Origin of the sequence: Tessaracoccus palaemonis (assembly GCF_019316905.1) — a bacterium.
Lineage (GTDB): Bacteria > Actinomycetota > Actinomycetes > Propionibacteriales > Propionibacteriaceae > Arachnia > Arachnia palaemonis.
In genome coordinates this window covers 2,972,105-3,025,196 of the sequence record NZ_CP079216.1, presented here as the reverse complement: position 1 = coordinate 3,025,196, position 53,092 = coordinate 2,972,105, and the positions used below count along the sequence as shown (strand labels likewise).

Below are 53,092 nucleotides of genomic sequence, written 5' to 3'. Positions count from 1 at the left end.
CTGTCGGCCAGCGCCGAGGGGCTCATGGGGGCGCCGAAGTAGTAGCCCTGCACGTAGGACACACCGACGTCGACGAGCGCGCGCAGCTGCGCCTCCTCCGCGACGCCCTCGACGACCATCCGGATCCCGAGGCCGTCGCACAGGGTGGACAGGGCGGCGAGCACCAGCCGCGACTTCTCGTCGCTCATGTCATGCACCAGCGAGCGGTCGACCTTCAGCACGCTCAGCGGGTAGTCGACGACCGACTGCAGCGTGCTCTGCGCCACGCCGAAGTCGTCGAGAGCGATCTGCAGGCGGTTGCTGTGGTTCAGCTCCTCGAGCTCCTCGAACGTCGATTCGAGCGCCCGGTGCAGCGACGTCTCGCTCAGCTCCAGCGTCACGGTGACGTCCGTCGCGTCCAGGAAGTGGCCGAGCGCGGTGCGGAAGGTCGCATCCGTGATCTGCTCGACGTCGACGTTGAAATGCAGGTCCAGCGGGAAGCGACCGGCCGCGCCGAACTCCTCCAGGTCGGCGAGCGCCCGGGAGAGCACCGCGGTGCTCAGGTCGGTCACGAGGCCGAGCCGACGGGCCTCGTGCACGACGATGTCGGCGGGGATCGCGCCCAGCTTCGGGTGCGTGACCCGCACGAGGGCCTCGATCGCCACCACCTGCTCGACGCGGGTGTCGATGATCGGCTGGTAGGCCAGGTCGATGCCGCCCGACGTGATCGCCTGGGTGATCGCGTTCAGCAGCTCGTCAATGTCGTGGACCTGGAATCCGGGGCAGGCGGCGTCGCGCGGTGCCGCCGGCGCCAGGTTGCCGCGCGACTCGTACATGCGCGCGTCGGCGAACTGCAGGAGCTCCGCGACGTCCGGCGACCTCGACTCGGTGAAGGCGAGCCCGAAGGACGCGTTGACAAGCACGATCGCATCCTCGGCCAGAACCGGGGTGCTGACGACGGTGGCGATGTTCTCTGCGGTGCGCTGGGCGGCCTGGGCATCGTGCAGCCCGACGAGGAGGACGACGAACTCGTCGCCGCCGACCCGGGAGGCGATGTCGTCGGGAGCCAGCACCAGCTGGAGGCGCTCGGCGACGGTCTGCAGGACGAGGTTGCCGACACCGTGGCCGTGCGAGTCGTTGATGGCCTTGAACCCGTCGAGATCGAGATACATGATCGCGATGCCGGAGCCGTCGAGGTGCTCCAGGGACGTCACCGACTCGGTGAACCCGCGGTAGTTGAGCAGACCGGTCAGGGGATCGCGGGTGGCCGCGTGATGCAGCTTCGCGCGCTCCGTGCCCGCATCGGACGTGGACTGCGCGATGTTGGCGAACGCTTCGACGAGCTCGCGGTCCTCGGCCCTCAGCGGGGGCTGGATATGGGTGCGGTGCGCCTGGAGGAACCCTCCAGGCAGGGGCACGGCGATGGGCGCCTCCGGGTCGGTCGTCAGCGTGATGACCCGGTGCGGCAGCGCCTCCTCCAGGAACTCCGCGGCCTGCTCTGCGACGGGGATCTCACTCGGCCAGGGCAGGGCCTTCGCCGCCCTCACGAGCCCACGGAGCCGCGACTCCACCCTGGTGTACTCGAAGTAGGTGCCGAACGTCAGAGCGATGAGGCCGACGAGCAGCGAGCCCAGCAGCTTCGCCTGCACGCCGCTGGTCATGGGCGCGGCGGTTCCGACCACCCATGCGATGCCGTGACCGCCCAGCGTCGCCGCGGTCACGAGCAGCCACATCGTCAGCGCCCGCGACCAGGTGATGGCCCGGGCAGCGCTGAGCAGGGGGGTCCCGGCCACGACCCCCAGACGCAGCGACGAGATCACGAGCCGCGTGAGGAAGAATGCCGCCGTCGGCACGGTAGAGAGGATGATCAGCGGCGCGGCCTGGGCCTCGAGGATGGTCCAGCAGGAGGCCATCACGACGCCGCCCAGCACCATGTTCGCCGTCACCTCGAGCGCCCGGGCGGGGCTGCGCAGTCGCACGAGGGTGCCGAGCGCCGACCCGAAGAACCACAAGGTGATGACCGCACCCAGGTTGGTGGGCGAGGCGTTGATCAGGAAGATCGCCGGGGTGGCGGTCAGGGCCAGCAGCTGGTCGCGGTTGGAGGCGTGCATGACGACCGCGTTGGCGATGGCCGTCGCGATGATCAGAATCACGGCCCAGACCGGCTGCGCGAAGGGAGAGAAGGCCAGCGTGCACCAGGTCAGGCAGGCCGCGACGACGGCGGCGCTGAACACCAGCGACAGCACCCGCGCCAGCGTCTGCCGGGACCCGGACGCGGGGCTCTCCAGCGGTGACGTTTCGGGGGTTCCCGGAGGCATGCCTGTGAGCCTAGCCGCCCTGCAGCGTGGCCGCCCATCGGGACCGGGTCGACCCCGTTGGGGCGGTTCACACGCCGGCGGTTAGGCTCGCCCGGTGACTCTGCTCGACGCCTGGTTCCCCGCCGACATGGGCTGGCAGACGCTCCTGTTCGTCCTGGCGGTCGCATTCGCGGCCGGCTGGGTCGACGCGGTCGTCGGCGGCGGGGGGCTGCTGCAGCTGCCCGCCCTGCTGCTCGTGCCCGGCCTGGCCCCGGTACAGGCGCTCGCGACGAACAAGCTGGCGTCCATCTTCGGCACCGCCACCTCGAGCCTCACGTACTACCGCAGGGTCGGCCCCGACCTGCGCACCGCGCTGCCGATGGCAGGGCTGGCGATGCTGGCGAGCGTGGGCGGCGCGGCCGTCGCATCGTCACTTCCGGCGGAGGTGTTCAAGCCGATCATCGTGGTGGTGCTCATCGCCGTCGCGACGTTCGTCGCCGTCCGGCCCCACCTCGGCGCGGCCACCGCGCTGCGCTTCCGTGGGGCGCGGCACCTCCTCGCGGCCTGCGGGTTGGGCGTGGCGATCGGCTTCTACGACGGCGTGCTGGGCCCCGGAACCGGCACCTTCCTGGTCATCTCGCTGGTCAGCATCATCGGCTACAACTTCGTTGCTGCCAGCGCGACGGCGAAGATCGTCAACTTCGCCACGAACCTCGGCGCCCTGCTCCTGTTCATCCCGACCGGGGCCGTCGTCTGGGGGCTCGGCCTGCTGCTGGCCGTCGCGAACATGTCCGGCAGCTACCTCGGGTCGCGCACGGCCATCGCCAAGGGGGCGGGCTTCGTCCGCACCGTGTTCCTGGTGGTCGTCGCCGCGCTGATCGTCAAGCTCGGCTGGGACGTGTGGGTCGAAACGGGATCCCGGATCGTCGGGTCGTAGCCCGTCGGGTGCCCATGGTCGCTCAGTGCACCCGGCTCTGATCCGCGTCCGCTGAACCCTCGACCGTGGGGACGGGGCGCAGCCCGCTCAGCCAGACGAAGGTCGCGCGGACGTGCTGCATCGCCAGGAACCGCGCGGTCTCGGGGTCACGGGCGGCGATGGCCTGGGCCAGCTCGCGGTGGGCCGCGTCGCTGACAGCCTTCATCTCGTGGCCGTGGCTCCCCTCGTCGAAGATCCGGTAGTCGCGTCCACGCCGCCGCACGATGTTCAAGAGTTGCGCGATCATCTCGTCCTTCGCCCCGCTGATGATCAGCTGGTGGAAGTCGGCATCGAGCTGCTGCGCGAGGTCCGACGGCTCGGTGCGCGCCAGCTCGTCGGCCAACTGGATCAGCCGGTCGCACTCCGCATCGGTCAGCCGCGCGGCCGCCAGCGCGGCGACGTGCCCCTCGAGGACCTCCCGCAGGGGCAGAAGCTCCAGGAACCTGTTGAGGGGGAGGAGGGGGAAGACCATCTCGAGTCCCGACATGATGCTCTGCGCGCTCATGTCCGAGACTGTGGCGCTGCTGCCGCCGGACGTGGTCAGGGCCCCGGCGACCGCGAGCATCTTCTGCGCCTCGCGCAGCGAACTGCGCGACACCCCGAACCGCTCGCAGAGCTCGGCCTCGCTCGGGAGTCTGTCCCCGGAGCCGATCTCCCCTGAGGCGATCATCCGGGCAAGCCCCAGGCGTGCGGTCTCGACGGCGCTCATAGTTTCCTCCATGCCCTATTGCCCCAGTGTCGACCATACGGGCAAACCGAACGATTGTCAGACAATTATGTAACGGTTTGGTCAAAACCCTTCCACGTTGAACGCTCTGGGGTCTAGGAATTGTCGGACAAGGAGGTTCAACTCATGGCATATCCCTCGGTGCTCGATCCGGAGCTGCGCTGGACGCTGGACCCGTGCGTCAAGCACCTGAACCACGGCTCCTTCGGCGCGGTGCCGGTTGCCGTGCAGGAGGAGCAGAACCGCCTGCGCTCCATCGCGGAATGGAACCCCGTGCGGTGGTTCGCGAGCATGCCCCCCCGGGTGGCGGCTGCGCGGGAGGAGCTGGCCGACCTGCTGCACGTCGAGCGAGGGCACCTGGCCCTCGTGCAGAACGCCTCCGCAGGCGCCTCGGTCGTCTACCAGTCGTTGATGACGTCCGGCCCGGTCGACGTGCTGCTGACCGATCATGGCTATGGCGCCATCACCATGGGAGCCCAGCGGCTGGCCACCAGGACGGGCGGCACCGCGACCGAGGTCGCCGTCCCGCTGGACGCGTCAGCCGACGACGTGCTCGCCCGCATGACCACGGCGATGGATGAGCACCGGCCGCGCCTGCTGGTGATCGACCAAATCACCTCGGCGACGGCGAGGGAGTTCCCCGTCGACGAGATCTGCCGGGCCGCCCGCGAGCGCGGCGTCCTGACGCTTGTCGACGGCGCGCACGCCCCCGGAGTGCTGGCCGACCCGGTGTGCCGCGAGGCCGACTACTGGGTCGGGAACCTGCACAAGTTCGTCTGCGCGCCGCGCGGCGCAGCTCTCCTTGTCGCCCGGGGCGACGGACAGGAGCTCTTCCCGCTGATCGATTCGTGGGGAGCCCAGCTGCCCTTCCCGCAGCGGTTCGACCACACCGGGACGCTGGACCTGACCCCCTGGCTCGTCGCGCCGTTCGCCTGGCGACACCTCGACTCCACCGTCGGCTGGGCCGAGATCCGTCGCCGCTCCCGCGAGACCCTCGACGAGGGGATCCGGATCGTCTCCGCCGCCCTCGAGGGGCTCGTCGAGCGACCGGTGCCCGACGTCGGCCAGCCCGTGGGCCCGCTGCGGCTCCTCGCCCTGCCGGGGACGCTCGGGTCGACCCACGACGAGGCCGACGCCCTGCGCGTCCCGTTCGGCGACGCGACCGGCATCGCGATGGCCTTCACCGAGTTCGGAGGGAAGGGCTACCTCCGCCTGTCGGCGCACCTCTACAACGGGCTCGACGACTACCAGTACCTGGCCGCGGTGGGAATCCCCCTGCTTCACCGCTGGTCGCAGGAATCAACCAGGGGAAGCCACACGGCCTGACAACCAACCACACAAGGAGGATCCATGCGCACGAAGATCACGACCGCCGTCGCGGCGGTATCGGCTCTCGCTCTGGCGCTGACCGGCTGCGCCGGCGGCGGCGGAACGGACGGCGCGGACGGGGGTGAGGTGACCCTGCAGATGGTGGAGTCGCTCACCAACCCGACCCGCACCGAACTGCTCAAGACCATGCTGGCCGACTTCGAGGAGGCCAACCCCGGGATCAAGGTCCAGCTCGTGTCACCGCCGACCGAGCAGGCCGACCAGAAGATCCAGCAGATGCTCCAGTCCGGCTCAGGCGTTGACGTGCTGGAGGTGCGCGACCTCACCGTCGGCCCGTTCAGCAACAACGGCTGGCTCTACGACATGGCGGGCGACCTGGAGAGCTGGGACGGCTACGAGAACCTGACCGATCAGGCGAAGTCGTTCACCATCGACTCGGAGGGCAAGGGCTATTTCGTGCCCTACGGCTTCTACGGGCTGAGCCTCTTCTACCGCACCGACCTGGTGAAGGAGGCCGGCTTCGACGGCGCTCCCAAGACCTGGGACGAGCTCGTCGAGCAGGCAACGGCCATCCAGGACCCGGCTCAGAACCGCTACGGCTACGCCTTCCGCGGCGGAGCAAACTCCATCGGCCAGGTGATGAGCATCCTCGAGGCATACAACGCCGACAACCTCGACGCGGAGAACGCGTACAAGGTCACCAGCGGCGACTCGATCTTCTCGACCCCCGAGTCCCAGACCGCGATCGACAAGTACATCGAGCTGTTCACGACCGGTTCGCCGGAGTCGTCGGTCGCCTGGGGCTACGCGGAGATGGTGCAGGCGTTCACCAACGGCTCCACCGCGTTCCTCCTGCAGGACCCCGAGGTCATCGGCGTCGTCAACGACTCGTCGCTGACCGAGGACCAGTGGAGCGTCGCCCCGAACCTCGTCGGCCCGACGGGCAAGGCCGCCTGGCCCATGGCAACCGCGGGCTGGGGCGTCGCGGAGGCCTCCGAGCACAAGGAGGAGGCGGTGAAGCTGGTCGAGTGGCTCTCCGGAGACGCGTCCACCACGTTCGCCAAGGAGAACTCGCTGGTCCCCATCCTCGCCGAGGCCGCGGACGACGAGTTCTTCAAGACCGGTCCCTGGGCCGCCTACGTCGAGATGACGTCCGCCCCCGACACCTACCTGTCGGTGGTCGAGCCCCGCGGCTCCTCCTGGTGGACCGAGTGGAGCCAGCGCTCCGAGTCCGACCTGCAGCAGGTCCTCCTCGGGAAGATGTCGACGGCCGACCTGCTGAGCGGCTGGGACCAGTACTGGACCGAAAAGTGGGAGGCCTGAGCCTTGTCATCGCTGAGCGGTGAGACCGCAGGCGGGGTGGGTGCCCGACGCACCCGCCCCGCCGGGCGGCGGCGCGAGTTCAACGGGCGCACGGCGCTGACGATGCTGGCCTTCCTGGCCCCGGCCTTCGTCTTCGTCCTGGTGTTCACCTACTACCCCCTGCTCGTGGGCGGCCAGATGGCCTTCCGGCAGTGGTCCCTGTGGGATCTGACCAGCACCCCCTTCATCGGGTGGGGCAACTTCCAGACCCTCATGGCAGATCCGGCCTTCACACGGGTGATGTGGAACTCGGTCATCTGGGTCGTCGGGTCGTTGGTGCCGCAGTTCATCATCGGGTTCCTCATCGCTCTGGCCCTGCGGAAGAAGTTCCGCTTCCGCGGGCTCTACCAGGCCGTCGTCTTCTACCCCTGGGCCGTGTCCGGGTTCCTGATCGGCATCCTTTTCCGTTGGATGTTCAACTCCGAGTTCGGCGTTGTCAACGACCTGTTGATGCGGTTCGGGATCGTCGAGGCGCCCGTCCCGTGGCTGGCGGACCCCGACCTCGCGCTGGTCGCTGTCATCGTCGCGAACGTCTGGTACGGCGTCACGTTCTTCTCGATCATGATCCTCGCCGCCCTCCAGTCCGTGCCCGACGAGCTGTACGAGGCGGCCGCGCTCGACGGTGCCGGCCGTGCCCGGATGCTGTTCCAGATCACCATCCCGACCATCCGGACGACCCTCGTGCTGACGGTCCTGCTGCGCGTGATCTGGATCTTCAACTTCCCGGACATCATCTACGCCATGACCGGCGGCGGACCCGCCGACCAGACGCAGATCGCCACGACCTGGATGATCAAGTTCACCCAGCAGGGCGAGTACGGCCTGGCGTCCGCGCTCGGGTTCATCACCATGGGAGTCCTCGTCGTGTTCACGGGCCTGTACCTCGCGCTGCTCACGAGGGAGAAGAAGTCATGATCAACAGGGACCCCAAATGGTTGACCGGCCTGCGGATCCTCGGGCTCGGCGTGTGGATGATCATCACGCTGTTCCCGCTCTACTGGATCCTCCTGACGTCGCTCAAGCCCGCGAACCAGATCGCCGAGTACCCGGTCCGGTACTGGCCGCGCGAGTTTTCGCTGGAGAACTACGCCAGCCTCTTCAACAAGTCGCAGTTCGGCAGCTACCTGCTCAACAGCATCGTCGTCTCGGCTGCGGCCGGCGTCGTCGGCACCGCGATCGCGCTGCTGAGTGCCTACGTGCTCTCGCGCTTCACGTTCCGCGGGAAGGGCGCGGTCATGCTGGCGTTCCTCGTCACGCAGATGATCCCGGCCTTCATCGCGCTGGGCCCCCTGTACCAGATGTTCACCAACCTCGGCCTCGTCGACAGCCGGTTCGGGCTGGTGCTGATCTACATCGCGATGACCATCCCCTTCTCGTCGATCATGCTTCGCGGCTTCTTCGACAACGTGCCCGACTCCCTGGAGGAGGCGGCCATGGTCGACGGCTGCAGCCGGTTCGGGGCGCTGTGGCGGGTCATCGTCCCGGTGATGACGCCCGGCATCATCGCGACGTTCATCTTCAACTTCGTCAACTGCTGGAACGAGCTCTTCCTCGCCGTGACGCTGATCAACACCGACAGCCACAAGACGATCCCGACGGCGCTGAACGGCTTCATCTCGAGCTTCAACATCGAGTGGGGGCCGATGTCCGCGGCCGCTGTCCTGACCATCCTCCCGACGATGGTGCTGTTCGCCTTCGCGAGCCGGTGGATCGTCGCGGGCCTCACCCAGGGCGCGACCAAGGGCTGAGGCCGGGGCCGGCGCGGGCCGTCAGCCCGCGTCGACCGCCAGTTCGTAGCGCCGGACCAGGCTGCCGGGGACCGATCGCCAGACGAGGAGCGTCGCGGCGAGCATCACCGCGACGACGCCGAGCAGCACCGTCGGGATGCCCCACAGCGACGCAACCGCGCCGCCCAGCAGGGCGCCCAGCGGCATGGACCCGAACGCGACCATCCGGCCCGCGCCGGTCACCTTGCCGAGCAGGTCCGGGGGCACCATCCGCGGTCGCAGGGACGAGCTGACCACGTTGCCGATGACGCCGAGCGGCCCGACGAACAGCAGGAAGAGCGCGAGCCCCCAGATCGTCGGCCAGAGCAGGGGGATGAGGTTGAGCAGCGCGTTGCCGCCCCAGCACACCACCATCACCCGCATCTCGGGCCAGCGGGCCAGCAGCTTCCCCACGGCCAGGCTGCCCGCGATGGCGCCGACCGGCATCGCAACGATGACCAGCGACCACTGCGTCTGAGTGAGTCCGCCGACGGACCCCTCGCCGACCATCCACAGCAGGATGACGGCCGAGAAGGCGCTCGAGGCGAGGTTCCACATGCCCGACGAGATCGCGAGCGGCCGCAGCACGGGGTGCCGGAACGTGACGGTGATGCCCTCGATCAGCTCCCGACGCAGGTCGGGTGCGACGTCGGACCGGGACTCGGCGACGAACCGGCCGCGCAGGCAGGTCAGCAGGACGAGGACGGCCACGCCCACCAGCACGCCCGGCACGCCGATGGCCCACGTTGCGCCGAGGCTGACCAGCAGGCCGGCGAGCGGGGGTCCCGCGAAGGTGTTCGTCGCGGCCTCGACGGCGAACAGCCGGGAGTTGGCCGCCTGGAGTGCGGTCGGTTCGCGCCCGACGAGGGCCGGGACCTGGGCCGCCGCCGACAGGTCCGTGAATACCTCGGTGAATCCGTAGGCCAGCGCCAGCCCGATCAGCCACCAGACCGTCAGCGACCCCGTCGCCGCGACGACCCCGACCAGGCCGAGCAGGCCGGCGCGCAGCCCGAGCGCGACCATCATCGTCACCCGTCGGTCCCAGCGGTCGACGAAGACCCCGGCCAGCGGGGCGCCGACGAGCCAGGGGAGCCAGACTGCGGCCGTCAGCAGCCCGACGATCAGCGGGTCGCGGGTCAGGGTGATGGCCAGCAGCGGCACCGCCGTCTGCGCGACCCCGTCCGCGAGGTTCGCCAGGCCGACGGCGCCCAGGTGGGCGCGGAAGGGGGCGTCGAGCCGGGCGGGCGTCGTGGCGGATGAGGCTGTCGTCGTCATGTCGATCCCCTAGACTTGGTCACAGAAGAAACTATGCAAAGCTTTCTATGCAAAGGGAATTCTGCACTATGTCCGAGGTCAATAGCCCCCGCCGATTCGTCGACTCCGACACGCTCAAGGCGTTCTCGCACCCGCTCCGGATGCGGATGTACGACTACCTGAAGGACCACGGGTCGGCGACCGCGTCGATGCTGGCGCGCGCGCTGGGGGAGAGTTCCGGGCAGACGAGCTACCACCTGAGACAGCTGGAGCGGCACGGGCTGGTGTCAGAGGACACGGAGCGCGGCAGCGCGCGCGAGCGCTGGTGGCGGCCGGAGGGCTTCTCGTACGGCCTCGAGAGCGTCGTCGACGACGAGTCGAAGCTGGCCGCCGCCGTGACGCTGCAGCACTGGTCTCGTCGGGCCGCAGAGCTCCAGGTGGCCTGGGCGGACGCCGTCGACGGCGAGGACGAGGCCTGGTCGGAGGCAGCGATCAACGCGGAGGCGTCGCTCTCGCTCACCGCCGACGAGCTGGCGGCGCTGACGGAGCGCCTGCAGGCTGCCCTCGACGCGGCCGTCGAGGAGGTGGCCGCCACCCGCGACAAGGAGGCTCCAGGGCAGCGCCGCGTGAAGGTGTTCATCCACGCGTTCCCGCTCGTGGCCGAGGATCAGCCGAGCGTCGTCAGCAGGTAGGAGACGATGTCGCCTGAGCTGGTCGAAGGGGCGAACGGGGCTGACGCCTCGCTCCGCTCGGCGCCCCTCGACGAGCTCGGGGAGCCGGGATGGCTCGGGGGAGCTGCGATGGCTCGGGGGAGCTGCGATGGCTCGGGGGAGCTGGGAGGGCTCGGGGGAGCTGCGATGGCTCGGGGGAGCTGGGAGAGCTCGGGGGAGTTGGGAGGGCTCGGGGAGCGGGAGGGCTCGGGGAGCGGGAGGGCGAGGGCCCGCTTCTGATGGCCGGGAGTCGGCCACTAGGCTTTGTTGCGTTTGACTACGACGCGCAGCGAAGCGGCGCGCATCCCGAAGGACCCCGATGCTGCCCTACCTGATCGCCGCGAGCCCGGCACTGCTGTTCGGCACGTTCTCGCTGATCCTCGGGCGCTGGCAGGGCGACGACAGGCAGAAGGTCTTCGGTATCTTCGCGGGCGCCTTCCTCACAGCCCTTGTCGCCACGCCCTTCCTGGCGGCGCAGTGGTCGCCGCGGATCGTGATCATCTCATTCATCTCCGGCGTCAGCGCGTTCATCGGCATCCGGGACCAGACCCGCTGCCTGCGGGTGCTCGGCGTCTCGCGGACGATGCCGATCTCCACCGGCCTGCAGCTCGTCGCGGCCTCGCTCGCCGGCGTCGTCCTGATGGGCGAGTGGCGCGGTGCCGGGGCGATGCCCGTCGGCCTCGTCGCCATCGCGATGCTCGTGGCGGGCGTCTGGCTGACGTCGCGACGCGAGAGGGGCGCCGAGGGCGACCAGCTCGACTGGCGGCTCGGCGCACGCCTGCTCGCCACCTCCACGGTGGGTCTGGTCGGCTTCCTGGTGATCGTGCAGTACTTCGGCATCAGCGGCCGCGACGCGATGCTGCCGCAGGCGGTCGGCTACGGACTTGCCGCTCTGGTCCTGACGAGCCCCCGGATCATGCGCGCCGGCGACGGCCGCGACACCCGCTGGAGCCGCGCCACCGTCCCGTTCATGGTCGCCGGCGTGCTGTGGGCCATCGCGATCCTCGTGCTGATGATCACCAGCTCCATGGTCGGCGTCGCCACCGGGTTCACGCTCGCGCAGCTCGGCGTCATCCTGTCCACGCTCGGCGGCATCTGGTGGCTGGGGGAGCACCGCACCCGCAGGGAGCTCATCTGGACGCTGGCGGGCCTCGCGCTCGTGGTGGCTGGGGCGTTCGTCGTCGGCTACGCCAAGTCGCTGGACGTCTGAGGGTCAGCCCGCCGGGGCGACCGCCCGCTCCCGTTCGAGCACGAGGCTGATCCTGAGGGCCAGGTGAGGGGCGAGATCGCGGCCCGCCGCTCGCGCCGCGCGGGTCACGGCCAGCACCGCCGCCCTCGCCTCGTCTCCGCGCCCGGCGAGCGCGAGCCCGTCGATCTCCCGCACCGCGACCTCGTCGTCCCTGGGTGCCGCGAGTCGGCCGCGGCCCGCGGCCCACAGCGCGAGGCCAGCGTCACCGCGGTGGATGGCACGGTCGGCCAGCGTGCATGACGCGTCGACGATCATCGCGACCATGTCGGCACGGAGCGTCTCGGCCCACGGCCACTGGAAGGCTGCGGTGCCCAGCGGCTGGCCGCGCACGAGCCGCAGCGCCGACCTGAGGGCCGCGTCAGGCGACCCCTGGACGCCCGCGCCGAGCAGTGCCTGGAATCGCTCCCAGTCGGAGCTGACCCGCGGGTCGAGCGAGATGTGACCCGAGTACGCGTCGGGCAGGTAGGGCGTGCCGTCCGGGTCGGTGCCCAGCCACGTCCTCAGCCGGCTCATGTTGGAGCGTCGCGTCCCCTCGGCGACAAGCAGGTCCGACGCCATGGTCGACGCGCGGGAGCCGGGATGGGCGAGCAGCCAGGCGGCGTACTCGATGCAGGAGGTGCGGGCGCGGCTCGGGAGAGGACCGGTCGCGTCGACGAGGTCGACGTCGCCGAGCAGCAGCACCTGCGGGTGCCCAGGGGAGGTGGGCTGACCGGTCATGGCGGGCTCCTCGCTCGGGTCGATGGGCTGGGTTCCGGGGTCGCCCCACCAGGGGGCGGGGAGTGTTCGGGGGGAGCCCGTGGCCTCGAACAGGTCGATCAGAGCCCGTCTGGCCGGCCCGCTGACGAGCTGGGGGGTGAACTCCAGGTCTCCCCAGCGGGCGAGGTCGGATCCCGCCTCGACGGTGGTCGACGGCCCGTGGGGCAGCGGTGGATCGCCGGTCAACAGCACGTGCACGCCCACCTCTCCCAGCGCCAGCGCGTCGGCGACGGCGTCGGGCTGGGTTCCTGTGAGAGGGCGCTCGAAGACGAACACCACCGGCGCCCATGCCTGACCGGTGTCCGGATCCGACGACACCTCGCCCAGCGTCCGCGAGCGCAGGGCCAGTCGGCGCTCGGAGCAGAGTCGGGACAACCGGGTGATCGCGTCGTAGGGTGAGGCCACCGCCTCGATGCGGGGATCGTCGAGGGCCTCTGCCCACGCGGTGTCACCCGCCACAATCAGCTGCACCTCGTCCGACCAGGGTGCGCACGACAGGCCCGTCACCAGCGCCGCCAGCAGGGCCTCGGCCTGCGGACCGGTCAGCCGGGTCGCGCGCTCGACCGCGAGGTCGAGGAGCACCTGCGCGTCGTCATCGTCCCAGCCGAGGACGACGGTGGTGGGCGTGATCCCCCGCATCGGCCCCGGCTCATGCTGTTCGGCCCGCTGCGACAGGGCCGTCCAGAACCGGGCCACCTGGTCCGGGATCGGCACGAGCCGACGCCCGACCGCACGGCCGAGCAGCTGCGCGCGCCGACGGGTGGCGAGGCCGCCGAGCACCGCGGCCGCCAGCGCCGCGCCGATCGCGGCCACCTGCCCGGCCGAGGGCATCGCTGCGGTGTCCGCCCCCGGTCCGGTCGGGAGGGACGTCTCCGCGGTGGCTGATGACACGGGAACCTCGTCTGCGGCATTGCGCGTCTCGACAGGTGCGACGCTCAGGGTCCCGGTATCAGCCGGGTCGGCGACCGCCCGGACTGAGTCATGAGGCTCCTGTGTCGGAGCCGGTGGCTCTGCGCCGACCGGCGCCTCCTCCGCAGCCGCATCGGTGGGTTCCTCGACCACCTCGGGGAGGCGCAGCACCCAGCCGACCTGGATCTCGTCCGGGTCCGCGACCAGCTCCCGGTTCGCCTCGTGGATCTCCGGCCACCGGAGCGGGTCGCCGAGGGCCTGCTCCGCGATCCCCCAGAGGGTGTCGCCGCGCTGCACCACCACTCTGGTCTCGGCGCTGCCGGCGGCCCTGGCCGCGCCGGGTCGCTCGGGCAGGCGGAGCCGGGTCCCCGGCTTGAGCCGTGCAGTCGCGTCGAGTCCCGGATTGGCCTCCACGATCTCCCGCCAGCGGTCCCCGGAGCCGAGCTGCTGCTCGGCGATGTCCCACAGCTCCTCCCCGGCCCCGACGACATGGGTGCTGCTCTCGTCCAGCGACTCGGCCGGGTCCGACTTCTCGGCGGCCGGATCCCTCGTCCCTGGAGCGGGGGGTGTCGCCGGCCCAGGATCCGCCGAGGCCGCAACCACGGGCGAGGCGGCGGCCGCGACGAGCAAGGCCGCCACGGTCGGCCGCAGCCAGCCAGTGCCCGGCAACGTGACAGCGAGCCTTCGCCGACTCAGCAGCGAGGCCGCCTCCAGCACGACCGCGACGGTGAGGTATGCCCACGCAGCCCAGCCCAGCAGTCCGAGCAGCGCCACGAGCAGCTCGGCGTCCGGGGGCCCCGAGACAGCCCGAGGCCAGTCGACCGCGAGCAGCGGGCGCGGGTCGGCGAAGCGTGCCAGGAACCAGGGCACGCCGACGAGCACCGCTGCCAGGGCGGCGAGGGACGCGAGGGCTCGCACGGCCGTGCGGACGGGGGCGGGCACGGTCAGCCGGGCAGGTTGTCGGTGACGTAGGCGGTGATGACCGTGACGATCAGCAGGGCGATGCCGGCGGCGCCGGCCAGCAGGATCGCGTTCTCGGTGCTCTGGCTGAGGCCGCGCTCGTCGGGCGGCGGCGACGGCCTCGTGACCTGGATCAGAGCGCCGATGAGTGCGTGGATGGTTGGCATGGTCGTGTCCCCTCGATGTGGTTGGTCAGGTGGTCAGGAGGTTCATGAGGGCGGGCGCCAGGAGTGCGACGCCGAGCAGCAGTGCGGGCAGCGACATCCAGAGCGACATGGACTCGCTCGTCTCCTGCGCCTCGACCTTCTGGCGGGCGAGGTGGGCGTCGCGGAGCTCGCGCACACGTGCGCGCAGTACGTCGGCGAGGCCGGTGCCCTGTTCCTCGAGCTGCATGATGTCTGCGAAGTCGGTGAGCTCGGGCATGTCCCACTCGACGGCCACGCGGCGAAGCTCGCCCCAGGGCTGGGTCTGCTCGAGTCGGGCCCGCTCGAGGCCGGCGCTGATGCGCCTAAACAGTGGGCTGTCCGATACGGCGGCCGCGTTGGCGGCCGACTGGGCCGCCGAGGCGTTGGCGAGCCGCTCGAGCACGACGAGGTCGAAGAACGTGTGGACGGCGTCCGTCGCGGCCCGTCGCTCGCGGTGCGCGCCGCCGCGCAGCCGTACGTCGGCGACGAAGAACCCGACGAGGCCGCACAGCAGCGACAGGACCAGAGGCAGGACGCCGGGCGATCGGCCGAAGGCGAGCTGGACCCCCGCCCACAGCCCGGGGAGCAGGATGCCGGCGGCGGTCCACACCAGCTTCTCGGCGAAGAAGTCCCCGACGCTGCGGCCCTGGAGGTTCAGCAGCCGCAGCTGGCCGGCGGACACCGGGATCCGCAGGCCGCGCCGCACCGACTCGGCGAGCCCCTCGAGGCCGCCCGCACCCTCGGCGACGACCGACACGGCAGGGGGAGGATCGAGCAGGGCGAGCGCGTCGCCCAGCGCGACGGTGCGGCGCAGCGAGCCTCGCAGCACTAGGTAGACGCCCAGCCCGACCGACATCCCGGCGGCGACGATCAGGAGGCTCATGGCTGGCTCCTCAGGAACCGCGGGGCCGGGGGCGGCACCGTCTTGCGGCGGAGCATGACCAGGCAGCAGAGGTAGGTGGCGGCGAGCGCCGCCGCGAGGAGGCTGCCCATGGGCGTCGTGTACGGGGCGAAGAACTGTGGGCTCATGAGCACCGCCATCGCGAGCACGACGAGGGTGATGACCGTGACCTGGCGGACGACGGCGCGGGGCTTGGCACGCTCGGCAGCGACCTCCCGCAGCGCCCGCAGGCGGTCCTGCAACGAGTCCGTCAGCGCCCCGAGGGTCACCCGCGCGCCGCCCCCGCCCCTGGCAGCGGCCACCGAGAGGGCCGCCAGGACCGCGTCGGCGTCGGCCAGGTTCAGCTCGTCGGCCATCGCGAACAGCGCATCGCGCATGGTCCACCGCTGGTCGAGGCGTGCGACGAGCCGGGCGACGGGTTCCTTCAGGACGTCCGGGGCCTGGGCGCGGGTCGCGACGATCGCGTCGCGCACGGACTTGCCCGACGTGAGTGAGGTGCTGACGAGCCGGACCCAACGGTCGAGCCCCGCCAGGACGTCGATCTCCGGCTGGGCGGGCTGCGTGAGGAGGCCGGGCACGACGATCAGGACGGCGGGCAGCAGCACCGCGGCCAGCGGCCAGCCGCTCACCGCGGCGGCCAGCGGCCCGAGCGCCAACGCCACCACAATCCAGGCCCGGCGGCCGCGGGACATGGTTCTCCACCGTTCCAGCCCGGTTACCCACAGGCCTGTGGATGGACGTGTGGACAACTCGCGCTCGCGGCGGCGCAGCCCCGCGATGATCAGCACGATCCCGAGGCAGAGCGCGGCGCCCGCCGCCGCCGCGACGCTCACCCCCATGATCCGGCCCTCATGAACGGCGCGAGCTCGGCGGACATCGCCGCCTCGGGTGCGAACACCTCGGAGGACGTCTCGGTGGCCTTCCGGTAGACGAGGTGCGTCGACGGTCTGCCTGACTCGATTGCCCCGGTGAGCTGGCGCACCTCGGAGACGAACCGTGACCTCACGCCTCCCCGCCAGGCCTCGTCGCGCAGGGTGACGTGGACGATGAAGTCGATGTGGTGGGCGATCTGGCGCATGGCGTCGTCGATGCTGAGCACCCGGCCCTGGGCCACGCGGGAGGCGAGCCGGTCGATGGTGGAGGAGGCCGAGTGCGAGTGGGTCGTGGACAGGGTCCCAGCTCCCACCTGTACATGGTGGTTATACCCATGGACAGCTGCCTGCACCAGCCGAGTCTGCGCGTCGGCTTCATCCACCCGCTAGCGTACGTCCATGGCCTTAGTCGTCGCACCGCAGCCAAGCGCCAACCAGGTTAAGAAGGCCGGCAGCCGCCTACGCAAGCACGCCCGCGGTGATCGGACGCTTACGGACGAAGAGCTCGGAGACGTCCTTGACTGCATCACGCGATGGCGAGCAAGCTTCAGCCAGCCTCTCGTCAGCGCCAACAACTCCCTCCGTTGGGCGGTGCGCAGCCTCGAGATCGACGCCCAGGTGACGCAACGGCTGAAGCGCATGAGCACGATTCTTGAGAAGGTCACCGAGCGTGAAACCACATGCTCCGTGGACAGGATGCGCGACATCGGAGGCTGCCGTGTCGTCGTGAGCTCCCTGGACGACGTCTACAACGTGGCGAAGTGGCTCCGGCGGCGCCGACCAATACTGGAGGAGATCGACTACATCACCACCCCCCGAGCTTCCGGTTACCGTGCTCTGCACGTCGTGGCCGAGTATGGACGAACCCCGAAGCCCATCGAGGTACAGATTCGAACTCAACCTATGCACCGCTGGGCGCTACTGGTTGAGGAACAGTCAAGCATCCAAGGGGTGAACTACAAGCAGGATGGCGAAGGCGCGTTCCAGCGTTCCATGCGGGGGATCTCGCACCTGGTGTCGAAGCACGAGAGCGGCGAAGAGCTTCCTCAGCTTGTCACCGAGGCCCTTCGCGATCTACAGTTGATCGACTACACCCTTAATAAGGAGGTGGACACACGTGAGCAATGATGAGGTCAAGCACTTCCTGCTGATCTACGACCACCACGCGGGGCATCTCGTTGAGACGTTGGAGTTCGGCACGGACGCCGCGGCCGCCGTCGAGTCATACCAGCAGGTGGAGCGCAAGTTCCGCGACTCGGCTTGGATGGACATCGTTCTCGTCGGTTCAGACTCGCTGGACACGATCCGAATCACGCACGCGAACTACTTCACGGCCCCCTCCGCGGCTCTCGAAGATACGCTGAACAGGATCCTGGCTGCGGCTGCAGCGACTGACTGATCTTGACGCAAAGAAACCGCCCCCACTCCGAAGAGCGGGGGCGGTTCTCTGCGTCAGCAGGTCAGAGGATCTCGAGCGAGGTCAGCGCTTCGCGGAGCTTGGCGTCCGTGACTGCGGACAGGTCGGAGCCGACAACTCTCGGGGTCGCAGCAAGATACGCGTCACGGGTGAGGGTGGCGGACTCGTAGGCGTCGGCGATCCCGGCGAGCGCGACGAGCTGGCCCATCTGGGCGGAGGTGACGGGGCCTTTGCCCGCCGCAGCGGCGAGAGCGTTGACCCGCGCCGCAAGATCCACATCACTGGCTGCTGCGCGGAGCGTGTTACTGGTCGCCATCACTGCCCCCATCCGCAGCGGGCTCGACGAAGCGCCTGCGCGCCCATGAGACGACAGCCGTGACGCCGGCGACGATGGAGGCCTGAGCGATGCTCCACGTCCAGGTCTGCCAGGACGCGGCGAGGTCGGCCCATCCGGTGGCGGACTGGACCGCGCCGATCAGTGGCGCGAGGCCGGTTACGAGGACGGCGGCGATGAGGCCGTCGACGAGGGTCTGGCGGCCGCGTGCGGCCGCGATCTGAGTGGGGGTCATGAGTCTTCCTCCTGTGGTGGGTAGTTGTGCATCCGTGCCCGAAGGGCCTGCCAGAGGCGCAGATGCTCGGCGTCGGCACGTTTCCGGTCCTCGGCGTCGGCATCTGAGAGCCGGTCCAGGCCGTCCATGACTGCGCGGGTCGTCGCGAGCTGCCCGTCGGCCAGGCGGGAGAGTTCCTTGTCGTGGCGGTGGGAGTTGTCGCGGACCTCGGCGAGGTCTTTGCGGACCTGACCGAGACCGTCGCGCATCTCGTCGCGGATGACGTCGAGGTCGGCGCGCAGGTTCGTGCCGTGTGAGTTCTGGACCTGCTCACGAATCTGGTTCTGCTCGAGCCGCATGGCGCGGACCTCGGTGAGGACCTTGGTGAGTGACCCGACAGCGGTGATGACGGCAGCGACCGCGATCAGCAGCGGGCCGATGATCTCCCAGGAGGGGAGCCATCCGGGCATGAGGCCTCCTGGGTCAGCGCACCGCGCGGAACGCCAGGCTGGTGCCGGCGGCCTTGCCCTCGAGCCAGGCCAGGGTGGCGGTGCCCAGGTAGCCGTCAGCGGCCGATCCCTTGTAGCCCTGCGCCCGCTGGGCCTTGGCGACCGCCGCGCGGGTGACACGGCCGTAGCGGCCGTGCTCGTGCTTGTCGTAGGCCATGTAGTTGAGGCGTCTGAGGATGCGCTGGAGGCGGATGACGTCGTTGCTGCGGGGGCGGGGGCGCTGCTGATCGCGGGCGTTGGCGAGGATCCGGGTGAGGCTGGTGGCGTAGATCGGCTTGCCGGAGTAGACCCTGACGCCGTTGAGGTCTTCGGTCCAGCCGAGGAGCTCCGCGTTCCAAGCGCGCGAGAGTGCGTCGATGCCGATCTTGCCGACCTTGCCCTTGCCGCCGATGTCGGAGGACCAGCAGTAGCCGTCGCCGGCGGAGATGGCGATGTGCCAGTTGACGGTGCCGGTGCGCCAGAAGACAGGCACGCCGGCCGGGATCGAGGCGGCATTGGTCGTTTCGTGGCGATGCTCGGCGCCGAGCCATGCGAGGCGGGCGGTCAGGTAGTGGGCTGAGACCCCGAGGCAGCTGCGGACGAACATGAGGCAGAGGTTGTGCCAGCTGCGGCTGGGCTTGGTGGACTGGGCCTTGGCCCAGGCGATGGCGGCGGTGCCGGTGCGGGTCGCGGCGCTGCTCATTCGGTCGCCTCCTCGTCCTGCGCGATCTCCTCGTTGTCGGGGTAAGGATTGGTGCCGGGGTCGGCGGTGGGCTCAGACACGGTGGTCTCCTCTGTGGTGGGGGAATGGGTAGAGCCGCCCGCGGGGTGCGGACGGCTCGGAGGGTGGACGGTTAGCCGAGGAGGTACGAGCCGCCGAGGCGGAGCGTGTCGCCCACGGCGATGTTGGTGGTACCTGCAACGGCCGAGATGGAGATCAGCCCGCCGGATGCGATGTAGCCGGTGATGGCTCGGCCGGCCTGTCCGCCGGGTAGTGCCTGCGCGGGGCCCGACGTGGTCGGCGCCCAGGCGGTGCCGACCTGCACGCGGTAGATCGTGTTGCCGATGTCGCCGCTGGCCGGGACCGTGGTCGCGACGGTGGCCCGCAGGTCCAGGTCGAGATAGACGGTCATGCCGAGGCGGCGCCAGTACTGCGACGTGACGGTGACGCCGGTCAGCGACGTCACGACGCCGGAGGTGACCCAGCCCGTGTCCGTCAAGGCCCTTGTCTGCGCAGTCTGGTTCACCACGATGGTCAGGTCCGCGCCCTGCTTCATCAGCAGCACCTCGTCACCGACCAGGCACGGACCGGCAGCGTTGACCGTCACCTCACGGACGACAACCGAGTCATCCTGCTCGAGGACCACCGACACCGTGTCGGTGCCGACGCTCACGACCGCGCCCCACCACATGGTGGGCACCTCACTACGCAGGGCCGCGTTCTTGGAGAGCCGCGCGAGCTCGCGGAACGCGTTGGTCAGGTCGGCCATGGCAGCTCGCCTCCCGTGCTGGTGTGCTGGACGGAGTCCTCGACCACGGCGCCCGTGCCGAGAGTCACGTTCCGGTCGACGACCGTGGCGTTGATGCCGAGCGGCCCGTGGGTGATGAGGTCGCCGACCTGGACGGCGTCGACGGGGTGCTTGACCGTGATGGTGCGGGTCAGCTGCATCAGCTCATCGAGACGGCGCTGCGCAGCCGCCGCGGCCTTGGCCCGCGTGGTGGCGTCGCTGCTCTCCGTCAACAGTCGTGGGATGCCGCCACGATTCGCAGCACTCAGCGGGTGACTGTCCGGCAGGTCCGCTGAGCCGATGAACCCCTTCGTGGTGCCCCCGCGGGAGACGTAGAGCCGGACCCCGGTGGGCATCGCGAACAACTCCGAGCGATCCGACCATTGGGGCTTGAGCCGCAGCTCGTCGTCCGCGCCACCGTAGGTCGCCACCGGGATCCGCTTGTCCGGCGCCACATACGGCGCCACGACCAACCGGCCCGCCATGTCCGCCGTCAAGGGTAGGTAGGTGATGGCTGTCAGGAGATCGTTGACGACAGTGAGCCAGGTCGCTGTCGGTTCCCAGGTCATCGCCTTGGTGAGGGCTTCAGTCGAGTCTGTCGACTGCGTGGCGCCGCCGCCGCGGGCCCGGACTATCTCCGCGACCTTGGCCGTGACCAGCGTCCCCTTCGGCAGCGTCAGCCACGCGCCGATGGGCCAGTTCAGGAGCTCCACCTTGTCCGACAGCGAGATCGGTGCGCGGGTCACAGGCCCGTCGACGTCCCAGCCGGGCATCGACGGCAGCCACACTCCCATCGGGGTCTCGCCGTCGTCGCCGATGTGGGTGACGCGGAGCCGGTCGTTGAGCCAGTCGATGTCGACGCCCGGGTCGCGGGTCCATGTGATCGACCCGGAGCCGGGCACGGCCTGATCGGACTTCCAGGACAGCTGCCCCGATGCGAGGCGCGGGAGCTCACACTTCGTGTTGTCGAGCCTGTCGAGGAGGTCGACGCGCCAGGAGTCATGCATCGACGGCCTCCAGGGTCATGGACACGGTTGCCTCCCGGGTGGTGGACGAGTTCAGCGACGGCCCGGAGGTGACCGCTGCCCAGAACGCGTGGCCCTCAGGGTCCCTGCAGAAGACGTCGTCTCCGAGGAGGTGGTCGGGGATGAAGGTGTCGCGGTGGCCTTCGGCGAGGACGGCCGAGATCTGCAGGGAGAAGGGGCGGCCGTCGCCGTAGTGGGAGGTTGGCTTGGGCCGCCGGTAGTACTGCTCGAGCACGACCTCCTGGCCGTGGTCGGCCTGCAGGCCGAGGTTCCACTCGATTGCGACGTCACCGCCTGGACCTGCGATCCAGAGGAGGTGGGAGGTGGTGGTGACGTCGATGCTGTCGCCGATGGTCTCCGCGCCCATCGCCGACACCGCGACCGCCCGGTAGGTGACGCGCGTGTTCAGCGGGACCATCGTGTCGGTGGCGCCGCCGTCGGGTTCGAGGCCGTCGACCACGGTGGCCCAGGTGAGGCCAGAGTCGGTGGAGCGTTCGATCCTGTTGCTGGCGGTGTCTGCCGTCGGCGGGTCGGCGCCCATGTCGCCTGGGGTGTTCACGACGCCGAGGACGGCGAGCCCGGATGCTTCGACCCAGGCGGCTGTGAGGATCGGCGCGACGGGGTCGATGTAGTCGACGGTCAGCGCGATGCTTGCGACGCCGGACGTGAGGCCGGTGCCTGAGGTCGCCTCCACCTCGGCGGTGTAGCTGCCGCCGTCGGCCAGGCGGGTCGTGAAGGTGATCGTGTCGGTGGCGCCGGAGGTGGTGACCTCCTCGAGGATCTCGCCCGCCTCGTCTCGGAGGCGGCGGGTGCGGCGGATCATCGCCGCGTCCTGGGCGTCGTCCCAGCCGATGGTGAGGACGAGGCGGTTGGACGCGAGAGTTGCCCCGTCGACGGGGTCGAGGATTGTGACCGCCGGCGGCGAGGCGACAAGCAGCGACGCGACCCCGGACCAGGGGGAGTAGTCGGCGTGCGATCCGCGGGTGCGGGCCTGCCACTCCAGCGCCCCCGCGGCGAGCGGTTCGAGGGTGTCGAAGTAGTCCGAGACGCCCGTCTGCTGGGTGGTCCACGCTGCGCCGTCGACCCGGTAGCGGACCTCGGCGGCCTCCTGGTCGCTGCCGTCGATGGGATTGTGGCGCCAACTGAACCGCGTGCGGTCCTGATCGGAAATCGTTGAGAGGGGCGTCAGGAGGGTGGGTGCGGACGGCGCGGACAGGAGCTGGAGGACGTTCCCGCCACCGCTGTAGACGGACAGGGTCGACGGGCTGGTGACGTAGACCCTGGTCTCGAACTTCCACAGCCGGCTGGCGTCGAGTCCGGTGATGGTGCGGCTGGTCGTCGACGCAGACAGACCGGTGTGCCCAGTGATGGCCGCGTAGCTGCTCCAGGTGGTGCCGCCATCGGTGGAGGATGCGGCGCGGACGTCGAGGCCGACGGCGAAGCGGGCGTTATTGGTCCAGCTGACGATGACGTTCGAGGTGCCGGAGCGCTTCGCAGCTGGCTTGCTGGTGGCCTTCGGCGTGCCGTACGCGGTCGATGTGTAGACCCACGCCGAGCTGCCTGCGCTGTTCCTGAAGCGGATCCTCCACCTGCCGGTGTTGTCTGCGATGTTCGTCGTCGACGTGTACGACCTGGTGGAGGCAGCCAGGCTCGTCGCCTGGTCGCGCCACTCCTGCGAGACACCGCCGTAGATCTGCACGTCGACCCAGCGGAGGGGCTTAGACGTGGCTGTCGCCCCCGCGAAGGCAACCTTGTGGCTGGCGTCATTGGTGCGGGTCACCGATGCCGAGGTCGGCGCCGAGGGGGCGTCGTAGAGTCGCGCAGAGTTGCTGCTGGTTGTCCACGACGAGTACACGCCCGCGGAGTTGCGCCGCCGGACCCTGATTTGCCAGTCGTACCCGGTGTCGAACGCCGACGACCACACACCGCCGGAGGACTGGGTCGAGGTCGACACGTCGCCCCAGGAGCCCCACGAGGAGGTGGCGTCGCCAGCGGTTGCGCGGCGTCGTGCCTGGATGTGGTGGACATCGCCGCCACCCCAGGTGAGCTTGACTGATGAGATCGACTCGCGGGCGATGCCGACGCTCGTGGGGGCGTCGGGGGCGGGGACGGCCGGGATGGTGACCGTCGCCGACACCGTGGCCGTCGCACCGACGTAGTCGATGCCCGACAGCGACCATGCCATCGTCAGCTTCTGATCCGACGAACCCCGATCGACCGTCTTCGACCCCGACCACAGGGTCTGCGTGCCGCCCGACGAGACATCGATGTCGACTGCGCCTTCGCCGCCATCGAACAGCGATCCGGACCGGGTCAGCGTGTTGTCGGAGTCCGAGAAGCCATAGACGGCCTCGACCTTCAGGCTTGAGATGTCGACCGTCGTCTTGCTGTCCGTGGAGGACAGCGAGTAGGTGACGATCAGCCTCATGCGGCGGTTGCCGGAACCGGCCCACGATCCTGTCGCTGTTGCCATGGAGGGCTCCTTCCTATGCCTGGTGGACGGCCAGCGCCCAGCCGTCGAGGTAGTCGGCGGCCTGGCCCCAGTCGCGGACGAACGACGGCAGGGTCACCTGGTTGTGCTGGGTGATGTTGTGGACCGTGGTGGGTGTGGCGCGCTGCGCAGTGAAGGTCACGGATCCAGGGATGACGTCACCGGCGGCGAACGCCCTCACCTGCTGGGCGCCGAGCCGTCGGCCGGTCTCAGCCCACAGCTGCAGGGCGCGCGGCCGCCGCCAGTCGTTCTGCAGCGGGATGTAGGCCTCCCCACCGGTCTCCCTCTCACCGAAGAGCCGGTTGGTGCCGGCGGGGACGAGTTCGGGGAGGTGACCGTTGGGGATGTCGCCGACGCGGGAGATGCTGCCGGTGGCGTGCTTCTCGACGCCGACGACCTGGACGAGTCCGAGCTTGTCGGCGATGTCGCGGAGAGCCGCCGCGGCCTTGTTCAGCTCGGCGACCGAGTCGGGTCCGCGGGCGATGATGTCGGCAGCCGTCTCGGACCCGGTCTCGACGCCCTGTTCGATGATCTCCTGGATGACGGACTCATCGAGGCCGAGCTTGCGGAGCTGTTCGATCAGCTGGGCGAACAGCTCCATCTCGGCAGCGCCGGTGTTCATGTTGTCGACGAGATCGGCGGCGTCGCCGCCGGTGAGGTACTGGTCGACGAGCGAGTCCGCGGCGGATCGGGCAGAGTCAGCGAGAGCCTGCTGCGCTGCGAGGAGGTCGGCGGCCGCGTCCTTCTCCTTCTGCTTCTGTTTGGTGAGCGCGGCGCTCGCAGCTTCGGCAGCTTCCTCCGCTTTCGTGCGTTCCTTGATGGCCTTGTTGACGTTCTTCTCGGCCTTGTCGGCGGCCTTCTGGGCGTCGGCAACCTTCTTCTCGTGGGCTGCGGCGAGGTAGTCCGCTTTCTCCTGGGCGCGGTCGATGCGCCGCTGCCTGGCATCCTCCAGCTTCTGCTGCTTCGCCTGCGCCTTCGCGAGGTCCTTCTCCCTCGCCTCCCTTTGGGACTTCGTTTTCGCCGCGGCGAGCTTCTCCTCGGCCACACGCGTCGCCTCGCGGGCCTTGCCGAGCTTCGACGACGGGTCGACGACCTTCTGTGCCTTCGCGAGCTCAGCGTTGGCCCTCCCGAGCTTGGAGTCCGGGTCGATCTTCTTCGCTTTCGCGAGGTCGGCGTTGGCCTTGTTCGACTCGGCCCTCGCATCGTTCGCTACGGTCCTCGCGGCGCTGAGGGCGTCCTTCGCCTCCTTCGAGGCCTTCTCCAGCCCGGAGATGGGTTTGGTGGCCTTCGTGAGCGCGTCGCCGAACTTCTTGATCTGGTCCAGCGGGAGGACGCCGGTGTTCAGCTTCGACACCATGGTGCTGGTGCCCTTGTCGATGGTCGTGCCACCGGCGGCGAAGGGCTGCACCAGGCCGAGGCCGAACCTCGCTGCGACGGTGCCGAGGATCCCGATGGCGCGGGCCCGCCGCCAGTCGTTGCGCAGCGGAATGTAGGCCTCACCGCCGGTCTCATCCTCAGCGAACAGCCTGTTGGTGCCTGCGGGGACGATCGTGGGTTGGTGGGCGTTCGGGACGTCGCCGGTGCGGGAGATGTTGCCGGCTGCGTTGAACATGAACAGGTTGCCTGCGGCGCTGTTCGTCTTGGGCTTGAGGTTCGAGACGGACCCGGACGGGGAATAGTTGCTGTTCTTCGTGACGAGCTGCTCGACGTGGACGCGGATCGTGGCGTCCCGGTCGCGCGCAGCCTGGTTCAGGGCCGCCTCGGCGGCTTGGACCTGCCCCTTCTCGAGCATCGCCTTGATCTTCGAGACGGTCTCGTCGGGGAGGCCCTTGAGGTCGCCTTCCCACTCGTCGAGCTTCGCCTGTGCCTGGGCCTTGTTCAGTTCGACAGCGGTCTCAATGTCGCCGAAGTCGGCGGTCTCCATCAGCTTGTCGACGTAGGCGGTGGCGGCCTTCTTCGAGCCGGTGAACTGGGTGGCGGTCTCGATGAGTTCCTTGCGGTGACCCTCCCAGGTCTTGGTGATTTCCTTCGTGGACTTGTTCTGGTCGATCTTGGCCTTCACGTCGGCCTTCGCCGCCTCGACCATGCGACCCATGACGCGGTTGTTCTCGATACCGGCCCGCGTGCCCGTGTCGAACGCGTCCTTCGTGGACTCGCCGGCCTCCTTGGCCTCGTCCTTCCACTCCTTCGCCCGCTTCCCAGCGTTCAGCGACGCCTCGCTGAAGTCGAGGGTGCCGTTGAGGAGCTGCATCTGCGCATCGGACTCGGCGAACAGGGCATCGACGTAGTTGCGGAGCTCCTGCTCGGCCTGCTGCGTCTCCTGCGCCAGGCGGGCCTTCTCGTCCGCGCTCTGGGACGTGGCGTCCGCGTCGTCCTTCGTTGCGTCGGTGCTCTGCCCGGTCGCGTCGAGGAGCTGCTTGGTCTTGTTGACCGCGGAATCGGTGTTGCTGGCCTCTTCGCCGAGAGCGCGGGCGAGTTCAGTTCGCGCGTCGGCCGCGTCTCGTGCCTGCTGGGACGCGTCCCCCGAGTACTCCCCAGACTGTGCCTGCGCGTCGGCGAGCTCGAGCGACTTGTCGATCTGGGCGTCCATGGCGCCGATCAGTCGCTGGCGGGCTGCTTCGTCGCCGAGCATCGCGGACGTGACGTCCTGCATGGTCAGGCCGTACTCGGAGGCGATATCGAGCAGCCCGAGGTCCTGTGCCCGTTTCGCGGCCGCGGACTGGATGGACTCGTAGATCAGCCCGTTCTGGTCGCGGAGTTCGCCGTTGGTCTCCCGCAGCGCGGCGCCCAGGTCGTCCTGGAAGGCCTGGGCGTCTGCTGCGGCCGACGCCATGCTGCCGATGACGGCGGCCGCTGCGGCAAGCGCGAGCCCGATCGCGCCACCGGCAAGCGACGCGGTGCGCATCGAGGTGCCGAGGGCGGTGACGGCGGCCTTGGTGGACTGGAACGCGGTCACGGCCTTCAGCGCCCCGCCGGCGCCGAGCGCAACGACGCCTGTCAGCAGAGTGACGGACCCGAGAACGCCCTGCACGGAGTCCGGCAGAGAACCGAAGGCGGATGCCAGGTCGGTTACGACCTGGATGCCGTCGTTGGCGATCGGCAGCAGAGAGTTGCCGAGATCGATCAGGCCGTCGTTGATCGAGTTCGCGGCGATCTTCGCCTTCTCCGCGGTCGTGCCATAGCGGGTCTCGGCCTCGATCTGGAGGGCAGTGTTGCGTTCGAACTCTTCGGCGCTCGTCTTCAGGGACTCGGTGAGGAGGTCGACTTCGCCGCCCATCGCCTGCGTCGCGCCGGAGAGACGCAGCAGGGTGTCGGTCTGCCGGATTCCCTCGAACCCGAGCTCCGACAGGGTCGCGTTGACGTCCTCGCCCTCGGCGCCCATGCGTCCCAGGCCCAGGACGAGGGTGTTGGTGGCGTCGGCCGCGGACTCACCCCAGGCCGCAGCAAACTGCGCGCCGGTCATGCCGGAGATCTCGCCCAGCGTTTCGAGCTTGTCCCCGCCGGCCCGGACCATCCCGTCGATCTGCTTCAGGGTCAGCGACATGGCGGTGCCGCCGGCCTCGGCTTCGATACCGACCGAGGCCATGGCGGCCGAGATCGCGAGGACCTCGGACTCGGACATGCGAGCCTGCTTGCCCGCGCCTGCGAGGCGCTGCGCCATGGCGACGATGTCGGCTTCGGTGGTCGCCGAGTTGTTGCCGAGCGCGACGATCGAGGACGCGATCCGCTCGACGTCGCCGGCGGCCGAGCCCATGATGTTCATGAACTGGCGAATCGCGACTGCGCCTTCTTCGGCGGTCAGGTTCGTGGCGACACCGAGATCGATCATCACCTTGGTGAACTCGGCGACGTCGTCGCGTTTCACGCCGAGCTGACCGGCCGCCTCGGCGACGGCCGCAACCTCGGTGTGCGACGCGGACGCGACCTTGGTGATGCCACGGAGGTCGCCCTCGAGGGAGGCCATCTGTTCGGCGGTGCCGTCGACGGTCTTGCGGACGCCTGCGTAGGCGGACTCCCAGTTCGTGGCGGCCGCGACCGATCCGGCGGCCACAGCCACAGCGATCGCGCCGACCGCGAGGAGGGCGTTGCCGACCTTGTCGGCGGCCTCCTTCTCCTTCTCCTTCGCCGCTGCGGCCTTCTCGGAGGCCGCTGCCGACTTCGCGCCGGCGTCCTCGGCAGCGGACCCGAGGCCAGTCTCGGCGGAGGCGGCGTCGGCGGCGGCGCCGGCCTGCTTGTCGAGCGCAGTGGTGGCCTGCTTCCCTGCCCCAGCGGTCGAGGTGCCCGCCTTCTGCGCGGCCTTCTCGACGTTCTGGAGGCCCTTGACTGCCTGCTGGGTGCCGCGGTCGACGCCTGCCGCGTCGACGGCGAGAGCGATCCGGACCTGATCGGTCATGTGCTCGCCGCCTTTCGTTCAGTTGCTGGGGGTTCTTCGGGCCACCTGCCAGATGCGGTGTGCGGTGGGCACCTTGCGGCCCGTGCGTTTCTCCGTGGCCTCGTCGTCAGCGGCCTGCGCGGCCTGCGCCTGGGCGAGGTGGAGACCCGCACCGCACTCGAGGTAGCCCGCCGCCCACGCGGGACGCTCCTCGGCCGGGACATTGACGTCGATGAGGCACTCGGACATCGCCTGTCCGCAGCCGCAGGGGCAGCGGTCCGCTTCCCACGCGGCTAGGGCGTCGAGGAGGTCGAGGTCCTCGGTCGCCCATTCGGGGTCGCGGGTTGTGACGGTGAGCCCGTCGGGTGTGGTGCGGCTGTAGGTGGCCGGTTCCCAGCCGCACAGCCGTCGGTAGGGGATGCCCAGGTCGCGAGAGAGCCGCAGCCGGGCGCGCAGCTGCGGGCTCTCGTCGACGGCCTGGGCTAGCTGGGGTTTGCGACGGCCGCGTCGGCGGCCTGGAGTTCCTCGTAGCGGGTCTGGACTTCGCGGGCCGACATCGTGTCGAGGAGTTCGGCCCAGTCCTGGGCGGTGACGTCGTCGACGGGCTTCCCGTCGAGGTCCTCGACGCGGACGAAGGCGCGGGTGAGCTGGGCGCGCCACAGCTTGGAGATCGGGTCGTCGGGGATGACACCGGAGGAGGCTTCGGCGAGCTGGTCGGAGGTGAGTGCTCGCAGCACGATGAAGTAGGTGACGTCGAGGAGTCGCTGTTCGGTTTCTTCGATGAGGAGCATGACGTCGTCGAGGCGGCTGTTCATCTTCTTCGCGCGGCCGCCGAGGGCGGCGTCGGCGCGCAGCTGTGCGGCTTCGTTCTCGAGGGTGAGGAGGCGGGCCTTGGCTTCGGGGTCGCCGTAGATCTTGACCTTGACGGTGGCGCGGATGTCGCCGTCGATGCGGGCGCGGAGGGCGTCACGGATGGTGGACATGGAGGGGTTCCTTTCGTTGAGGGTGGCAGAAGGCCCCGCACACGAAAGGAGGGATGCGGGGCCTTCTGCCGGTCTGGGATGGGTGTGGGTCAGGATCCGGCGACGATCTCGATGTCCTGGAGGACTTCGCCGGTGATGACGATCTTCTGGCGGATGTGGAAGGTGGAGGCGGCCTCGGAGGCGACGGCGGCGGCGCGGAGTCGCTTGCCGAGCTTGGCGGGGTAGACGTCGCCGAACTGGCCGGCGGCCAGGGCGGTGGCGGTGGGGAGGCCGCGGCGGTCGTAGAGGAAGCCGCCCAGGTCGGGGACGAGGGCCGCGTAGTGGGCGTACTCGTCGGCGTCGTCGGGTGCCTGCGGGTCGTAGTCGTACTCGACCTCGGCGGGGTCGTAGGTGACGGTGCCGAGGTTCTGGCCGCCGGTCTCGGATCCGTAGCGCCAGCGCTCGCTGGTGGCCTGGGTGCCGTTGGGGTCCCAGGCGTAGAGGATCTTCGACAGGTTGATGCCGGCGTTGAGTTCGGTCAGCGTCGGGTTGGCCGGGTCGGCGATGGCGGGGACCCAGTACAGGCAGGCCTTCCCCGCGACGTTGATGCCGGTGGGTTCCACTGCGGTCATGGACATGGGTCACTTCTCCTTGGTGTCGGTCTTGGTGGGGCGCGGCTGCGCCTTGGGCGGGGTGTCGGCGGCCTCCTCGGCCGGTGCGGCCGTGGCAGGCTTCGGGGCGCGCGGCTTGCCGTTACCGTCCACGGCCGGCTCGTTGACGAGCTCGTAGTGGTCGTCGGCGAGGGCCTTGTTGATGGTGATCTCGTGGCCCGTGCGCTTGTCGCGGACCCTGATCAGGTTGGCGGTCATGGTGTCTTCTTTCTGCGCCGGTGGGCGCGGTAGACGAGCGTGAGGGAGTACAGGGTGCGGCCCTCGACGCGGGTGGTGAGGACCGGTCCGGCGTCGGTCTCGTAGAGGGGGCTGTGGCTGGGGTCGTCGGGAAACGGGCACCAGCCGGTGAGTCGCCCGCGAACCCGGTCGAGAAGGCGGGTGACACCAGCTGCGGAGTTGGACACGCACATGGCGCGGAACTCGTCGGCCTGGTCGGTGGGCGAGGCCGCGTAGCCGTGGCTGGTGAGGAGCCCGGTGGCGGGGTAGAGGACGACGTAGGCGTCTCCGGGGTTGGCGGGGACGTCGACGAGGTAGACGGCGAGGCCGTCCAGGCGGCCGGTGAGGGCGTCGATCACGTGAACGCCTCCCGCATGATCGCTTCGATGTCGGCCTCGAAGCGGGGGCGGACGGTGTCGAAGGCTGGGCCGAGGAACGGTCGGGGTGGCATCTTCGCGGTGCCGTATTCGACGTAGGCGGCGTAGTGCGCCGAGGCGCCGACGGTTGCGACCAGGTCGGAGGTGCTGGTGCGCAGGTCGAAGGCTGAGTTCACGCCGATGGTCGACTTCAGGTAGCCGGTGTCGACGGCGACCTGCTGCTTGGCGAGGGACTCGATTTCGTGAGCCCGGACACGCACGGATCGCCCGGCCTTGTCTCGGATCTCGCGGGGGATGGTGCCCATCTGTTGGCGGAGGTGGGTGACGCCGGTGGCGTCGACTGACAGGTGCATCAGGTGTCCTCCTCTGCGGTGAAGCGGCGGCACGTCACGAACGTGGCGCCGTGCTCGACGGACTGGATCGTGTAGCTGCCGGCTGCCGTGGTTGATGCGGTGACGGTGACCCGGTCGCCGATGGCGATGGGTGGGGCGTCCCAGGGGATCGCTGCGGCGTAGCTCGCTGGGCGGACGAGCTGCCCTCCGAGGTCGACGAGCGGCGCCTTGGTGCGGCTGTCGGCCTGGAGGCGGCCGGGGCCCTGGTAGATGGGGGTCCACTGGGTGGTGGCCGAGTAGTCGCCTTCGGTGACGCCGTCGCGGCGTTCGATGAGGAGGGTGCTGGCCATGAGGGAGGTCTGCATCGCGCGGGCCTCTGCCAGTTCGGTGGCGGTGAGCATGGTCAGGTCCAGTTCCCGATGACGCGGGGGACGTGTGTGTCGGGCCAGGTCTGGGCGGTGGTGTCGTAGCCGGCGCCGGTGTGGAGGTCGATGACGCCGAGGCCGCCGGTGGTGGCGCGGATCGCCCGCGCCAGCGGTGACTGGCTTCTGAGTGCCTCGGCCGCGGCCCACCAGTCGGGGGTCCGTCGCTTGAACGTGGCCCCTTCGGCGGTGAACTCGGTCAGCGTCGGGGTGGTCGTTGCGCGGATCGCCAGCGCAGTGACTGCCTCGGCTGCGGCCCAGTACGGCTCGTAGGTCGGCTCCCAGTCGGGGTCCTCTGGGAGTCGTCCGTTGGTGTCGGCGACGGCGGCCTGGTCGACGGCCCTGTCGAGGTCGTCGTCGGTGAGGAGGGAGGCGGCGTGGTCGCCGACGAGCTGTTTGACGGTGTCAACGGTGGTGGGTTGGTCCATGCCGCCTCTCCTCACTTCTTGGTGCGGGTGCGCTTCGGCGCGGCCGGGGCTGCGGGTTCCTCGACACGGGTCCAGCCGAGGGACTCCATGAACCGCACATCCTTCTCGGCGACGGTCAGCTGTTCATGGCCGTCGGTGACCTCGACCATGGTCAGGCCGCGTCGGTGAGGACGGCCGCCGGGTAGCGGTTCGCCTTCGTCGGGTTCACGCGCGTGAGCGGGTTCGCGATCTGGAACCCGACGCGGAACACGACACGCATGACCTTGGAGTCCTGCTGCGCCGCGTTGAACACGACCTTGCCGGCCGCGTCGGAGATCACCATCTGGTCGAACAGGTCGAAGGTGATGTCCTGGCGGATACCGACGGCGAACTTCTTCCAGTCCAGGCCGATGAGGTGGGTGGCCGGGTCGGTGGTCTTCCAGGCGCCGTTGAGGACCTCGTCGAGCTTGATGCCGTACAGGGCGGACGGCTGGCCGGGGACGAGGTTCGGGGTGTAGATCGGGTGGCCGTCGTCGCCGCGGAGCCCGATGAGCTTCCAGTTGAAGCCGGGGCGGGTGAGGAACCCGTTGGGGGCGAACCCGTCCTCGGCGAGGGCCTGTCCGAGCGCGGCGACGCCGACGGTCAGGTCGGCGCCGGCCTCGACCTTGTTGCCTGCGGCGGTGGCGGCCTCGACGATCGCTGTGGGCCAGGAGGTGGGCTTGTCGTCGCCCCAGATGGCGGCGGCGTCGACCTTGCTGCCGATGGCCTCGACGAGGAGCGGCTTGATCTCGCTCCAGATCGGGATGGAGGTGTCGTCGATGAGGGCGTTGGGGACGGGGACGAGGACGGCGAGTTCCTCGGCCGTCATCACCACGTTCTCCCATTCGACGCTCGTGGTCTCCTTCAGCGACGTGTCGCCGGCGAGCCAGTAGGCCTCGGGGAGGGTCGCGAGGACCGGCTGCTTCATCGTCTTGGTGGACAGCGGCACCTTGCGGGCGTTGTTGAGGACGACGGAGCCGTGGGCGGCCTCCTGGATGATCTCCTTGGAGACGGTCTCGGGGATGGGGACATTTGCGCGCTGGATCTGCTTGTCGTATCCGGCCATGGGCGGTTTCCTTCCTTGGGTCCCGGTGTGGTGGCCGGGGGGTGTGGGGTTAGTTGATGCCTCGGAGCCAGTCGTCCATGGACTGGGTGGAGGCCTGGGTGCCACTGGCTGTGGCGTCCCGTGTCCCGGCGCCGGCCGGGCGGAACAGGTGCGGCTTCGACTTCGTGAGGGCGTCGATGGCCTTCTTCGCGCCGATGACTTCGCCGTTGTCGTCGAGGGTGACGGCGCCGCCGGCGAGCGCGAGGAGGGTGGTGGTTTCGGCGTCGATGGTGCCGGCTTCGATCGCGGCGTTCATGACGGCCTGGCGGGTGAGTGCGTCGGTGAGGCGCTGTTCGGCCTGCTGGGCTCGCTGTTCGGCCTTGGAGGCGTTGTCGGTGAGGCGCTGGGCTTCGGTCTTGTTCGCGTCTTCGAAGGCGGCGAGCTTGGCGGTGGCGTCACGGAGCTGCTTCTCCGCGGTCTTGCGGGCTTCGCGCTCCGAACGCAGTGCGTTGAGGCCGGGGTCGCCGAGCTTCTCGTCGGTGGCCTGGGGCTCCTGGGTGGGGGCCTGGTCGTTGGGGTCGGGGGTGGTGGCGTCGGCCATCGCGGCTTCTCCTTTGGGTTGGTGCCCGTCGCGGGCGTGGGTGGTAATCTGGATGTCGAACGGAGCGTGACCCCCCGCAAGCCCCGGAATAATGGGCCGAATGAACGCAGGGGCGTAGCGCTCCGTTCCTGCTACTTCAGACGAGATTGACGTTGGTGAGAGTGCCCCCGTCTCCGCTGAGGACCACGATCTCCCTGACGTGAGCCCCACGGGTCCGAGCGTTGTACGCGCTCAATGCCCGGAGCAGGCCTTGTGATGCATCCTCGGAACCAAGGTCCACGAGGAAGCGGTCCTTCGCACCCGCATCAGAGGCAATTGCGCGCCTCACAGACGCGTACTTCGCCACCGGCGACTTGAGTTCCCACGCCCGGTTGTCGCGGCTGATCCAGATGAAGTCGTTGTGCTTCGGAAGCCTGCCTGCGGTGTCCCGCTCAGGCGCCGGGATCCATTCCAGGACCTCGCCGCGGGCATGCATGCGCTCCACGAACTGGACCTCACGCGGGGTGAGAGCGACACCGTTGAACTGGAACGGGACCGCCTGCTGGCGGGCCGCGAAGTGCGCGGATTCAGCGGGCGTGAGACGCCGCCCTTCCGGAGGGGCGGGCCACTTCCAGCCGCCGGCAGGCTCCTTCGGCACGTTCGAGACGCGCATGGAGTCACGCCACGTCTGAACCCGCTGCCCGTTGACGGTCTCGTAGTGCTCGACCCGCTGAGCCCACGAACTCATGGGGTACTGGCCGGACTTCCAGGCCTCGAATCGGGCGGGGCCGAGGATTTCCCGCTGCACGCTCTCGGGGAGGGCTTCGAACGTTGCCTGCGCGTCGGCCTGGGTGGGGTCCAGGCCGGGGATGTCGCCGCCGGCCAGGCCGAGCTCCTCGGCGGACTTCGTCTTCGGGAGCGCGGTGCAGCGGCCCTGGTGGTGGTCGATCGGGCCGGCCTCCTCGACGGGGTGCACGGAGCCGTGTAGGGACCAGCAGGCGGGGCAGGTGCGCGATGACAGGTCGGCGTGCCAGATCCAGCCGTCGAGGATGTCGGCGTTGGCCTTGCGCTGCTCGAGGGCGGCGTGGCGGGTCGCGTCGAGCATCTCGGTGCGGGAGATGACGGTGGCGCGGGTCAGGCCGCCGTTGAACTCGCCCTCGACGCGGCGGATCATGCGTCGGGCGGCGTCGTTGGGGTTGTCGCCGGCCGCCAGCCCGATCATCAGTTCGCGTTTCATGGCCTTGGTGGCGTCGACCTGGAGGAAGTAGTTGCGGACGGTGATCTGCTGGGTGGCGCGGTCGGCGACCCAGTCGAGGGTCGCTTGGGGGACGGGGCGGATGAATCCGGGCCAGTAGGACGGGTCGACCTGGGAGCGCAGCACGTCGGCCATGTCGGCGACGGTCTGGTTCGCGAGCTGCCTGTTCGTCGCGCCGACCTGCGCGCCGGTCTCGTTGATGAGCTCGGCGAGGCGCCGGTCGACGACTTGGGACATGGACTGTTGCAGTTGGCGGAGGCGTTCGGTGTCCATGGCGTCGGCGAACCGGCCCAGCTTCTGGAGTCGGGCCAGCTTGGCGTCGAACTCGGCTGCGATGTCGTCCCATGCCTGCGCCCAGGCGCGGATCTGCTGGTAGGTGTAGGCGTCGACGGTGGCGGTCGTGTGGGCTTTGGCCTGGGCGGCGAGGTCGAGGGTGTGGCCGGTGATGGCCATGGGTCAGAATCCGATCTGGCCGTCGCGCAGCGCCTTGCCCATGTCGCCGAGGCGCTGACTGGTTGCGGCGGTGGCGCGTTCGACGACGCCTTCGATGTCGGCGGTGCCGGTGTCGGTGAGGACGTCTTCGAGGGCGAGTCCGAGGCTCTGGCGGATCTGGGCGACCTGCCACTTCTCGAGGGGGTCGAGGTCCATGGGTGGCGCCCAGGTGATGTCGGGTTCGGGGATCCCGAGGAGTTGTGCGAGGCCGCGGAGGACGGGTGCGGAGTCGCGCTGGAAGCGGCGCACGCGGGCTGTCAGGCGGGACGTGAGGACGCGCAGGGACTGGCCGGAGGGGACGTCGCCGGATGTCTGGGTGAGGTAGTAGGGCGGGATCCCGACGACGCGGGCGATCTTCACGGCCCAGGCGTCCTGGACCTTGACGAGCTGCTGCAGGTCGGCGGGGTCGAGCTGCCCGAAGGGGCCGGGGCCGTCGTGGGTGAAGATCTGCTGCCGGGACGGGTCGAAGCGGCGCTTCACGGTGGAGTTGGCGGCCTTCGCCATGGCGGTCATGTATTCGCCGGCGGCGACGAACGGGTTGTCCGATGCGGGTTTGAAGTTCAGCAGGTACCGGAAGGGTCGGGCGTAGGCCTCTTCGGTGACGACGAGGTTCGCCACGGACTTGTTGTTCGCGTCCTGGAGGGGGATGACGTTGGTGAGGATCGACTTGCCGTGCCCGTCGGCGGTGTCGGCTCCCTGCTTCCACCACAGGGCCGGTGTGGCGCCGAAGGTGTGCCGGATGACGTCGCCTTCGCCGTCGAGGTCCATCGGGATCCATGCGGTGGGGTTCTCGGGCAGGTCGGAGGCGTGGTGATCTTCGGGGAGGCGGCCGAGGGTGCGGTAGCGCTCGACCTGGTGGCGGTCGTAGATGTTGATGCGGCCGTAGTGATTGGTGTCGACCCAGATCTTCGCGGCCCAGTCGAGGACGGCGGGGTTGGCGGGGTCGACGTGGGGGACGATCTGGTCGGCGCGGTGGTAGTGGGGGGTGGGCTGTCCGTCGGGTCCGGGCCAGACGAGGACGTAGCCGTCGCCGCAGCGGAATGCTTCGTCGTGGACGTAGCCGAGGAGGCGTTCGAGGCCTTCGGCATCGTCGATCTTCGCGGCGGCCTTGTCGCCCCAGGAGGCGATGGCGAGGCGGTCGGTGAAGGCGCTGACGACGCCTTCGCAGAGGTTCTCACGCAGCGCCCGGACCTGGGAGCCGTACTTGGCTTCGAAGTCGGGGGTGGCGAAGCGGAGCTGGTGGTTGCCGTCGCAGTAGTTGCGCTGTTCGGTGTATCCGGGGAGGCGGTGTCGCCATTCGGTGACGATGGCGCCGATGAGGTGGTCGTGCAAGGCGGTCTCCTCCCGGGAGTGGCTATCCGATGTCCCAGAAGCCGGTGCCGTGGGTGGCGGGGCCGGTGGGTGTGATGGCGAGGTGTGCGAGGGCTTGGGTGGCGGCGTCGGTCTGGTCGTCGTGGCTGCCGTTGGGGAACGATGCGAGCTCGTCGACGAACGCCTGGACCCATGGGGTGGTGGCTGGTGGCAGGTACACGTTCCCGGCTTCGGGGAGGGGGGAGACGGCTTCGGCGCGCACGGTTTTCCCGCCGCGTGGTTCGACGGGGATCAGGCCGGGGAGTTCGTTGCGGAGGGTGTCGATGACGGCGGGCCCGTTGGCTTTGTCTTCGACGAGTTTCCCGATGGCCATGGGCCAGCGGTCGGAGAGGAGGCGGACCTGGGCGATGGTTTCGGGGAAGTTCCAGCGTCCGCGGACCTGGTCGAGGAGGTAGTAGTCGGCGTCGATCTTCGCCCACACCTGCCCGACGACGAAGTCGGTGCGGTCGGTGCCTTTGAAGGCCATGTCCCAGGACTGGATGACGTGGTCGAGGCGGGTGGGTGGGTGGTGCCAGTGGCGCCACCAGTCGCGTTGGAAGATCCCGCCGGCCTGGGGGGAGGGGTGGCCTTGGTAGAGGGCTGCCCAGGTGCGTGAGCCGGCGGTGCGTTTCCGCGCCTCCCACTGGGCGGGGGTGCGGCGGCGCGCCGAGTCCATGTACTCGTCCAGGTCGCGACCGAGGGGGTCGGTGTCGGGTTCTTCGCACTGAGCGGGGATGTTGAGGACCTGCCAGCCGGCGTCGGCATCGAGCGTGGTGAGGCGCCCGACCATGTCGTCCTCGTGCCAGCGAGTGGTGATGAGGACGACGGGGGCGCCTGGCGCGAGGCGTGCGGCGAGGGCGTCGGTCCACCAGTCCCAGCAGGTGTCGCGGATGGTGGGCGAGTCGGCTTCGGCGCGGTCCTTGAGGGGGTCGTCGATGATGAGGAGGTCTGCGGGTCGGCCTGCGACGCCGGCGCCGCGGCCGACGGACACGAGGCCGCCGTGGTGGCCAGCGAGGGACCATTCGGAGGCGGCGCCGTGGTCGTCGGCGATGGTGATGCCGAGGTCGGGGTGGGCGGCGATGGCGTTGCGGACGGCGCGGCCGTTGCGGTTGGCGAGGCCTTGGGCGTAGGACCCGGAGATGATCCGTAGGTCCGGGTTGCGGACGAGCGCCCAGGCGGGGAAGTCGCGGGCGACGCGCGTCGACTTACCTTCCTGGGGCGGCATCGTGATGATGAGCCGTCCGTCGGGTTCGTCGAGGAGCTGCTCGAGCGCGGCGTCGATGAGGTCGAGCGCGGGGGTCTGCACGGTGCGCGGGTCGATTATGCGGGCCAGGTCGCCGGGGGTGACCGGGCCGGTGTGCGTGGCGGGCTCGAAGAAGCGGGCGGCGGCTTCGAGGGCGGCTTCCCAGATGGCGGTACTCACGGCGGCCTCCTCCTGGTCAGCCTCCTTGGGCGAGGGCCCGCAGTTCGGCGGGAACGACTTCACCGACGAGGATCTGCTGAGCCTGGGTGAGGTGGAGCCGGTCGAGGACGCGGCGGATCACGGAGGCGATGAGCTGGCCCTGCTGCTCGGCGAGCTGGACGCGGCGCTCCTCAATGCCGGCTTTGATGGCGGCGGCGGAGACGCGGACGAGGCGGTCGCGTTCGTCGTTCCAGAGGGTGAGCCACATGTTGGGTGTGGCTTCGTCGACGCGGGTGGTGCCGTACTCGGCGCCGGTGCGGGCTTCTTGGCGGGTGGTGCCGTAGACGAGGGTGTCGGGGTTGTCGGCTTCGAGGGCTTGGACTTTGGCGCCGTAGTAGGCGACCATGCCGGCGGCGCGTTGGACTTCGTCGAGGAGTGCCTGCTGCGGGGTGGTGTCGATCGGGACGCCGAAGCGGGTGGCGAGGTTGGCGGCGCGGGTGCGTTCGAGTTCGCGCTTCTGCTTGGCTTTGGCGGCCTTGGTGGCGCCGCCGTGGATGCGGCAGACGGTGAGTCCGGGGAGGGCGTGGTTGCGGCAGGGGGCGCCGGTGCTCTTGGCGGTGGCGGTGCAGGTGGGCACGGTCACCTCCGGTGGGCATGCAAGAACCCCTGCGGGCTGGGCCTCGGCAGGGGTTCAGGGTGGCACCGGATTTTGGGTGCACGAGTTACGTCGTTTGTCAGGATAGCAGCTCTCAGACGGTTGCGGGGGCGCTCTCGCTGGTCCACACGACGTCGGTTTGGGGGCGGGCGAGGATCGCTTCGTAGCGCCTGGCGTCATCGGGGTGGAGGTACGCGAAGACGTCCCACGGGCGCCAGGACAGCGGCTTCGCGTGAGGGTCGAAGGGCGTGAGCTTGTTGCGTTGGCGGGCCTTCCAGAGGCGTTGGGGTGCGATCGCGAAGCGTGTGCAGATCTCCTCGGTGGATTCGGCAGGCGCGAGGTAGAGCGCGGCTGCGGCTTCCTCGCTGCGATGTGGGTCTCTGCCTCTCCAGGGCGCCACGGCGTGCGCCTCATGCATCAGGTCGTCGAGGTGGTCGAGAGTGCCGGAGATCGGCTCCCAGGCCGCCAGAGCAGTGGCCCAGGGCCGGAGGCGTGCGGCGACGGCGGCGGGGGTGGTGTCGTCGACGTGGCGCTGGAGGTAGTCCTCGGCGAGCTCGACGAGCGCGATCTGCAGCCCGGACATGGCGTCGGCGACGGAGACCAGGCGGTCGATGGAGTCGCCTGCGCCGCGTCCGCCGCGGGGGGAGCGGAGGTGCTGGCCGAGGTTGTCGGCGAGCCATCGGGCTGCGCCGGCGATCGACTCGCAGCTGGTGTCGTCGCCGAGGTAGCGCTCGAGGCGGGTGTGGCAGCGTCGGCAGAGGTGGCCGACCTCGGTGAGGCGGGGTTCGCAGCCGGGGCAGGTGTCGGTGTCGGGACAGGCAGACAGGTGCCTGTCGGGCCGGGTGCAGCCTCTGGCGCAGTGCAGGGGGCCCTGCGAGCTTGCCGAGGTCCATGAGGTGGCCGGGGCTGCGGTGGTGTCCATGAGGTGACTTCTCCTTGATCAGAACGGGGCGGGGGCGTCGGGGTCGACGGCGTTGGCGGGGCGGGCGGGGAACTGGGTGGCGATGGTGGGTAGCGGCTCGGCGTCGCATTGGTGGGTGGCGAGGACGTCGATGCGGCGGGTGCCGGCGGGGCGGCTGGTGATTTCGTGGCGGCCGCGGCGTCTGAGGTGGAGGCTGGCGCCGTAGCGCTCCAGGGCGACGGTGCGTCGGCCTTGGAGGAGCGCGGTGAGCTCGCCGACGGCCGAGAGCGGGAGAGGATCGACGTCGGTGTCGAAGGCGGCGAGGACGTCGTTGGGGCCGTGGAGGATGGGGGCTTTGCAGGTGCGGCACCAGGTCGCTCGGATGGCTCGGCTGTCGAGGTGTTGGGCGGGGTGAACTGTTCGGGGCTCCCGAACAGTTGGTCGTCCGAAGAGGGCGTCCTGGGTCATCGGGTGGCCGCCGTCCGAGGCCCGTGGGTGGCAGAGGTGGCGCATGTTCCGAAACCTCTGCCGCGGGGGCGCATGTATGTGTGTACGCGCGCCCGCGTGAGGGAAAAGTTCGGACTATGTGCCACCTCTGCCACCCATGCGCGCGTCGAAGGTTTGGGCATATCTGCCACCCGCGCCACCCGGAAGGCGTGTTGCCCCTTGTCGCGACGGAAATAGGAATGTGCGTCGGAGGTTTGGACATAAGTGCCACCTGCGCCACCCCGGGCGCCGACTCCTGCCACCTGGGTGGCAGGAGTGGCACTTATGCCGAGAACGCTGACGCAGCCGGTGGTGTCGAGCGGCGAGACCTCGCGGGTGGCAGTTCTCATCACAGGAGGCCGCCGTCCTCGGGCTCCTGGTCGTCGCCCGGGTCGTCCTCGACCGTGATCAAGGCAACGCCCTTGTAGAAGCGTGCACCCTTCGCGGCCTTGACTGCTTCGATGCCCCAGCGATCGCGGAGTTCCTGGCTGAAGCGGCGGGCGGAGACAGGGTCGTCGCCGAGTTCGATGCAGGCCTGTTCGTAGGCGCGGCGGAGTTCGCCGACCTTGACCTGGACGAGTCCTCCGCCGCCTCCTGCGGGGACGTGGCACTGTTCGGCGACGAACCGCCCGACGGTGTCCTCGTCCTTCCGGTAGGCCTCGGAGGCGGCCTTCACGGCAGCGGGGATCCGGAGGCCACCGGCGTACCAGCACGCGGATCCGCGGGCGAGCCAGGCGAGGATGGCGGGGGCTTCGGCTTCGAGCTTCGCGGCGAGGTGTGGGTCGCGGAGGTGCTCGGGGACGACGTGTTCGAAGGGGATGAGGACGATTCGTCGCCAGAGGGCGTTGCCGCCGACGGTGGCCATCGGCTTGTGGTTCGCGATCAGGAAGATGGTGTGGGTGGGGGTGAAGGTGAACGGGTTGCCGTACATGTGGCGGGCGTTGATGGAGTCGGAGCCGGTGAGCTGCTTGATCCGGGCTTCGGCGAACCGTTGGCCGTCTTCGAGCTCGGAGCACACGACCATGCGGGCGCCTGCGAGTTGTGCGAGTTCGGCGGGGTGTTCGGAGTGTCTTCTGACCATGAGCATTTCGGCGGCTGCGGCGATCGAGTAGCCGCCTTGGCCTCTGCCGAGGGTCTGCATGACGGCTTCGATGAGGGTGGATTTGCCGTTGGCGCCGGCGCCGTGGGCGAAGGGGAGGATCTGTTCGAGGACTTGGCCGATGATGGCCACGCCGAGGATGCGTTGGACGAAGTCGATGAGTTCCTGGTCGCCGCCGAAGGTGTCGTCGAGGAAGCGGGTCCAGTGGGGTGCGTCGAGTGTGAAGTCGGGTGTGCAGCTGGTGGTGCGGGTGTGGAGCTTCGCGGGGTCGGGTGGGAGGAGTTCGCCGCTGCGGAGGTTGATGATGCCGCCGGGGGTGTTGAGTTCCCAGGGTTGGGCGTCGAGCTGGTTGATGTGGACGACGATGCGCGGGTCGGTGCGGGCGAGGCGTGCGATGGCGGAGATGCCGTTGGCGGTGAGCATCTTGCGGCGCCAGGCGCGTTCGTACTTGTCGGTGGCGGGGAGTCGGCGGGCGATGTCTTTGACGAGTTCGCGGTGGATTTCGGCTTCGTCCCATTCCCAGCGTGCGCCGGTCCAGTGGAGCCACTGTGAGCGTTGTGGGCAGTAGCGGAGGATGTCGGCGACCTGGGCGACGAAGGCGGTGGCGAGGGCGTCTTCGTTGTCGTCGACGGTGGTGGCGGGTTGCAGCTGGACGATGGGTGCGAGGGCTGTGGCGCCGTCGGTGGCGGGCCCGGTGGTGGCGGCGGTGCGTTGGTATCCGGGGTCGGATGGGAGCAGGGTGAGTCGTCTCTCGGGTGCGGGGTCGCCGTAGCCCTTCTCGGCCAGGGCTTTGGTGGCGGCGGCGAGGTCGCCGTTGTGTTCGAGGAGGGCGTAGGCGCCGAACTTGTCGTAGGGCTTTTCGGCTTCGAACTCGGTGGATGTGGAGAAGACGAAGAGGCGGTCGTGTTCGTCTCGGCCGGTGGTCGCTGACATCCGTTCGCCGTGTTTCTTCCCGGGGCGGAGCCAGGTGCTGTAGAGGCCGTGGCCTCGCCATGCTCGTTGCCATCCGTGGGTGCCGATGATGTCGTCCCAGTTGGCGCGGGCGTTGAAGTCGTCGCCGGGGCGTAGGCGTCCGTCGGTGGGGGGTGTCGGGGTGGCTGGGGGTGTGTAGGTGTCGGTCTGGGGCATGGCGTCGAAGAGGCGGCACATGTCGTGGAGGAAGTCGCGTTCGTCGGCGGTGAGGTGGGCGAGGGTGTCGACGCCGCCGGGGCTGATCTGGGTCCAGGCGCGGCCGGTGGGGTGGGATCGGCCGGCGGAGGGTGCGACGACGGAGAAGCCGCCTTCGCCGCGGGTTTCGATCAGCACGCGGATCTTGTTGCTGGGGTTCTGGGCGAGTTCGTCGTTGGTGGCGGGGCGTCGGGCGAGTTTGGTGTTGGGGAGGGTGTCGCCGTCGGTGATCTGGTAGTAGAGGTGGAGGCCGCCGCCGGGGCTGACTTCCTTGTAGCTGTCGGCGACGCGCTGCCACAGGTCCTGGCGGCCGTGGTCGGTGCAGGCGGAGGCGACTTGGGCGACGAGGCCGTCGGTGACGGCGGGGCCTTCGAACTCGAGCATTTCGAGGTGGCCGGAGACGTTGCCGCAGATGACGCCGAGGCCGTCGGTGTCGGCCTGGAAGAGGGCGGCGACCTGGTCCCAGGTGGGGCGCTGGTGTTGGTAGGTGCGCCAGTTGACGGCGGGGGCTTTGGATCCGTCGGCGCGCAGTGGCAGGGGCATGGTGCCGGCGGTGTACCACGTGGCTGCGGCGTTGAGGATGTGTGGGGAGGCCATGAGTGCGGGGCGCCTTTCTGTCGGGCGGGGTGGCGGCTGGATTGGGCCGCGCCAGGGCGGGAGTCGTCGTCCTGGCGCGACGCGACTCAGCCGACGCCGTGGTTGATGCGCACCGGCACCTGGGTCTGCAGCTGGTTGACGAGCACGCCGAAGGCTTCCTCGATGGCGTTCTCGGGCTCGGCGAGCTTGATTCCGAGGGACAGGACGCCTTCGCGGATCTGGAAGCGGAATCGGGCCAGGAGCGCGATCGGTTCGGATCCCTGGAAGGGGCGCAGGACCAGCGTCAGTTCGGACGGGATCTTCAGGTCTCCGGACTGGCCGGCGCGGGCGTCGACGGTCTCCTCCCAGCGGAACTGGCGCTGCCCGTTGGCAAGGATGGCCTGCTGCTTGAACACGGTGCTGGTGGTGGCCTGCAGGGTCTGGGCGACGTCGAGGAGGGTGCCGCCGTCGGGTTCGGCGATGGTGGAGATGTGGTTCTCGAGGAACTGGGCGAACTCGGCCTGCTTGAACAGCTTCCCGTCGACCTGGGCCCATTCGTCCCACTCGCGGGAGGTCTTGAGCTGCAGGGTTGCGGTGTGCTTGCGCAGCCCCGTTCCGCCGTCGAGGATCGCCTTGATGGTGCGGCGGTCGATGTCGGCCCACATCTCCAGTTCGCCGGAGCCGTGCGCGTTGTCGTCCTCGACCTTGCTCGGGTCGATGCCGGTGTTGTGGGCGAGGTAGTCGACGAGGGAGTCGACGTCGAGGACGGTGACCTGGCGGTGGAGGAACTCGGGGGTGTCGGCGGTGTGGGCCCGGTGCCAGTCGTGTTCGCGCTGCTTCTTGTAGCCGGGGGTCTCGATGATCTCCACGCCGCCGTCGGCGTTCAGGATCGCGAAGACGCCTTCGTCGATCTCGCGGGGCATGACGGCCTGCTGCGCGGTGATGGCGAGCAGAGCGTGGCCGTGGTCGTCGGCGAGGAGCTCCTGGGGGAGGACCTCGAGGAGGGGGGTTGCGTTGGTGTCGGTCATGGTCATGCGTCCTTTCGGATGTTGGTGACGCCCGGGATCTCGGGCTGGTTCGGGTCGCGCCTGCTGGCGTTGCCCTGCTTGTCGATGAAGAAGGCGGTCTTGGGCCGGTCGAACTCGGGGGCCTTGACCTTGACGGAGTCGACGACGTCGACGCGGCCGGCTCCCTTGCTGGAGACGGTCAACGTCAGGGTCAGTGCGCCTTGGCGTCCGGTGGCCTGGACCTTGTGGAGGAGGTCGAACAGCTTTTCGGAGAGGTCCTGGGCGAGGTGTCCGTCGCCGATCTCGCGGAGGACCTCGGGGAACGGTCTGACCGGCGGGTCGATGATGGTTTCACCGGTGGCTGGGTTCACGTACTCGCGGGTCATGTCAGCCCTGCAGTCCGGGGATGGCGGAGGTGGGGATGCCGGCGGCGGCGAACGCGGCGAGCTGCTCGGGGGTGAACTGCGGTGCCGTTGCGGCGGGTGCCTGCTGCGTGGGCTGCGGGGCCGGGGGCACGTAGGTCGGCTGCGGGGCCGGCGGCTGGTAGGCGGGCTGCGGGGGCTGCGCGAACGACGGGGCGGGGGCCTGTGCGCCGGTCACGGTGGTGCCCATCAGCACGTTGCTGGCCGCGTTCCCGGGCGTGTAGTTGGCCTGGTAGATCTTCCCGGAGCGCAGGTCGCCCGGGGTCTCGTAGCCGATGCAGCTGATCGTGAGCGTCGATCCGGGGTTCAGGCCGGTTGCTCTGGCGGCCTGGACCGCGCTGCGCACGGCCTTCTTGATGCGGGCGCCGTCCATGTAGAGGCGGCGGGTGCCGTCGTCGTCCTCGATGCTGGGGTCGCGCTGGTCGGTGGCCAGGTCGACGTAGAACGTCATGATGGGGTCGCCGGACTTGAAGAACTTCGGGGCCCCGTTGCCGGGGTTGTTCTGGTCGTACTCGCGCTCCTGGTAGGGGTCGGAGATGAAGGTGATGCGGCCGGAGATGGTGACGCCTTCGGTGAGCTTGACGGCGGGGGCGCCGCTGCCTCCCATGAGGACGTCGTTGGCGGTGGACTGGTTGGTCATTTCTGCTCCTTGCAGTTACTTGCCGGCGGGGATGAGGCCGCCGAGTTGGTTGGTGCGGCTGGCGTCCTGGCGGGCGGCAGCCTTCGGGTCGCCGGGGCAGCCCTCGGCGAGGTTGGTGGAGTGGAACTTGTAGAACTCGCAGTTGGTGCAGTAGCTGTCGGCGGTGGGGAGGACGTCGAGGGCTGTGGGGCCGAAGGCGGTCACGGCGCTGTTGATGCCTTCGAGGCGCTGGAGGGCGTCGAGGGCGACCTGTTCGTTGTAGGGCTCGCTCCAGTGGTAGGTGTCGGAGAGGTCTCCGTTGCGGGCGAGGAACACGATGTTGACGGAGGCGCAGCCGATGCCGGCTCTCCACCAGCCGCGGCCGTAGAGGTGGGCCTGGGCGCGGTAGACCTCGGAGGGGCCTTGGCGCTTGTACTTGTCGAGTTGGTAGGGGCCGACGACCTTCCAGTCCCAGTTGGAGAGGGTGACGCGGTCGAACAGGTCTGAGGATCCGGTGATCTCGACGCCGCCGACCTCTCCGACGGAGACGCGCGACTCGATGTACCAGCGTTCCTGGCCGTCGAGGAGGTGGGCGGTGGCGAGGTTGTCGGCGTCGAAGACGTCTTCCATCCAGCCGTGGACGGCGGTGCCGACGGTCGCTTTCCAGTTCGGGGGCAGGTCGGTGCGTTCGGGTTGTCCGAGGAGTTTGTAGGCCAGCTTGCGGGCGCAGGGGTGTCCGATCTCGGAGGGTCCGATGCGCTTCTGGAGGGAGCGGGGGTGGTTGGAGATCGCGCCGTTGATCTTGTTCATGATCTCGGGGAACACGCCTTCGCCTGGGGCGATGGAGACGTGCTGCCCGGGGAGCGGGGTGAGGATCTGCTTGTCGATGGTCATCAGCGGACGGCCAGTCTCAGATCGCCTGCTTCGACGGAGCAGGCTTCGTAGATTGCGGGTGGGAGTACGGCCTTGGCCTTGGTGGCGGAGATGACGGTGTCGGAGCAGGCCGCGAGGAGGTCGGGGTTGGCGGCGAGGATGGTTCGGGCCTGGTCGGGGTTGAAGCGCTTGGCGGGGGTGAGGGTGACGGTCAGGTTGCCGGCGGTGTGCCTGCCGGCTCCGAGGTTGCGGAGCTGGGCGGCGAGCTGGTCCTGGCGGGTCTTGAGTTCGGCGATGCGGTCGCGGAGGTCGAGGTATTCGGCGGCCAGCAGTGCCGGGTCGGAAGTGGTGGTCATGGTTGGTGTCCTTTCCTGCAGGGGCAGGGCTGTGGGCGTGGGGCCTTCGTGGTGCCGGTTTGGATGTCGGCGGGGCAGGTGGGGCCGTGGCGGCGGTGTCCGCACCAGGAGCAGAGGCGGGTGACGTTCAGGGGGCTCACGGGTAGCAGTTCCCGCAGCAGCACCGCGGGGTGAGGTTGTCTGCCCAGAGCTCCCAGTTGGCGACGGCCGCCTGAAGGCGGCGCGTCTCGTCGAGGAGGTCGCGGATCACTACGAGGTCGAGGTCGGTTTCGCGGGCTGTCAGCGTGCCGAGCCGGTTCACTGCGAGGCGCTGTTCCGCGCGGGTCTGCAATGCGGTCAGGTCACTCATCGCAGTCCTCCTGGCCGAGCCGCAGGGCTGCGGCGATGTCGGGGCGGAGGATCATGTCGCTCTCGGGGGTGGGGCCGTCTCGCCACAGCAGGTTGTTGCGGCCGAAGACGGGCCCGCACGCGTCGTAGGCGTCCAGGCGGCGGGCCTCGAGGCCGATCAGGTTGGCGACGCGGGCCTGCTCGACCAGGGCGAGGGTCGCCTCGGCCTGCGCGATCCCGGCCTCGGCGAGCATGGTCGCGTCGGTCTCGCCCTCGCGCTCCTGCCAGTCGCGCACCGTGTCGATGGCCCGGCGGGATTCGGCTGTGTGGTCGGTCATCTGCGTGCCTTTCGCTTGATGGTGGTGATGACGGTGGTGTGGCAATGCCCGCAGCGGCCCGTCTCCGGGTCGACGGCGTGCTCCGGTTCGCGGGGCACGAGACGGCCCGACGGGGTGGTGCGGTAGAGGGTTCCGGCGAGGACGTGGAGGGCGGGGCAGCCGGTCACAGCAGGACCTCCTGCGCGGCCCAGTGCTTGTGCCAGTGGCAGTTGGGGCAGACGGATGCCGCGAGCTGCCACAGGTCGCAGCTGGTGCAGACCTGGGGCCGGTGGGTGCCATCGGAGGACGCTTCGATGGGCGGGACGACGTCCCAGTCGGTCATGGTCATCGGGACTCCTTGGTGTTGGTGGTGTCAGTGGTGTTGGGGAGCCAGCCGCGGCCGAGGCACACGACGCAGTCGCGGCGCTCGTCGACGGGCAGCTGCGCGCAGTTCACGCAGGCGTGGAGGTAGCGGCTGTTGAGGCGGCGGAGCTTCGGGCAGACCTCGGCGTGCCGGCGGGCAACCCAGAAGGGCGGACCAGGCCACAGGACTGCCAGGTCGCAGCCGGGGCAGTAGATCCAGTACCTGGACGCTCTGGGGGTGACGCGGACGCGGTAGCGGAGGCGGATCATGCGAGGACCGCCTCGGGCCAGCGGACCGCCTTCAGCGCCTCGCGGTGCTTGGCGGGCAGGTCGACCAGGCCGACGCCGAGCTGCTCGGCGCCCATGAGTGCGAGGCCGAGGGCGTCGGCTTCGTCGTTGGTGGACAGCGTCGCGAGGCGCGCGAAGCGGTGGGCTGCGGCGAGCAACATCTCGTCCTTGCCTGCGTTGCCTCGGCCGGAGACGAACTTCTTCAGGGTGCCGGGGGCAACCTCGGCGACGGGGATGGAGTTGTCGTAGGAGAGGTAATCGATGACGAGCCACCACAGGCCGGAGCGATCGTGGTGGTGGCCGGTGACGGCCGCGTAGGCGGGCTGTTCGACGACGACCAGGTCGGCGCTGTGGGCGCGGCCGCCGATCTCGCGAGCGAGCCAGCCAAGGCGGTCGGATCGCTGCAGGAGGCTGTCGCCCTTGCGCCCTGCGGAGCGGATGGTGGCGACGTTGACCTGGCCGTCGTCGATGATGGCGACGCCGGTGGCGGTGAGGCTGAGGTCGAGTCCGACGATTCTCATTCGATCGGTCCTTTCTAGAAGTCGGGTTCGGGGACGTGGACCGGGGTCCACGAGAAGTCGGCGATGCTGCGGTAGTGGCGCACTGGCGGTTCGTCGGGGTCGCCCCAGGAGTCGGCGCAGTGTCGGCAGCCGGGGCAGTGGTCGGGGCCGTCGTGCCAGCAGGAGCCGCTCATGCCGCCCGCCGTCCGCGTAGCGCTGCGCGACGGGCAGCTACGGATGCCGGGTCGGTGGGCATCGGGGTCGCGCGTGGATTGTCGATACTCTCGGCGTCCCACGCGTCGGCCGTCACCCAGCCGCGCGTCTGGGCGTAATTGCGTGAGCGGGTCGCGGCGGAGCGCCCGTACTGGTCATCGGCAGGAGGTGCCTCGCGGCGCATCGTGTTGTAGAGCTCGATGACGCGGTCCCGGGTGTTTCCTGTGACTGTGGCGGCGATGTCCAGGTTCATGTTGCCGGGGGCGATGCCGAGCCGTCTCGCGATCTGCTGCTTGGACCAGCCGGCGGCGACGAGGGCCTGGACGCGGCGGCGGACCCCGGTGGCGTCGACCCGCACGCCGGGGGCGACATCGAGCCCGACGGCCAGGAGCTTCGCCGACAGCTCCCGGCTGATCTGGAGGCGCGGGGGCCGGTGGTCAGGGTGGTTCGGCTGGTCGGGGTAGGCGCCGTACAGGATTGGTCCGAGCGTCGAGGCGGCGACGCCGCAGAACGTGGCGATCCGCTTCCATCCCATGCCCTGGGCCATGAGTGCACGGACGTGTTGGCGGGCTGGGGTGGCGTCGACGAGGTGGCTGCGGCCGTAGGCGTTGCGGCGGCGTCGCGCCTGCTCGTAGTGCGCTGCGGCTGCGCGGCAGGCGTCGCAGCGGCAGTGGTCACGGATGTACCCAAGGCGCGTGCCGTGGTGGTGGGTGACGCCGTGTGTGCAGGTGTCGATGATCGTCCAGATCGGTTCGCCACTCATGACCACGGCCACCAGTCCGTGAGCGTCCACGCGACGACCAGGAGGCCGACGACGGTCAGGACGATCGAGGCGGCCGCGGCGATCTCTGCGGCGGTGGGGAGGATGGGGTGGACGAGGTGTCGGACGTCGCGGGTCATGCGGTCCACCACCCGACGGCCAGCCATGCGAGCCCGATGAGGGTGGCGACGGTGATCAGGAGGACGAGGACCGTCAGCAGTTCTGACACGAGTTCCACGCTGTGGTGGTGGTCGGCCAGGAAGTCGTCGAGGTCGTCGTGGTCGTCGCGCAGGACGTCGAGGGGGCTCATGCTTCACCCCTCTCAACGAGGCGGTGCAGGCCGAGGTCTTCGGTGGGCTCGTCGGCGTTGAACTCCCGGCCGAGGCCGACGACATGGCGGACGCCGAGGCGGTTGCAAACGGCGAGCATGTGCTCGGGGGTCAGGGTGGTGACGTCGCGGCCTTCGGGGCCGTCGACCTCGGAGAAGACCAGGACGTCGCCGAAGATGCGGCCGGGGTAGAGGGTGAACGCGGCGCCCAGGTTCAGCTGCCGGTTCTCGTCGAGCGCGCCCTCATCGTCGACGATCATGGCGACGCCGGGGATGCGGGTGCGGACGTGCTCGATGTACTGGCAGCCGAGGACGTCCGCCATGGCGCGGTAGTCGCCGTCGGGGACCTCTACGAAGCTGGGGGTATGGTCGAGGGCGTGGAGGATCAGTCCGGTGATGCTCATGCGATCACCTCGATGGAGTCCTGGACGACCAGCTCGGGGAGGACGTCGTAGCGGCCGAACTCGCGGTACACGCGGCGGTGGACGCGGGCCAGGGCGGGCCGGCTGTACGTCGCCGGGATGAAGTCGTACTCGGTGCGGTCGGGGTTGATGTCGAGTTCGACGTCGCGGAAGATCCGGACGCCGTTCTTCATGCCGGTGGTCTGGGCGTGGATGCGCTGGTAGCTCATGCGAGTCTCCTTCGGAATGCGCGGGTGATGACGGCGGCCTGGTCGGCGCTCAGCTGTGGCGCGGTGTCGACGAGGGCGCGGATGTAGGCGCGCTGCGCGGCCTGGGCGGCCTGTGTGGTGATGGCGGTGTGGCGCTCGTCGCAGGCGAGCTGCTTGACGGCACTCATGCGGTCACCGCGCCGATGACGGCCAGCATCGCGGCGGCGATATGGGCGGGGGGCTGCTCATCGCACGGGAACTCGGCGAGAGCGCTGTGGGTACGGAACGCGTCGTGATCGCCGTTCTCCTTGTAGACGGCACGGACGAAGTTCACGAACCGATTCCCGTCGGACAGGAATCCCGTGTCGACGCTCCACTTGATGAGCAGGCCGTCGATGATCTGCTCAAAGCAGCCCATCGCGTACCGGAGCTGCTGGGTCCCGGGCGTCGGGTCGGAGGCAGCTTCCGCGGCCACCGGAGCAGGGGTGTGCTGGTTCTTCCTGCGGGGCCGAGGGCTCGTTGCTCTGGCGTTGTCACTGGTCGAAGGCATTGCACTCTGGACAACGAGGGCGTCGAGCTCGTCCAGGTCGACGAGCACGCGGCTCCGAGCCTTGTAGCGGGTGAGCTTGCCCTGAGCGATGAGTCGTTCGAGCGAACTGCGGGATAGTCCGACGTAGCCGGCGGCTTCGACGATCGGCAGCCAACGTCGGGCGGTGGTGTCGGGGTTGGTACTCTGAGTCATGTGATCCGACTCCTTTCTGGGGTTGTTGCCCTCGCCTGTTAGCTCCAGGCGGGGGCGTTTCTCTTTGTTGGGGTCAGGCTGCCATCCGGCGCTTGGTTCCACGCTTGGACCTTGGAACTGTGGTCGCGTGAAGGGAAGGTCGAGCATCGAAGACGTCTTCCAGGTCGAGATCGAGGCGGTTGGCGATCCTGAGCGCCATGCCTTCGGAGCAGTCGCGGTCGGCGCCTCGTTCGATCATGGAGATGTACTGCTGGGTGCAGCCGACCAGGTTGGCCAGGTCGGCCTGGGTGTAGCCCAGGCGGCGGCGCTGTCGTGCGAGCCGCTGCGGGTCGGTGACTTTCATCCAACCTCCTTGGTAGTGGATGCGTGACCTCATCTTGCTCTCCTGTCTCCTTGTTTACAAGCGGGGAACTTGCAATCAAGTGTGGACTTGTAACTTGTACAAGTCAAGGGGTGCGGCCTGACTACGTGCCGAAGCGCCGTAGGCTACTTTGTGCTTGTACAAGTCACTTACCGTTCGAATGCGGCCTGTCGCACAAGGAGCCATGGTTACGGCATGACCGAGACCGTCCCCGAGCTGATCGCTCGACGCATGGGGGAGCTGCAGATCACATCGCTGCTCGCCCTGCATCGGCGTCTGCCCGAAGGCTCGATCAGCTATGAAACCGTGCGCAACCTGGCCAACGGCAAGCAACGCGGCACACGCGACGAACGTGTGATCCGCGACCTGGCGACCATGCTCTCCGTCAAGGAGGACGTCGTCAGGGCCGCACTCGGCGCAGAGCCCAACTACGGGCCCTGGGAGCTGCCAGAACGCGCACAGGGGCTCGATCAGCATGAGCGACAGGTCGTCGTGAGCATGGTCGATGCCCTCCTACGTGCGAAGCGAACTGGAGGTAGCAGTGATGGCCGGCAGCCAGAAGCTGAGAAGAGTGACGACGGCGGCAGCGGTGCGGCCCACGACGTCGGAAAAGCGGGTGCTGCGTTCACCCCCAGCGGTGGCCAGCCCGACAACGTGCGCCACATCACCGCGAAGCAGCAGAAGATGATGGACGACTCGCTGATGGTCGACCAGGCGGCCTGCGACGGCGACGAGCCGGATGAGGGCGAGGAAGAGAAGTGACCATGGACAGATTCGCCGCGTGGGCCATGCGCCACCCCTGGTGGTACTGGTTCGCAGCCATCATGGTCTCTATCCTCATCGGCAACGTTCCCGGGATCGGCCCGTTGCTGTTCATCGCAGCACTCTTTGCTGCTGGCATGTGGCGAGTCCCCCTCAGGCGTCGACTCCAGAACCCCGTAGCGCGCCCCGCTGGGCAAATCCAGCCCCAGTACTTCACCACGCAACAGCAGCCACCGGCTCCGGCTCCCGTGGCGAGTCATTCAGACCCCATGGACGTTGGGCTTCCTAGCGCCCTCCCGGACGAGCCCACAGTCCCGGTCGTGGGGGTTCAGCACTACAGCGGCTGGGGAAACCGCAGAGGTCGACATACGGTCACGCTGGTGCGTGAGCCGCGCAACGAATACGACCCCAACGCCATCGCCGTCACGCTCGGCACTCGAAAGATCGGTCACGTCCCTCGTGAGCGTGCAGTCCTCGCCGCCCCGGCGATGGACCAGGCCAACCTTAAGACGATCCAGACCGTGGCGACCCTCGACGATTACCGAGCCGAAGTAGTGCTCCCTGCTGCGTTGTTCATGTCTCTCGCCCCTGCAGGTGATGCAGTTGCGTTTGCGCCCCTGGTCCCGTGGGGCCGCTGTATCAACACGTTTGAGATAGAGGGGGAGGCGGACCACCGGGGCGAGATCGCGCGGCTCATGGCCAGCCGCGGAGTGACACTCGGTGTCGAAGGAACATCAGTCAAGGATGTGCCAGCGCACCTGGTCCCGTCTGGCGGGCTCAGGGCCCCGGCCGTGGTCGTCGCAGGCGAGTGGGTCGGCAACCTGACCGACCCGCAGGCTGCGAACTATGCCACGGTCGTGGCTGAGCTCGCGCAGCGAGGGCTCAAGCTTGAGGTGCAAGCTAACGTGTGGGCGCGGATCGACTACGGAACCGTGCGTGCCAACGTCAAGGTCAAGCTGCCCTCATTGAGCGAGATCGAAGCCCCCGGCCCGATGCCCAGTGGTGCCTATGTGCTTCTGCCGCGCGGATCCGTTGTCCAGGTCACAGGGGAGGAGCGGTACCTCAACGAAGTCGCTGCGCTGCTGAACGGGAACAACGAGCATCCGGTCGTGGCCACGCTCCACGTGGCGTCGATCGCCAAGGGCAAGGAGCGCATCGAGGTCCGTGTGTACGGCGATGTGATTGGGCAGTTGACCCCGTACATGTCGGAGAACTTCCTCCCGCTCGTGAAGCTGTGCGACGAGGAAGGGATCAGTGTCGCTTGCCATGCCCTCGTGAAGGGCAACCAGATCAAGGCAGACATCGTGCTCGACACCGCGAAGGCCGGCGACCTGAGTGACGGGTGGATCTCTGAGCACGTGTACCGGGCGACCGATGCTGATTGCGTGGCTGGCCCTGATTTCTCCCCGCCGGCTCCGGCTGTGGTGGTTCGCGAGGACATGTGGACCGAGGAAGATCTCGGTGAGTTTGTTGAGCGGGAGTCCTAATGGTCAACCAGGCTCTTCCTGACGATGCCGAGGAGGCGCGGGTGGGGCTGTGTCATTGGGGGGCGGGAGTCGACGTTGAAACCCTGCTCAGGGCTGGATCTGGTGGGGGCGCGAAGCGATGACGTCAAGCGAGCAGGACACCCTCTTCGGAGAGGGAGACGGCGAGGACTGGTTCCATCTTCCAGACGATGTCCCCGTGTCCACGATTTACATCGATGAGAGCGGCGCCAGGAACTCGCGCG

The 53,092-nt window shown here is 69.2% G+C and carries 66 protein-coding genes (2 of these 66 cut by a window edge); 12 read left to right on the top strand and 54 right to left on the bottom strand.

Annotation, left to right across the window (positions count from 1 at the left end; all coding sequences use genetic code 11):
- On the bottom strand, window positions 1-2,297 hold the 5' portion of the coding sequence (locus KDB89_RS13775; protein ID WP_219081983.1) for a putative bifunctional diguanylate cyclase/phosphodiesterase. It extends 64 nt beyond the left edge of the window; 2,297 of the gene's 2,361 nt are visible here — the first part of the coding sequence; the start codon lies at window positions 2,295-2,297; the stop codon falls past the left edge of the window.
- A gap of 94 nt (window positions 2,298-2,391) precedes the next feature.
- Here KDB89_RS13775 and KDB89_RS13770 point away from each other — a divergent pair, with 94 nt between their 5' ends.
- Entirely contained in the window at window positions 2,392-3,213 is an 822-nt protein-coding gene (locus tag KDB89_RS13770) for a TSUP family transporter (RefSeq protein ID WP_255555991.1), read from the top strand.
- Between the two features lie 22 nt (window positions 3,214-3,235).
- On the opposite strand, the gene KDB89_RS13765 is transcribed toward KDB89_RS13770, so the two are convergent.
- On the bottom strand, window positions 3,236-3,961 hold the full coding sequence (locus tag KDB89_RS13765) for a FadR/GntR family transcriptional regulator (protein WP_219081981.1): 726 nt from the start codon (window positions 3,959-3,961) through the stop codon (window positions 3,236-3,238).
- A gap of 144 nt (window positions 3,962-4,105) precedes the next feature.
- Here KDB89_RS13765 and KDB89_RS13760 point away from each other — a divergent pair, with 144 nt between their 5' ends.
- The 4 genes from KDB89_RS13760 to KDB89_RS13745 are packed head-to-tail and all read left to right on the top strand — an operon-like array spanning window position 4,106 to window position 8,418.
- A complete protein-coding gene (locus KDB89_RS13760) occupies window positions 4,106-5,305 on the top strand; it encodes an aminotransferase class V-fold PLP-dependent enzyme (protein ID WP_219081979.1) in 1,200 nt (399 codons plus the stop codon).
- A 24-nt stretch (window positions 5,306-5,329) separates the two neighbouring features.
- Window positions 5,330-6,631, top strand: coding sequence for an ABC transporter substrate-binding protein (locus tag KDB89_RS13755; protein ID WP_219081977.1), 1,302 nt, complete (start codon window positions 5,330-5,332; stop codon window positions 6,629-6,631).
- Window positions 6,632-6,634: 3 nt separating this feature from the next.
- Window positions 6,635-7,585: a carbohydrate ABC transporter permease gene (locus KDB89_RS13750; RefSeq protein WP_255555989.1), complete on the top strand. Its 951-nt coding sequence runs from the start codon at window positions 6,635-6,637 to the stop codon at window positions 7,583-7,585.
- Complete coding sequence (locus KDB89_RS13745) at window positions 7,582-8,418, top strand: carbohydrate ABC transporter permease (RefSeq protein ID WP_219081975.1); 837 nt, start codon at window positions 7,582-7,584, stop codon at window positions 8,416-8,418. The genes KDB89_RS13750 and KDB89_RS13745 overlap by 4 nt, the downstream gene beginning before the upstream one ends.
- Window positions 8,419-8,439: 21 nt before the next feature.
- On the opposite strand, the gene KDB89_RS13740 is transcribed toward KDB89_RS13745, so the two are convergent.
- Window positions 8,440-9,711 (bottom strand): MFS transporter, encoded by a 1,272-nt coding sequence (locus tag KDB89_RS13740; protein ID WP_219081973.1) that lies wholly within the window; start codon window positions 9,709-9,711, stop codon window positions 8,440-8,442.
- Window positions 9,712-9,779: 68 nt separating this feature from the next.
- Between KDB89_RS13740 and KDB89_RS13735 the strand changes: the two genes are divergently transcribed.
- Together KDB89_RS13735 and KDB89_RS13730 are read left to right on the top strand one after the other, a co-directional pair.
- Complete coding sequence (locus tag KDB89_RS13735) at window positions 9,780-10,382, top strand: helix-turn-helix domain-containing protein (RefSeq protein ID WP_219081971.1); 603 nt, start codon at window positions 9,780-9,782, stop codon at window positions 10,380-10,382.
- Between the two features lie 337 nt (window positions 10,383-10,719).
- On the top strand, window positions 10,720-11,610 hold the full coding sequence (locus tag KDB89_RS13730) for a GRP family sugar transporter (RefSeq protein ID WP_219081969.1): 891 nt from the start codon (window positions 10,720-10,722) through the stop codon (window positions 11,608-11,610).
- Window positions 11,611-11,613: 3 nt separating this feature from the next.
- On the opposite strand, the gene KDB89_RS13725 is transcribed toward KDB89_RS13730, so the two are convergent.
- Genes KDB89_RS13725 through KDB89_RS13705 form a run of 5 tightly spaced genes read right to left on the bottom strand, consistent with a single transcriptional unit; the run spans window position 11,614 to window position 16,546 of the window.
- The gene (locus KDB89_RS13725) at window positions 11,614-14,256 is read right to left on the bottom strand and encodes a LysM peptidoglycan-binding domain-containing protein (RefSeq protein ID WP_219081967.1); all 2,643 of its coding nucleotides are present in this window, start codon (window positions 14,254-14,256) and stop codon (window positions 11,614-11,616) included.
- 2 nt (window positions 14,257-14,258) lie between these two features.
- Window positions 14,259-14,441: a hypothetical protein gene (locus KDB89_RS13720; RefSeq protein WP_219081965.1), complete on the bottom strand. Its 183-nt coding sequence runs from the start codon at window positions 14,439-14,441 to the stop codon at window positions 14,259-14,261.
- Between the two features lie 25 nt (window positions 14,442-14,466).
- The gene (locus KDB89_RS13715; RefSeq protein ID WP_219081963.1) at window positions 14,467-15,342 is read right to left on the bottom strand and encodes a type II secretion system F family protein; all 876 of its coding nucleotides are present in this window, start codon (window positions 15,340-15,342) and stop codon (window positions 14,467-14,469) included.
- Window positions 15,339-16,199, bottom strand: coding sequence for a type II secretion system F family protein (locus tag KDB89_RS13710; protein WP_219081961.1), 861 nt, complete (start codon window positions 16,197-16,199; stop codon window positions 15,339-15,341). Before KDB89_RS13710 ends, KDB89_RS13715 begins: the two co-directional genes overlap by 4 nt.
- The gene (locus KDB89_RS13705; protein WP_219081959.1) at window positions 16,190-16,546 is read right to left on the bottom strand and encodes a hypothetical protein; all 357 of its coding nucleotides are present in this window, start codon (window positions 16,544-16,546) and stop codon (window positions 16,190-16,192) included. Before KDB89_RS13705 ends, KDB89_RS13710 begins: the two co-directional genes overlap by 10 nt.
- A gap of 85 nt (window positions 16,547-16,631) precedes the next feature.
- Here KDB89_RS13705 and KDB89_RS13700 point away from each other — a divergent pair, with 85 nt between their 5' ends.
- On the top strand, window positions 16,632-17,360 hold the full coding sequence (locus tag KDB89_RS13700; RefSeq protein WP_219081957.1) for a RelA/SpoT domain-containing protein: 729 nt from the start codon (window positions 16,632-16,634) through the stop codon (window positions 17,358-17,360).
- Entirely contained in the window at window positions 17,350-17,631 is a 282-nt protein-coding gene (locus KDB89_RS13695; protein ID WP_219081955.1) for a hypothetical protein, read from the top strand. Before KDB89_RS13700 ends, KDB89_RS13695 begins: the two co-directional genes overlap by 11 nt.
- Window positions 17,632-17,692: 61 nt before the next feature.
- Here the strand turns inward: KDB89_RS13695 and KDB89_RS13690 are convergent, their stop codons facing one another.
- From KDB89_RS13690 to KDB89_RS13465, 46 genes are all read right to left on the bottom strand, one after another.
- Window positions 17,693-17,965, bottom strand: coding sequence for a hypothetical protein (locus tag KDB89_RS13690; protein WP_219081953.1), 273 nt, complete (start codon window positions 17,963-17,965; stop codon window positions 17,693-17,695).
- A complete protein-coding gene (locus KDB89_RS13685) occupies window positions 17,952-18,218 on the bottom strand; it encodes a hypothetical protein (protein ID WP_219081951.1) in 267 nt (88 codons plus the stop codon). Before KDB89_RS13685 ends, KDB89_RS13690 begins: the two co-directional genes overlap by 14 nt.
- A complete protein-coding gene (locus tag KDB89_RS13680) occupies window positions 18,215-18,667 on the bottom strand; it encodes a DUF2746 domain-containing protein (protein ID WP_219081949.1) in 453 nt (150 codons plus the stop codon). The genes KDB89_RS13685 and KDB89_RS13680 overlap by 4 nt, the downstream gene beginning before the upstream one ends.
- Window positions 18,668-18,680: 13 nt before the next feature.
- Window positions 18,681-19,388, bottom strand: coding sequence for a peptidoglycan-binding domain-containing protein (locus KDB89_RS13675; RefSeq protein WP_219081948.1), 708 nt, complete (start codon window positions 19,386-19,388; stop codon window positions 18,681-18,683).
- A gap of 151 nt (window positions 19,389-19,539) precedes the next feature.
- Window positions 19,540-20,175, bottom strand: a complete 636-nt coding sequence (locus KDB89_RS13670) for a hypothetical protein (RefSeq protein ID WP_219081946.1) — start codon at window positions 20,173-20,175, stop codon at window positions 19,540-19,542.
- On the bottom strand, window positions 20,163-21,200 hold the full coding sequence (locus KDB89_RS13665) for a hypothetical protein (protein WP_219081944.1): 1,038 nt from the start codon (window positions 21,198-21,200) through the stop codon (window positions 20,163-20,165). The genes KDB89_RS13670 and KDB89_RS13665 overlap by 13 nt, the downstream gene beginning before the upstream one ends.
- Window positions 21,193-23,691 carry a phage tail protein gene (locus tag KDB89_RS13660; protein WP_219081942.1) on the bottom strand — a complete coding sequence of 833 codons (2,499 nt, stop codon included), beginning with the start codon at window positions 23,689-23,691 and terminating at the stop codon, window positions 21,193-21,195. The genes KDB89_RS13665 and KDB89_RS13660 overlap by 8 nt, the downstream gene beginning before the upstream one ends.
- 13 nt (window positions 23,692-23,704) lie before the next feature.
- A complete protein-coding gene (locus tag KDB89_RS13655) occupies window positions 23,705-28,102 on the bottom strand; it encodes a phage tail tape measure protein (protein ID WP_219081940.1) in 4,398 nt (1,465 codons plus the stop codon).
- Between the two features lie 18 nt (window positions 28,103-28,120).
- A complete protein-coding gene (locus KDB89_RS13650; protein ID WP_219081938.1) occupies window positions 28,121-28,330 on the bottom strand; it encodes a hypothetical protein in 210 nt (69 codons plus the stop codon).
- A 233-nt stretch (window positions 28,331-28,563) separates the two neighbouring features.
- Window positions 28,564-29,064, bottom strand: a complete 501-nt coding sequence (locus KDB89_RS13645; protein WP_219081936.1) for a hypothetical protein — start codon at window positions 29,062-29,064, stop codon at window positions 28,564-28,566.
- An 89-nt stretch (window positions 29,065-29,153) separates the two neighbouring features.
- Window positions 29,154-29,681 (bottom strand): phage tail tube protein, encoded by a 528-nt coding sequence (locus KDB89_RS13640; RefSeq protein WP_219081934.1) that lies wholly within the window; start codon window positions 29,679-29,681, stop codon window positions 29,154-29,156.
- Window positions 29,682-29,684: 3 nt separating this feature from the next.
- Window positions 29,685-29,912: a hypothetical protein gene (locus KDB89_RS13635; protein WP_219081932.1), complete on the bottom strand. Its 228-nt coding sequence runs from the start codon at window positions 29,910-29,912 to the stop codon at window positions 29,685-29,687.
- A complete protein-coding gene (locus KDB89_RS13630) occupies window positions 29,909-30,289 on the bottom strand; it encodes a hypothetical protein (protein WP_219081930.1) in 381 nt (126 codons plus the stop codon). Before KDB89_RS13630 ends, KDB89_RS13635 begins: the two co-directional genes overlap by 4 nt.
- Window positions 30,286-30,660 carry an HK97-gp10 family putative phage morphogenesis protein gene (locus KDB89_RS13625; protein WP_219081928.1) on the bottom strand — a complete coding sequence of 125 codons (375 nt, stop codon included), beginning with the start codon at window positions 30,658-30,660 and terminating at the stop codon, window positions 30,286-30,288. Before KDB89_RS13625 ends, KDB89_RS13630 begins: the two co-directional genes overlap by 4 nt.
- On the bottom strand, window positions 30,660-31,040 hold the full coding sequence (locus KDB89_RS13620; protein WP_219081926.1) for a DUF6093 family protein: 381 nt from the start codon (window positions 31,038-31,040) through the stop codon (window positions 30,660-30,662). Before KDB89_RS13620 ends, KDB89_RS13625 begins: the two co-directional genes overlap by 1 nt.
- 2 nt (window positions 31,041-31,042) lie before the next feature.
- On the bottom strand, window positions 31,043-31,489 hold the full coding sequence (locus tag KDB89_RS13615; RefSeq protein WP_219081924.1) for a hypothetical protein: 447 nt from the start codon (window positions 31,487-31,489) through the stop codon (window positions 31,043-31,045).
- 11 nt (window positions 31,490-31,500) lie between these two features.
- Window positions 31,501-31,638, bottom strand: a complete 138-nt coding sequence (locus KDB89_RS13610) for a hypothetical protein (protein ID WP_219081922.1) — start codon at window positions 31,636-31,638, stop codon at window positions 31,501-31,503.
- 2 nt (window positions 31,639-31,640) lie between these two features.
- Complete coding sequence (locus KDB89_RS13605; protein ID WP_219081920.1) at window positions 31,641-32,573, bottom strand: phage major capsid protein; 933 nt, start codon at window positions 32,571-32,573, stop codon at window positions 31,641-31,643.
- Window positions 32,574-32,622: 49 nt separating this feature from the next.
- Window positions 32,623-33,153 (bottom strand): phage scaffolding protein, encoded by a 531-nt coding sequence (locus KDB89_RS13600; protein WP_219081919.1) that lies wholly within the window; start codon window positions 33,151-33,153, stop codon window positions 32,623-32,625.
- 136 nt (window positions 33,154-33,289) lie between these two features.
- Window positions 33,290-34,840, bottom strand: a complete 1,551-nt coding sequence (locus KDB89_RS13595) for a phage minor head protein (protein WP_219081917.1) — start codon at window positions 34,838-34,840, stop codon at window positions 33,290-33,292.
- 3 nt (window positions 34,841-34,843) lie between these two features.
- Window positions 34,844-36,211: a phage portal protein gene (locus KDB89_RS13590; RefSeq protein WP_219081915.1), complete on the bottom strand. Its 1,368-nt coding sequence runs from the start codon at window positions 36,209-36,211 to the stop codon at window positions 34,844-34,846.
- A gap of 22 nt (window positions 36,212-36,233) precedes the next feature.
- A complete protein-coding gene (gene terL / locus KDB89_RS13585; protein ID WP_219081913.1) occupies window positions 36,234-37,652 on the bottom strand; it encodes a phage terminase large subunit in 1,419 nt (472 codons plus the stop codon).
- Window positions 37,653-37,668: 16 nt separating this feature from the next.
- A complete protein-coding gene (locus KDB89_RS13580) occupies window positions 37,669-38,268 on the bottom strand; it encodes a hypothetical protein (RefSeq protein ID WP_219081911.1) in 600 nt (199 codons plus the stop codon).
- Window positions 38,269-38,380: 112 nt separating this feature from the next.
- Window positions 38,381-39,208, bottom strand: a complete 828-nt coding sequence (locus KDB89_RS13575; protein WP_219081909.1) for a hypothetical protein — start codon at window positions 39,206-39,208, stop codon at window positions 38,381-38,383.
- Window positions 39,209-39,226: 18 nt separating this feature from the next.
- Complete coding sequence (locus KDB89_RS13570) at window positions 39,227-39,700, bottom strand: hypothetical protein (protein WP_219081907.1); 474 nt, start codon at window positions 39,698-39,700, stop codon at window positions 39,227-39,229.
- A 322-nt stretch (window positions 39,701-40,022) separates the two neighbouring features.
- Window positions 40,023-42,536 (bottom strand): phage/plasmid primase, P4 family, encoded by a 2,514-nt coding sequence (locus KDB89_RS13565; RefSeq protein WP_219081905.1) that lies wholly within the window; start codon window positions 42,534-42,536, stop codon window positions 40,023-40,025.
- An 86-nt stretch (window positions 42,537-42,622) separates the two neighbouring features.
- Entirely contained in the window at window positions 42,623-43,543 is a 921-nt protein-coding gene (locus tag KDB89_RS13560; protein ID WP_219081904.1) for a DUF2303 family protein, read from the bottom strand.
- Window positions 43,544-43,545: 2 nt separating this feature from the next.
- Complete coding sequence (locus tag KDB89_RS13555; protein WP_219081902.1) at window positions 43,546-43,908, bottom strand: YfdP family phage-associated protein; 363 nt, start codon at window positions 43,906-43,908, stop codon at window positions 43,546-43,548.
- Between the two features lies 1 nt (window position 43,909).
- Window positions 43,910-44,584, bottom strand: a complete 675-nt coding sequence (locus KDB89_RS13550) for a hypothetical protein (RefSeq protein ID WP_219081900.1) — start codon at window positions 44,582-44,584, stop codon at window positions 43,910-43,912.
- A gap of 15 nt (window positions 44,585-44,599) precedes the next feature.
- A complete protein-coding gene (locus KDB89_RS13545; RefSeq protein WP_219081898.1) occupies window positions 44,600-45,457 on the bottom strand; it encodes a hypothetical protein in 858 nt (285 codons plus the stop codon).
- Window positions 45,457-45,792 carry a hypothetical protein gene (locus KDB89_RS13540; protein WP_219081895.1) on the bottom strand — a complete coding sequence of 112 codons (336 nt, stop codon included), beginning with the start codon at window positions 45,790-45,792 and terminating at the stop codon, window positions 45,457-45,459. The genes KDB89_RS13545 and KDB89_RS13540 overlap by 1 nt, the downstream gene beginning before the upstream one ends.
- A gap of 136 nt (window positions 45,793-45,928) precedes the next feature.
- Complete coding sequence (locus KDB89_RS13535) at window positions 45,929-46,141, bottom strand: hypothetical protein (RefSeq protein ID WP_219081893.1); 213 nt, start codon at window positions 46,139-46,141, stop codon at window positions 45,929-45,931.
- The gene (locus tag KDB89_RS13530; RefSeq protein ID WP_219081891.1) at window positions 46,134-46,457 is read right to left on the bottom strand and encodes a hypothetical protein; all 324 of its coding nucleotides are present in this window, start codon (window positions 46,455-46,457) and stop codon (window positions 46,134-46,136) included. The genes KDB89_RS13535 and KDB89_RS13530 overlap by 8 nt, the downstream gene beginning before the upstream one ends.
- Window positions 46,454-46,624 (bottom strand): hypothetical protein, encoded by a 171-nt coding sequence (locus tag KDB89_RS13525; RefSeq protein ID WP_219081889.1) that lies wholly within the window; start codon window positions 46,622-46,624, stop codon window positions 46,454-46,456. The genes KDB89_RS13530 and KDB89_RS13525 overlap by 4 nt, the downstream gene beginning before the upstream one ends.
- Window positions 46,621-46,785: a hypothetical protein gene (locus KDB89_RS13520; protein ID WP_219081887.1), complete on the bottom strand. Its 165-nt coding sequence runs from the start codon at window positions 46,783-46,785 to the stop codon at window positions 46,621-46,623. Before KDB89_RS13520 ends, KDB89_RS13525 begins: the two co-directional genes overlap by 4 nt.
- A complete protein-coding gene (locus KDB89_RS13515) occupies window positions 46,782-47,069 on the bottom strand; it encodes a hypothetical protein (RefSeq protein ID WP_219081885.1) in 288 nt (95 codons plus the stop codon). Before KDB89_RS13515 ends, KDB89_RS13520 begins: the two co-directional genes overlap by 4 nt.
- Window positions 47,066-47,608 (bottom strand): RuvC family protein, encoded by a 543-nt coding sequence (locus tag KDB89_RS13510; RefSeq protein ID WP_219081883.1) that lies wholly within the window; start codon window positions 47,606-47,608, stop codon window positions 47,066-47,068. Before KDB89_RS13510 ends, KDB89_RS13515 begins: the two co-directional genes overlap by 4 nt.
- 14 nt (window positions 47,609-47,622) lie before the next feature.
- A complete protein-coding gene (locus KDB89_RS13505) occupies window positions 47,623-47,781 on the bottom strand; it encodes a hypothetical protein (RefSeq protein ID WP_219081881.1) in 159 nt (52 codons plus the stop codon).
- A complete protein-coding gene (locus tag KDB89_RS13500; protein ID WP_219081879.1) occupies window positions 47,778-48,563 on the bottom strand; it encodes a hypothetical protein in 786 nt (261 codons plus the stop codon). The genes KDB89_RS13505 and KDB89_RS13500 overlap by 4 nt, the downstream gene beginning before the upstream one ends.
- Complete coding sequence (locus KDB89_RS13495; RefSeq protein WP_219081877.1) at window positions 48,560-48,700, bottom strand: hypothetical protein; 141 nt, start codon at window positions 48,698-48,700, stop codon at window positions 48,560-48,562. Before KDB89_RS13495 ends, KDB89_RS13500 begins: the two co-directional genes overlap by 4 nt.
- Window positions 48,697-48,870: a hypothetical protein gene (locus KDB89_RS13490; protein WP_219081875.1), complete on the bottom strand. Its 174-nt coding sequence runs from the start codon at window positions 48,868-48,870 to the stop codon at window positions 48,697-48,699. The genes KDB89_RS13495 and KDB89_RS13490 overlap by 4 nt, the downstream gene beginning before the upstream one ends.
- Window positions 48,867-49,292, bottom strand: a complete 426-nt coding sequence (locus tag KDB89_RS13485) for a DUF3846 domain-containing protein (RefSeq protein WP_219081873.1) — start codon at window positions 49,290-49,292, stop codon at window positions 48,867-48,869. The genes KDB89_RS13490 and KDB89_RS13485 overlap by 4 nt, the downstream gene beginning before the upstream one ends.
- Window positions 49,289-49,519 carry a hypothetical protein gene (locus KDB89_RS13480; RefSeq protein ID WP_219081871.1) on the bottom strand — a complete coding sequence of 77 codons (231 nt, stop codon included), beginning with the start codon at window positions 49,517-49,519 and terminating at the stop codon, window positions 49,289-49,291. Before KDB89_RS13480 ends, KDB89_RS13485 begins: the two co-directional genes overlap by 4 nt.
- On the bottom strand, window positions 49,516-49,686 hold the full coding sequence (locus tag KDB89_RS13475; RefSeq protein ID WP_219081869.1) for a hypothetical protein: 171 nt from the start codon (window positions 49,684-49,686) through the stop codon (window positions 49,516-49,518). The genes KDB89_RS13480 and KDB89_RS13475 overlap by 4 nt, the downstream gene beginning before the upstream one ends.
- Window positions 49,683-50,240 (bottom strand): excisionase family DNA-binding protein, encoded by a 558-nt coding sequence (locus tag KDB89_RS13470; protein ID WP_219081868.1) that lies wholly within the window; start codon window positions 50,238-50,240, stop codon window positions 49,683-49,685. The genes KDB89_RS13475 and KDB89_RS13470 overlap by 4 nt, the downstream gene beginning before the upstream one ends.
- Window positions 50,241-50,313: 73 nt before the next feature.
- Window positions 50,314-50,583: a helix-turn-helix transcriptional regulator gene (locus KDB89_RS13465; RefSeq protein WP_219081866.1), complete on the bottom strand. Its 270-nt coding sequence runs from the start codon at window positions 50,581-50,583 to the stop codon at window positions 50,314-50,316.
- A gap of 213 nt (window positions 50,584-50,796) precedes the next feature.
- Here KDB89_RS13465 and KDB89_RS13460 point away from each other — a divergent pair, with 213 nt between their 5' ends.
- From KDB89_RS13460 to KDB89_RS13450, 3 genes are all read left to right on the top strand, one after another.
- Complete coding sequence (locus KDB89_RS13460; protein ID WP_219081864.1) at window positions 50,797-51,363, top strand: hypothetical protein; 567 nt, start codon at window positions 50,797-50,799, stop codon at window positions 51,361-51,363.
- A 2-nt stretch (window positions 51,364-51,365) separates the two neighbouring features.
- On the top strand, window positions 51,366-52,850 hold the full coding sequence (locus tag KDB89_RS13455) for an HIRAN domain-containing protein (RefSeq protein WP_219081862.1): 1,485 nt from the start codon (window positions 51,366-51,368) through the stop codon (window positions 52,848-52,850).
- A 118-nt stretch (window positions 52,851-52,968) separates the two neighbouring features.
- Window positions 52,969-53,092 carry the start of a DUF3800 domain-containing protein gene (locus KDB89_RS13450; protein WP_219081860.1) on the top strand. It continues 632 nt past the right edge of the window, so 124 of the gene's 756 nt are visible here — the first part of the coding sequence; the start codon lies at window positions 52,969-52,971; its stop codon lies off the right edge, out of view.

Coding starts and splice junctions, on each gene's coding strand:
- KDB89_RS13505 (WP_219081881.1), bottom strand. CDS start 47,781: ATGAGCGGCTCCTGCTGGCACGACGGCCCCGACCACTGCCCCGGCTGC.
- KDB89_RS13755 (WP_219081977.1), top strand. CDS start 5,330: ATGCGCACGAAGATCACGACCGCCGTCGCGGCGGTATCGGCTCTCGCT.
- KDB89_RS13600 (WP_219081919.1), bottom strand. CDS start 33,153: ATGGCCGACGCCACCACCCCCGACCCCAACGACCAGGCCCCCACCCAG.
- KDB89_RS13650 (WP_219081938.1), bottom strand. CDS start 28,330: ATGTCCGAGTGCCTCATCGACGTCAATGTCCCGGCCGAGGAGCGTCCC.
- KDB89_RS13760 (WP_219081979.1), top strand. CDS start 4,106: ATGGCATATCCCTCGGTGCTCGATCCGGAGCTGCGCTGGACGCTGGAC.
- KDB89_RS13610 (WP_219081922.1), bottom strand. CDS start 31,638: ATGGTCGAGGTCACCGACGGCCATGAACAGCTGACCGTCGCCGAGAAG.
- KDB89_RS13665 (WP_219081944.1), bottom strand. CDS start 21,200: ATGCATGACTCCTGGCGCGTCGACCTCCTCGACAGGCTCGACAACACG.
- KDB89_RS13640 (WP_219081934.1), bottom strand. CDS start 29,681: ATGTCCATGACCGCAGTGGAACCCACCGGCATCAACGTCGCGGGGAAG.
- KDB89_RS13645 (WP_219081936.1), bottom strand. CDS start 29,064: ATGTCCACCATCCGTGACGCCCTCCGCGCCCGCATCGACGGCGACATC.
- KDB89_RS13660 (WP_219081942.1), bottom strand. CDS start 23,691: ATGGCAACAGCGACAGGATCGTGGGCCGGTTCCGGCAACCGCCGCATG.
- KDB89_RS13560 (WP_219081904.1), bottom strand. CDS start 43,543: ATGACCGACACCAACGCAACCCCCCTCCTCGAGGTCCTCCCCCAGGAG.
- KDB89_RS13710 (WP_219081961.1), bottom strand. CDS start 16,199: ATGGGGGTGAGCGTCGCGGCGGCGGCGGGCGCCGCGCTCTGCCTCGGG.
- KDB89_RS13530 (WP_219081891.1), bottom strand. CDS start 46,457: ATGACCGACCACACAGCCGAATCCCGCCGGGCCATCGACACGGTGCGC.
- KDB89_RS13625 (WP_219081928.1), bottom strand. CDS start 30,660: ATGCACCTGTCAGTCGACGCCACCGGCGTCACCCACCTCCGCCAACAG.
- KDB89_RS13470 (WP_219081868.1), bottom strand. CDS start 50,240: ATGACTCAGAGTACCAACCCCGACACCACCGCCCGACGTTGGCTGCCG.
- KDB89_RS13670 (WP_219081946.1), bottom strand. CDS start 20,175: ATGGCCGACCTGACCAACGCGTTCCGCGAGCTCGCGCGGCTCTCCAAG.
- KDB89_RS13455 (WP_219081862.1), top strand. CDS start 51,366: ATGGACAGATTCGCCGCGTGGGCCATGCGCCACCCCTGGTGGTACTGG.
- KDB89_RS13730 (WP_219081969.1), top strand. CDS start 10,720: ATGCTGCCCTACCTGATCGCCGCGAGCCCGGCACTGCTGTTCGGCACG.
- KDB89_RS13520 (WP_219081887.1), bottom strand. CDS start 46,785: ATGACCATGACCGACTGGGACGTCGTCCCGCCCATCGAAGCGTCCTCC.
- KDB89_RS13765 (WP_219081981.1), bottom strand. CDS start 3,961: ATGAGCGCCGTCGAGACCGCACGCCTGGGGCTTGCCCGGATGATCGCC.
- KDB89_RS13635 (WP_219081932.1), bottom strand. CDS start 29,912: ATGACCGCCAACCTGATCAGGGTCCGCGACAAGCGCACGGGCCACGAG.
- KDB89_RS13745 (WP_219081975.1), top strand. CDS start 7,582: ATGATCAACAGGGACCCCAAATGGTTGACCGGCCTGCGGATCCTCGGG.
- KDB89_RS13575 (WP_219081909.1), bottom strand. CDS start 39,208: ATGGACACCACCGCAGCCCCGGCCACCTCATGGACCTCGGCAAGCTCG.
- KDB89_RS13535 (WP_219081893.1), bottom strand. CDS start 46,141: ATGAGTGACCTGACCGCATTGCAGACCCGCGCGGAACAGCGCCTCGCA.
- KDB89_RS13495 (WP_219081877.1), bottom strand. CDS start 48,700: ATGACCCGCGACGTCCGACACCTCGTCCACCCCATCCTCCCCACCGCC.
- KDB89_RS13500 (WP_219081879.1), bottom strand. CDS start 48,563: ATGAGTGGCGAACCGATCTGGACGATCATCGACACCTGCACACACGGC.
- KDB89_RS13475 (WP_219081869.1), bottom strand. CDS start 49,686: ATGAGTGCCGTCAAGCAGCTCGCCTGCGACGAGCGCCACACCGCCATC.
- KDB89_RS13655 (WP_219081940.1), bottom strand. CDS start 28,102: ATGACCGATCAGGTCCGGATCGCTCTCGCCGTCGACGCGGCAGGCGTC.
- KDB89_RS13510 (WP_219081883.1), bottom strand. CDS start 47,608: ATGAGAATCGTCGGACTCGACCTCAGCCTCACCGCCACCGGCGTCGCC.
- KDB89_RS13515 (WP_219081885.1), bottom strand. CDS start 47,069: ATGATCCGCCTCCGCTACCGCGTCCGCGTCACCCCCAGAGCGTCCAGG.
- KDB89_RS13555 (WP_219081902.1), bottom strand. CDS start 43,908: ATGACCCGCGAGTACGTGAACCCAGCCACCGGTGAAACCATCATCGAC.
- KDB89_RS13620 (WP_219081926.1), bottom strand. CDS start 31,040: ATGCTCACCGCCACCGAACTGGCAGAGGCCCGCGCGATGCAGACCTCC.
- KDB89_RS13605 (WP_219081920.1), bottom strand. CDS start 32,573: ATGGCCGGATACGACAAGCAGATCCAGCGCGCAAATGTCCCCATCCCC.
- KDB89_RS13480 (WP_219081871.1), bottom strand. CDS start 49,519: ATGAGCTACCAGCGCATCCACGCCCAGACCACCGGCATGAAGAACGGC.
- KDB89_RS13570 (WP_219081907.1), bottom strand. CDS start 39,700: ATGCGCCACCTCTGCCACCCACGGGCCTCGGACGGCGGCCACCCGATG.
- KDB89_RS13615 (WP_219081924.1), bottom strand. CDS start 31,489: ATGGACCAACCCACCACCGTTGACACCGTCAAACAGCTCGTCGGCGAC.
- KDB89_RS13720 (WP_219081965.1), bottom strand. CDS start 14,441: ATGCCAACCATCCACGCACTCATCGGCGCTCTGATCCAGGTCACGAGG.
- KDB89_RS13735 (WP_219081971.1), top strand. CDS start 9,780: ATGTCCGAGGTCAATAGCCCCCGCCGATTCGTCGACTCCGACACGCTC.
- KDB89_RS13550 (WP_219081900.1), bottom strand. CDS start 44,584: ATGACCAACCAGTCCACCGCCAACGACGTCCTCATGGGAGGCAGCGGC.
- KDB89_RS13565 (WP_219081905.1), bottom strand. CDS start 42,536: ATGGCCTCCCCACACATCCTCAACGCCGCAGCCACGTGGTACACCGCC.
- KDB89_RS13685 (WP_219081951.1), bottom strand. CDS start 18,218: ATGACCCCCACTCAGATCGCGGCCGCACGCGGCCGCCAGACCCTCGTC.
- KDB89_RS13485 (WP_219081873.1), bottom strand. CDS start 49,292: ATGAGCATCACCGGACTGATCCTCCACGCCCTCGACCATACCCCCAGC.
- KDB89_RS13680 (WP_219081949.1), bottom strand. CDS start 18,667: ATGCCCGGATGGCTCCCCTCCTGGGAGATCATCGGCCCGCTGCTGATC.
- KDB89_RS13490 (WP_219081875.1), bottom strand. CDS start 48,870: ATGAGCCCCCTCGACGTCCTGCGCGACGACCACGACGACCTCGACGAC.
- KDB89_RS13595 (WP_219081917.1), bottom strand. CDS start 34,840: ATGGCCATCACCGGCCACACCCTCGACCTCGCCGCCCAGGCCAAAGCC.
- KDB89_RS13540 (WP_219081895.1), bottom strand. CDS start 45,792: ATGACCACCACTTCCGACCCGGCACTGCTGGCCGCCGAATACCTCGAC.
- KDB89_RS13690 (WP_219081953.1), bottom strand. CDS start 17,965: ATGGCGACCAGTAACACGCTCCGCGCAGCAGCCAGTGATGTGGATCTT.
- KDB89_RS13545 (WP_219081898.1), bottom strand. CDS start 45,457: ATGACCATCGACAAGCAGATCCTCACCCCGCTCCCCGGGCAGCACGTC.
- KDB89_RS13740 (WP_219081973.1), bottom strand. CDS start 9,711: ATGACGACGACAGCCTCATCCGCCACGACGCCCGCCCGGCTCGACGCC.
- KDB89_RS13715 (WP_219081963.1), bottom strand. CDS start 15,342: ATGAGCCTCCTGATCGTCGCCGCCGGGATGTCGGTCGGGCTGGGCGTC.
- KDB89_RS13675 (WP_219081948.1), bottom strand. CDS start 19,388: ATGAGCAGCGCCGCGACCCGCACCGGCACCGCCGCCATCGCCTGGGCC.
- KDB89_RS13460 (WP_219081864.1), top strand. CDS start 50,797: ATGACCGAGACCGTCCCCGAGCTGATCGCTCGACGCATGGGGGAGCTG.
- KDB89_RS13465 (WP_219081866.1), bottom strand. CDS start 50,583: ATGAAAGTCACCGACCCGCAGCGGCTCGCACGACAGCGCCGCCGCCTG.
- KDB89_RS13700 (WP_219081957.1), top strand. CDS start 16,632: ATGGCCTTAGTCGTCGCACCGCAGCCAAGCGCCAACCAGGTTAAGAAG.